This window comes from Cryobacterium lactosi (genome assembly GCF_004403945.1).
GTDB lineage: Bacteria > Actinomycetota > Actinomycetes > Actinomycetales > Microbacteriaceae > Cryobacterium > Cryobacterium lactosi.
In genome coordinates this window covers 111,501-166,602 of record NZ_SOHM01000002.1, presented here as the reverse complement: position 1 = coordinate 166,602, position 55,102 = coordinate 111,501, and the positions used below count along the sequence as shown (strand labels likewise).

Annotated in this window: 55 protein-coding genes, 2 tRNA genes and 1 pseudogene (1 of these 58 running past the window's edge); 25 read left to right on the top strand and 33 right to left on the bottom strand. The window is 68.7% G+C overall.

Annotated features, from left to right (window positions below):
- Positions 1-107, bottom strand: the 5' portion of a protein-coding gene (locus E3T61_RS00935) for a response regulator (protein WP_134639045.1). 595 nt of this gene lie to the left of the window's left edge; 107 of the gene's 702 nt are visible here — the first part of the coding sequence; its start codon is at positions 105-107; the stop codon falls past the left edge of the window.
- The gene (locus E3T61_RS00930) at positions 104-1,777 is read right to left on the bottom strand and encodes a sensor histidine kinase (protein WP_134639044.1); all 1,674 of its coding nucleotides are present in this window, start codon (positions 1,775-1,777) and stop codon (positions 104-106) included. The genes E3T61_RS00935 and E3T61_RS00930 overlap by 4 nt, the downstream gene beginning before the upstream one ends.
- Positions 1,778-1,891: 114 nt before the next feature.
- Between E3T61_RS00930 and E3T61_RS00925 the strand changes: the two genes are divergently transcribed.
- The 5 genes from E3T61_RS00925 to E3T61_RS00905 all read left to right on the top strand — a co-directional run bounded on the left by E3T61_RS00925 (position 1,892) and on the right by E3T61_RS00905 (position 5,908).
- A complete protein-coding gene (locus E3T61_RS00925) occupies positions 1,892-2,872 on the top strand; it encodes a Bug family tripartite tricarboxylate transporter substrate binding protein (RefSeq protein WP_134639043.1) in 981 nt (326 codons plus the stop codon).
- Complete coding sequence (locus tag E3T61_RS00920) at positions 2,869-3,507, top strand: tripartite tricarboxylate transporter TctB family protein (protein ID WP_134639042.1); 639 nt, start codon at positions 2,869-2,871, stop codon at positions 3,505-3,507. Before E3T61_RS00925 ends, E3T61_RS00920 begins: the two co-directional genes overlap by 4 nt.
- Before the next feature lies 1 nt (position 3,508).
- A complete protein-coding gene (locus E3T61_RS00915; protein WP_134639041.1) occupies positions 3,509-5,083 on the top strand; it encodes a tripartite tricarboxylate transporter permease in 1,575 nt (524 codons plus the stop codon).
- A 197-nt stretch (positions 5,084-5,280) separates the two neighbouring features.
- A complete protein-coding gene (locus tag E3T61_RS00910) occupies positions 5,281-5,583 on the top strand; it encodes a hypothetical protein (protein ID WP_134639040.1) in 303 nt (100 codons plus the stop codon).
- Between the two features lie 127 nt (positions 5,584-5,710).
- Positions 5,711-5,908 (top strand): hypothetical protein, encoded by a 198-nt coding sequence (locus E3T61_RS00905; protein WP_134639039.1) that lies wholly within the window; start codon positions 5,711-5,713, stop codon positions 5,906-5,908.
- 8 nt (positions 5,909-5,916) lie between these two features.
- Here E3T61_RS00905 and E3T61_RS00900 read toward each other — a convergent pair whose 3' ends face one another.
- Positions 5,917-6,120 (bottom strand): hypothetical protein, encoded by a 204-nt coding sequence (locus E3T61_RS00900; protein ID WP_134639038.1) that lies wholly within the window; start codon positions 6,118-6,120, stop codon positions 5,917-5,919.
- Positions 6,121-6,284: 164 nt separating this feature from the next.
- Between E3T61_RS00900 and E3T61_RS00895 the strand changes: the two genes are divergently transcribed.
- The 3 genes from E3T61_RS00895 (at position 6,285) to E3T61_RS00885 (ending at position 10,061) form a co-directional block, all read left to right on the top strand.
- A complete protein-coding gene (locus E3T61_RS00895; RefSeq protein WP_134639037.1) occupies positions 6,285-7,196 on the top strand; it encodes a hypothetical protein in 912 nt (303 codons plus the stop codon).
- Between the two features lie 19 nt (positions 7,197-7,215).
- Positions 7,216-9,030, top strand: coding sequence for a helicase HerA-like domain-containing protein (locus tag E3T61_RS00890; protein WP_134639036.1), 1,815 nt, complete (start codon positions 7,216-7,218; stop codon positions 9,028-9,030).
- Between the two features lie 89 nt (positions 9,031-9,119).
- Positions 9,120-10,061 (top strand): S1C family serine protease, encoded by a 942-nt coding sequence (locus E3T61_RS00885; protein WP_241992312.1) that lies wholly within the window; start codon positions 9,120-9,122, stop codon positions 10,059-10,061.
- 36 nt (positions 10,062-10,097) lie between these two features.
- Here the strand turns inward: E3T61_RS00885 and E3T61_RS00880 are convergent, their stop codons facing one another.
- Entirely contained in the window at positions 10,098-10,370 is a 273-nt protein-coding gene (locus E3T61_RS00880) for a DUF2277 domain-containing protein (RefSeq protein WP_134639035.1), read from the bottom strand.
- A gap of 430 nt (positions 10,371-10,800) precedes the next feature.
- On the opposite strand from E3T61_RS00880, the gene E3T61_RS00875 reads away from it, so the two are divergent.
- Positions 10,801-11,070, top strand: coding sequence for a hypothetical protein (locus tag E3T61_RS00875; RefSeq protein WP_134639034.1), 270 nt, complete (start codon positions 10,801-10,803; stop codon positions 11,068-11,070).
- Between the two features lie 247 nt (positions 11,071-11,317).
- On the opposite strand, the gene E3T61_RS00870 is transcribed toward E3T61_RS00875, so the two are convergent.
- From E3T61_RS00870 to E3T61_RS00845, 6 genes are all read right to left on the bottom strand, one after another.
- The gene (locus E3T61_RS00870) at positions 11,318-12,313 is read right to left on the bottom strand and encodes a Gfo/Idh/MocA family protein (RefSeq protein ID WP_134639033.1); all 996 of its coding nucleotides are present in this window, start codon (positions 12,311-12,313) and stop codon (positions 11,318-11,320) included.
- Positions 12,314-12,374: 61 nt separating this feature from the next.
- Positions 12,375-12,449 (bottom strand) — tRNA-Arg (locus E3T61_RS00865).
- Between the two features lie 139 nt (positions 12,450-12,588).
- On the bottom strand, positions 12,589-13,734 hold the full coding sequence (locus tag E3T61_RS00860; protein ID WP_134639032.1) for a CHAP domain-containing protein: 1,146 nt from the start codon (positions 13,732-13,734) through the stop codon (positions 12,589-12,591).
- 145 nt (positions 13,735-13,879) lie between these two features.
- Complete coding sequence (locus tag E3T61_RS00855) at positions 13,880-14,383, bottom strand: HNH endonuclease (RefSeq protein WP_134639031.1); 504 nt, start codon at positions 14,381-14,383, stop codon at positions 13,880-13,882.
- Positions 14,384-14,749: 366 nt separating this feature from the next.
- Complete coding sequence (locus tag E3T61_RS00850; protein WP_134639030.1) at positions 14,750-15,427, bottom strand: C40 family peptidase; 678 nt, start codon at positions 15,425-15,427, stop codon at positions 14,750-14,752.
- Positions 15,428-15,850: 423 nt separating this feature from the next.
- A complete protein-coding gene (locus tag E3T61_RS00845) occupies positions 15,851-16,558 on the bottom strand; it encodes an iron-dependent transcriptional repressor DtxR (RefSeq protein WP_134639029.1) in 708 nt (235 codons plus the stop codon).
- Between the two features lie 74 nt (positions 16,559-16,632).
- On the opposite strand from E3T61_RS00845, the gene serC reads away from it, so the two are divergent.
- Positions 16,633-17,748 (top strand): phosphoserine transaminase, encoded by a 1,116-nt coding sequence (serC, locus tag E3T61_RS00840; protein WP_134639028.1) that lies wholly within the window; start codon positions 16,633-16,635, stop codon positions 17,746-17,748.
- 6 nt (positions 17,749-17,754) lie between these two features.
- Positions 17,755-17,922: pseudogene (locus E3T61_RS22215) on the top strand (DUF2530 domain-containing protein); the annotation flags it as partial.
- Here the strand turns inward: E3T61_RS22215 and E3T61_RS00835 are convergent.
- Together E3T61_RS00835 and E3T61_RS00830 are read right to left on the bottom strand one after the other, a co-directional pair.
- Complete coding sequence (locus E3T61_RS00835; protein WP_166793111.1) at positions 17,851-18,714, bottom strand: DUF3027 domain-containing protein; 864 nt, start codon at positions 18,712-18,714, stop codon at positions 17,851-17,853. The pseudogene E3T61_RS22215 and the gene E3T61_RS00835 sit on opposite strands and share 72 nt — an antisense overlap.
- Positions 18,707-19,087, bottom strand: coding sequence for a cold-shock protein (locus E3T61_RS00830; RefSeq protein ID WP_134639026.1), 381 nt, complete (start codon positions 19,085-19,087; stop codon positions 18,707-18,709). The genes E3T61_RS00835 and E3T61_RS00830 overlap by 8 nt, the downstream gene beginning before the upstream one ends.
- Before the next feature lie 94 nt (positions 19,088-19,181).
- Between E3T61_RS00830 and E3T61_RS00825 the strand changes: the two genes are divergently transcribed.
- The 3 genes from E3T61_RS00825 (at position 19,182) to E3T61_RS00815 (ending at position 23,033) form a co-directional block, all read left to right on the top strand.
- On the top strand, positions 19,182-19,457 hold the full coding sequence (locus E3T61_RS00825) for a multidrug ABC transporter ATPase (RefSeq protein ID WP_134639025.1): 276 nt from the start codon (positions 19,182-19,184) through the stop codon (positions 19,455-19,457).
- A 5-nt stretch (positions 19,458-19,462) separates the two neighbouring features.
- On the top strand, positions 19,463-21,310 hold the full coding sequence (locus tag E3T61_RS00820) for a helicase-associated domain-containing protein (protein ID WP_134639024.1): 1,848 nt from the start codon (positions 19,463-19,465) through the stop codon (positions 21,308-21,310).
- 64 nt (positions 21,311-21,374) lie between these two features.
- Complete coding sequence (locus E3T61_RS00815) at positions 21,375-23,033, top strand: DNA repair helicase XPB (RefSeq protein WP_134639023.1); 1,659 nt, start codon at positions 21,375-21,377, stop codon at positions 23,031-23,033.
- A 34-nt stretch (positions 23,034-23,067) separates the two neighbouring features.
- Here E3T61_RS00815 and E3T61_RS00810 read toward each other — a convergent pair whose 3' ends face one another.
- From E3T61_RS00810 to E3T61_RS00800, 3 genes are read right to left on the bottom strand one after another with little or no spacing between them, the layout of a single operon-like run.
- Positions 23,068-23,790, bottom strand: a complete 723-nt coding sequence (locus tag E3T61_RS00810) for a pyrimidine reductase family protein (RefSeq protein WP_134639022.1) — start codon at positions 23,788-23,790, stop codon at positions 23,068-23,070.
- On the bottom strand, positions 23,790-24,698 hold the full coding sequence (folP, locus tag E3T61_RS00805) for a dihydropteroate synthase (protein ID WP_134639021.1): 909 nt from the start codon (positions 24,696-24,698) through the stop codon (positions 23,790-23,792). The genes E3T61_RS00810 and folP overlap by 1 nt, the downstream gene beginning before the upstream one ends.
- A gap of 49 nt (positions 24,699-24,747) precedes the next feature.
- On the bottom strand, positions 24,748-26,040 hold the full coding sequence (locus tag E3T61_RS00800; protein WP_134639020.1) for an NAD(P)/FAD-dependent oxidoreductase: 1,293 nt from the start codon (positions 26,038-26,040) through the stop codon (positions 24,748-24,750).
- A 261-nt stretch (positions 26,041-26,301) separates the two neighbouring features.
- Here E3T61_RS00800 and betT point away from each other — a divergent pair, with 261 nt between their 5' ends.
- The 6 genes from betT (at position 26,302) to E3T61_RS00770 (ending at position 34,602) form a co-directional block, all read left to right on the top strand.
- On the top strand, positions 26,302-28,440 hold the full coding sequence (gene betT, locus E3T61_RS00795) for a choline BCCT transporter BetT (RefSeq protein WP_134639019.1): 2,139 nt from the start codon (positions 26,302-26,304) through the stop codon (positions 28,438-28,440).
- Positions 28,437-29,942: an aldehyde dehydrogenase family protein gene (locus tag E3T61_RS00790; RefSeq protein ID WP_134639018.1), complete on the top strand. Its 1,506-nt coding sequence runs from the start codon at positions 28,437-28,439 to the stop codon at positions 29,940-29,942. Before betT ends, E3T61_RS00790 begins: the two co-directional genes overlap by 4 nt.
- A gap of 20 nt (positions 29,943-29,962) precedes the next feature.
- Complete coding sequence (locus E3T61_RS00785) at positions 29,963-31,525, top strand: GMC family oxidoreductase (RefSeq protein ID WP_134639017.1); 1,563 nt, start codon at positions 29,963-29,965, stop codon at positions 31,523-31,525.
- 100 nt (positions 31,526-31,625) lie between these two features.
- Entirely contained in the window at positions 31,626-32,318 is a 693-nt protein-coding gene (locus E3T61_RS00780; protein WP_066597326.1) for a response regulator transcription factor, read from the top strand.
- Between the two features lie 29 nt (positions 32,319-32,347).
- On the top strand, positions 32,348-34,120 hold the full coding sequence (locus E3T61_RS00775; RefSeq protein ID WP_134639016.1) for a sensor histidine kinase: 1,773 nt from the start codon (positions 32,348-32,350) through the stop codon (positions 34,118-34,120).
- Between the two features lie 191 nt (positions 34,121-34,311).
- Positions 34,312-34,602, top strand: a complete 291-nt coding sequence (locus E3T61_RS00770; RefSeq protein WP_134639015.1) for a WXG100 family type VII secretion target — start codon at positions 34,312-34,314, stop codon at positions 34,600-34,602.
- Positions 34,603-34,646: 44 nt separating this feature from the next.
- On the opposite strand, the gene E3T61_RS00765 is transcribed toward E3T61_RS00770, so the two are convergent.
- From E3T61_RS00765 to E3T61_RS00740, 6 genes are all read right to left on the bottom strand, one after another.
- On the bottom strand, positions 34,647-35,813 hold the full coding sequence (locus E3T61_RS00765) for a hypothetical protein (protein ID WP_134639014.1): 1,167 nt from the start codon (positions 35,811-35,813) through the stop codon (positions 34,647-34,649).
- 107 nt (positions 35,814-35,920) lie between these two features.
- The gene (gene groL / locus E3T61_RS00760; protein WP_110128146.1) at positions 35,921-37,549 is read right to left on the bottom strand and encodes a chaperonin GroEL; all 1,629 of its coding nucleotides are present in this window, start codon (positions 37,547-37,549) and stop codon (positions 35,921-35,923) included.
- 141 nt (positions 37,550-37,690) lie between these two features.
- Complete coding sequence (locus tag E3T61_RS00755) at positions 37,691-38,740, bottom strand: DUF3048 domain-containing protein (protein ID WP_134639013.1); 1,050 nt, start codon at positions 38,738-38,740, stop codon at positions 37,691-37,693.
- 125 nt (positions 38,741-38,865) lie between these two features.
- On the bottom strand, positions 38,866-39,069 hold the full coding sequence (locus E3T61_RS00750; RefSeq protein ID WP_088457037.1) for a cold-shock protein: 204 nt from the start codon (positions 39,067-39,069) through the stop codon (positions 38,866-38,868).
- A gap of 221 nt (positions 39,070-39,290) precedes the next feature.
- On the bottom strand, positions 39,291-39,851 hold the full coding sequence (locus tag E3T61_RS00745) for a LytR C-terminal domain-containing protein (protein ID WP_134639012.1): 561 nt from the start codon (positions 39,849-39,851) through the stop codon (positions 39,291-39,293).
- A gap of 50 nt (positions 39,852-39,901) precedes the next feature.
- On the bottom strand, positions 39,902-40,201 hold the full coding sequence (locus tag E3T61_RS00740; RefSeq protein WP_241992311.1) for a DUF3263 domain-containing protein: 300 nt from the start codon (positions 40,199-40,201) through the stop codon (positions 39,902-39,904).
- 198 nt (positions 40,202-40,399) lie between these two features.
- Between E3T61_RS00740 and msrB the strand changes: the two genes are divergently transcribed.
- Positions 40,400-40,801, top strand: coding sequence for a peptide-methionine (R)-S-oxide reductase MsrB (gene msrB, locus E3T61_RS00735; protein WP_130178129.1), 402 nt, complete (start codon positions 40,400-40,402; stop codon positions 40,799-40,801).
- A gap of 125 nt (positions 40,802-40,926) precedes the next feature.
- On the opposite strand, the gene E3T61_RS00730 is transcribed toward msrB, so the two are convergent.
- The 4 genes from E3T61_RS00730 to E3T61_RS00715 all read right to left on the bottom strand — a co-directional run bounded on the left by E3T61_RS00730 (position 40,927) and on the right by E3T61_RS00715 (position 43,369).
- Positions 40,927-41,163 (bottom strand): helix-hairpin-helix domain-containing protein, encoded by a 237-nt coding sequence (locus tag E3T61_RS00730; RefSeq protein WP_134639010.1) that lies wholly within the window; start codon positions 41,161-41,163, stop codon positions 40,927-40,929.
- A gap of 116 nt (positions 41,164-41,279) precedes the next feature.
- Positions 41,280-42,254 carry an SDR family NAD(P)-dependent oxidoreductase gene (locus E3T61_RS00725; protein WP_134639009.1) on the bottom strand — a complete coding sequence of 325 codons (975 nt, stop codon included), beginning with the start codon at positions 42,252-42,254 and terminating at the stop codon, positions 41,280-41,282.
- A gap of 38 nt (positions 42,255-42,292) precedes the next feature.
- A complete protein-coding gene (locus E3T61_RS00720) occupies positions 42,293-42,862 on the bottom strand; it encodes a sugar O-acetyltransferase (protein ID WP_134639106.1) in 570 nt (189 codons plus the stop codon).
- A 123-nt stretch (positions 42,863-42,985) separates the two neighbouring features.
- On the bottom strand, positions 42,986-43,369 hold the full coding sequence (locus E3T61_RS00715; protein WP_134639008.1) for a PLD nuclease N-terminal domain-containing protein: 384 nt from the start codon (positions 43,367-43,369) through the stop codon (positions 42,986-42,988).
- 141 nt (positions 43,370-43,510) lie between these two features.
- On the opposite strand from E3T61_RS00715, the gene E3T61_RS00710 reads away from it, so the two are divergent.
- Positions 43,511-44,872, top strand: coding sequence for a chloride channel protein (locus E3T61_RS00710; RefSeq protein WP_134639007.1), 1,362 nt, complete (start codon positions 43,511-43,513; stop codon positions 44,870-44,872).
- 9 nt (positions 44,873-44,881) lie between these two features.
- Here E3T61_RS00710 and E3T61_RS00705 read toward each other — a convergent pair whose 3' ends face one another.
- The 4 genes from E3T61_RS00705 to E3T61_RS00695 all read right to left on the bottom strand — a co-directional run bounded on the left by E3T61_RS00705 (position 44,882) and on the right by E3T61_RS00695 (position 46,726).
- A complete protein-coding gene (locus E3T61_RS00705) occupies positions 44,882-45,409 on the bottom strand; it encodes a nucleoside deaminase (protein WP_241992310.1) in 528 nt (175 codons plus the stop codon).
- The gene (locus tag E3T61_RS22445; protein ID WP_255455627.1) at positions 45,406-45,534 is read right to left on the bottom strand and encodes a hypothetical protein; all 129 of its coding nucleotides are present in this window, start codon (positions 45,532-45,534) and stop codon (positions 45,406-45,408) included. Before E3T61_RS22445 ends, E3T61_RS00705 begins: the two co-directional genes overlap by 4 nt.
- An 85-nt stretch (positions 45,535-45,619) precedes the next feature.
- A tRNA-Thr gene (locus E3T61_RS00700) sits at positions 45,620-45,695 on the bottom strand.
- A 101-nt stretch (positions 45,696-45,796) separates the two neighbouring features.
- A complete protein-coding gene (locus E3T61_RS00695; RefSeq protein WP_134639006.1) occupies positions 45,797-46,726 on the bottom strand; it encodes a DsbA family protein in 930 nt (309 codons plus the stop codon).
- 287 nt (positions 46,727-47,013) lie between these two features.
- Between E3T61_RS00695 and E3T61_RS00690 the strand changes: the two genes are divergently transcribed.
- Both E3T61_RS00690 and E3T61_RS00685 read left to right on the top strand, forming a co-directional pair.
- Positions 47,014-48,111 carry an ABC transporter ATP-binding protein gene (locus E3T61_RS00690; RefSeq protein WP_134639005.1) on the top strand — a complete coding sequence of 366 codons (1,098 nt, stop codon included), beginning with the start codon at positions 47,014-47,016 and terminating at the stop codon, positions 48,109-48,111.
- A gap of 155 nt (positions 48,112-48,266) precedes the next feature.
- Positions 48,267-49,574 (top strand): DUF4032 domain-containing protein, encoded by a 1,308-nt coding sequence (locus E3T61_RS00685; protein ID WP_134639004.1) that lies wholly within the window; start codon positions 48,267-48,269, stop codon positions 49,572-49,574.
- A 360-nt stretch (positions 49,575-49,934) separates the two neighbouring features.
- On the opposite strand, the gene rlmB is transcribed toward E3T61_RS00685, so the two are convergent.
- The 4 genes from rlmB to E3T61_RS00665 form a co-directional block, all read right to left on the bottom strand.
- Positions 49,935-51,035, bottom strand: a complete 1,101-nt coding sequence (gene rlmB, locus E3T61_RS00680; protein ID WP_134639003.1) for a 23S rRNA (guanosine(2251)-2'-O)-methyltransferase RlmB — start codon at positions 51,033-51,035, stop codon at positions 49,935-49,937.
- Positions 51,035-52,450, bottom strand: coding sequence for a cysteine--tRNA ligase (gene cysS, locus E3T61_RS00675; RefSeq protein ID WP_134639002.1), 1,416 nt, complete (start codon positions 52,448-52,450; stop codon positions 51,035-51,037). Before cysS ends, rlmB begins: the two co-directional genes overlap by 1 nt.
- Before the next feature lie 9 nt (positions 52,451-52,459).
- On the bottom strand, positions 52,460-53,692 hold the full coding sequence (ispD, locus tag E3T61_RS00670) for a 2-C-methyl-D-erythritol 4-phosphate cytidylyltransferase (protein ID WP_134639001.1): 1,233 nt from the start codon (positions 53,690-53,692) through the stop codon (positions 52,460-52,462).
- A 127-nt stretch (positions 53,693-53,819) separates the two neighbouring features.
- The gene (locus E3T61_RS00665; protein WP_130177714.1) at positions 53,820-54,302 is read right to left on the bottom strand and encodes a CarD family transcriptional regulator; all 483 of its coding nucleotides are present in this window, start codon (positions 54,300-54,302) and stop codon (positions 53,820-53,822) included.
- Positions 54,303-54,493: 191 nt separating this feature from the next.
- Between E3T61_RS00665 and E3T61_RS00660 the strand changes: the two genes are divergently transcribed.
- The gene (locus E3T61_RS00660) at positions 54,494-55,036 is read left to right on the top strand and encodes a hypothetical protein (RefSeq protein WP_134639000.1); all 543 of its coding nucleotides are present in this window, start codon (positions 54,494-54,496) and stop codon (positions 55,034-55,036) included.
- The last annotated feature ends 66 nt before the right edge of the window (positions 55,037-55,102 follow it).

Below are 55,102 nucleotides of genomic sequence, written 5' to 3'. Positions count from 1 at the left end.
TCGGTGCCCACGGCGTCGAAGCCGTCGATCGCGGCAAGGAACCGCCGGTGCAGGGCGGCCACGGCGAAGTCGTCTTCGACGATGAGCACCCGGATCGGGTCTGTCATGCGGGTGACTCCTCAGGGTGGGGTGATGCAGCGGATGGCGCTGGCAACTGCACCTGGAATCGTGCGCCGCCGAGGTCGGCACGGCCGATGCTGATCTCGCCGCCTCGCTTCGCGACGTGGTCGTGGACGACGGCAAGACCGATGCCGTGCCGCCAGCCGTCGGAGTCCTTGGAGGTCTGGCCCGCCTCGAAGATGCGCAGCGCGTCGGCCTCGCTCACCCCCGGCCCGTCGTCATCGATGATGAGCTCGAGCCCGTCGGCATCGCCGAACAGGAAGACGTCGATGCTCGTCCGGGCGGCCTCGATGGCATTCGAGAGTAGGTTACCGACGACGGTGAGCTCCGCCGGCCCGACCGCGACATCGGGCGCCACCCGGCTGTCTTCGGAAATCGTCAGCGTGAGGCCTTCAGCGTCGGCTTGCGCTTGCCGCGAGGCGAGCAGCGCCGCGAGCATCGGCGATTCGATGCGCTGCCACTGCCGTGAAGCACCGGGGCGCTCCGCGCGCGGCAGGCTGTCCAGGTAGGTGCGGGCGTCGTCGAACTCGCCGAGCCTGAGCAGGCCGGCGACCACGTGCATCCGGTTGTCAAAATCGTGAGCCTCGACCCGCAGCACGCCGGACCGAGCGCGCTCGTCGCCCAACGTCGCCAGCATCGACTCCAGCTCGCTGCGGTCCTGGATGACGAGGGTGCTGCCGACGTCGCGACCGTCGGCCACTGCCGTCGAGCGTGTCACAACCAGGGTGCGCCCGGCGGTGACCAGCTCTTTCGTGTCCGGTCGGCCTGTTCGCTCGAGCAACGCGGCGACGGCGGCGGGGAGCGCCCGGCGCGCGTGCATGCCCTCGACCGGCCCATCCACGGCCAACAGCCGCTTCGCCCCGGCGTTCATGAACGCGATCCGACCGTCATCGTCGATGCCGATGACGCCGTCCTGCACCCCGTCGGTCATGGCCGCCCGGGACTGGACGAGGGCGAGCATCTCCCCCGGCTCGACCCCGTACAGCCGGCGCCGCAGCCGGGCAGTGACGGTCCACGACACCACCAGGCCGAGAAGCACCGCGACGAGGGTCGGCAGGATGATCTGCAGCGCCCGCCCGGCCACCTCCTGCTGCACGGCTCGCAACGGCACGCCTGCCGAGACCGTGCCGACGATCCGGCCGTCCGGCGCGATCACGGGAACCTTGGCGCGCAGGGTCAGCCCGACGGGACCGTCTTCCTCCGAACCCACGAACCGCTCCCCGGCGCGCACGCCGGAGTGGTCGCTCGAGACCGGTTCACCCACAAGCTCCGGCCAGGGGTGGGCGACGCGCAGATTGTCCAGGTCCACGACGGTGATGTAAGACACTTCCGCCGCCTTCTGCATGGCCGACGTGACGGGTTGGATGGCGGCGTGCGGATCCGGTGATTGCAGGCCCTCGATGACGACGGGAAGAGTGGCGACGCTGTCGGCGAGAACCTCGAGGTCGCCCTCGGCCGAGTGCCGGACCTGATCGGCCTGCACGAAAACCGCGATCCCCGCCGCGACGGCCGCGATCACCGTGATCACGCCGACCTGCGCGACGAACAGGCCGAAGGCGAAGCCCCGGCGTCGTGCGGCCGTCCGTTCGTCGGGGCGCATCCGCAACCGCGGGCGCCGCAGCCACGACTCTCGAGCGTTGTGTTGTGGTGAGTTCATCGCGACCGAATTGTCCAATATGGCTAGATATGTGCGCAACGGCGCTCGGGGCGATGAGTCGACGTAGGTTTGGGCCTCAATCGATCTCCTACAACGTCGTAAGGGTGTTCTCTCGTGAAACAAGTATTACGCACCATCGCGTTCAGCTCGGCGGTGGCGTTGATCACAGGCCTCGCCGTGGCCAACGCTGCCGCAACCGGATCGTCCTCGACGGTCCGCAACAAGTTGACCGTGATGGCCCCCGCCTCGCCCGGTGGCGGCTGGGACGGATTCTCCCGCGAGTCGCAGGCTGCCCTGCGCTCGGAGGGCATCGTCAACAACGTTCAAGTGGCCAACGTCCCCGGGGCCGGCGGCACCATCGGGCTCTCCCAGCTCGTGCAGATGAGCGGTCGTGACGACATCCTGATGGCCACCGGTGGGGTGATGATCGGTGCGGTCTCGCTCGGCGACACCCCCGAATCGCTGCAGGACGTCACGCCGATCGCCCGCGTCGCCGACGACTACGCAGCCTTGGTGGTGCCGGCGGACTCCCCGATCACCTCGCTCGACGACTTCATCGAGGTGTGGCAGGCCGACCCCGAGGGAACCTCCATCGCGGGAGGGTCGCTCGGCTCCATCGACCACCTGATGACCGGCCTCCTGGCCGGGGCCATCGGGCTCGACCCCGAACAGGCCAACTACATCGCCTACTCGGGCGGCGGCGAGGCGCTCTCGGCGTTGCTCTCACACACGACCACCGGTGGCATATCGGGCTACAACGAGATCTCCGGACAGGTGGAGGCCGGCCAGTTGCGGGTTCTCGCGGTCTCGTCGCCCGAACGCATGCCCGGCGTGGAGGTGCCGACGTTCATGGAATTGGGTGTCGACGTCACCATGTCGAACTGGCGCGGCTACGTCGCCCCGCCGGGACTGGACGAGGCGCAGACGGCGGAACTGGCAGCGATTGTCGAGGAGATGCAGGCCTCCTCCGCCTGGCGCGAGGTTCTCAAACGCAACAACTGGACCGACTCGTACCTGGTGGGGCCCGATTTCGAGGCGTTCCTGGTCGAGCAGCAGACGGAGATCGACACGATCATTGAGGAGCTGGGACTGTGACCACCGCATCGACCGCACCCGCTGGTGCCCATGCCCCACAGGAGCTGGGCGGCCCTCGCCGGAGATCCTGGTGGACCGGCCGTGGCGAGCTCTCGGTGGGGCTCCTGGCCCTGACCGCCGCCGCCCTGCTGATCGTGGGTACCGTCACGATGAACGTGCGCGGCGACCAAGAGCCTGGCCCGCAGTTCTTCCCGATGATCGTGATCGGCCTCCTGCTCGTCACCGGCGGCTGGGTCACCGTGCAGGCACTGCTGCCCCGCCGTTCACCCGCCCGGGTATGGCACCGCCCCGATATCTCGGAGGACATGCTCGCGGATGTCTCCGGCACCAACACCGAGCTCATCAAGCTCGACCACCTGCACGCCGCAGCCGGCGCAGAAGAGGAGACCACATTCGACTGGCGCACGTTCGGGCTCGTGCTCGGCGCTGTCGTGCTTTTCGCCGTACTGCTCGACCCGGTGGGCTGGATCTGCAGTGCCGCGATCCTCTTCTGGCTGATTGCGTACGCGCTCGGCAGCCGTCGTCCGGTCTTCGACATCGGCGTCGCCCTCGCTCTGAGCTCGGCAGTGCAGCTCGCCTTCAGCGCCGGACTGGGCCTTGCCCTGCCTGCCGGCTTCTTCGGATGGATCTTCTGACATGGACCAGATCACACTTCTCCTCGAGGGATTCTCGGGTGCGCTCACGCCCATCAACCTGCTGTGGGTGCTCATCGGCGCCGTCCTCGGCACCGCCGTGGGCGTCCTGCCCGGACTCGGCTCATCGATGGCTGTGGCACTGCTCCTGCCGGTGACCTTCAGCCTCGACCCGACGGCGGCGTTCATCATGTTCGCCGGTATCTACTTCGGCGGGCTGTTCGGCGACTCCACCGCCGGCATCCTGCTCAACACGCCGGGCAACTCGTCGGCGATCGCGTCCTCATTCGAGGGCAACCGGATGGCCAAGAGCGGTCGGGCAGGCAAGGCGCTCGCCACCGCGGCTCTCGGCGCGTTCTTCGGCGGCACTCTGGCCACACTCGTCACCGTCTTTGCGATGCCCCTGCTCGTGTCGATGGCAACGATGTTCGGCCCGGCCGAGTACTTCGCCCTGGCGGCGTTCGCCTTCCTCGCCGTGAGCTCGGTCGTCTCCGAGTCGATCGTGCGCGGACTGCTCTCGCTCGGGATCGGCCTCGCACTCATGCTGATCGGCATCGACGGGCCCAGCGGCACGGAACGCTTCACCTTCGGCATGCCGCAACTATTCGACGGCCTGTCCATCGTGGTCATCACCGTGGGGCTGCTTGCCCTCGGTGAGGTCTTCTCGGTGGCCTCCCGCATCCACCGCGAAGACGGCTCCGTGCAGATCATCCAGCAGGGGCGCGCCTGGCTCAACCTCAGCGACGTCAAGCGCGCCGCCCCGGCGTGGGTGCGCGGCACGGCGTTCGGGCTCCCGTTCGGCATCATTCCCGCCGGCGGCGCCGAGGTGCCCACCTTCCTGGCCTACGGAACCGAGAAGCGGCTGGCGAAGGCCCGTGGTGACAAGAACTTCGGCACCGTCGGCAGCATCCGGGGTGTCGCGGCGCCGGAGGCGGCGGCCAACGCCACGGCCGGCACCGCGATGGGCGCCCTGCTTGCCCTGGGCCTGCCGACCTCGGCCACGGCGGCGATCATGCTCGCCGCATTCCAGCAGTACGGCCTGCAGCCGGGACCGCTGCTCTTCGCGCGCACACCCGACCTCGTCTGGACGCTCATCGCGTCGCTGTTCATCGGCCTGGTCGCGCTGCTCATCCTCAACATGGGATTCGCCTCGCTCTGGGCGAAGCTCCTGCTGGTGCCCAAGCACTACCTTTACGCCGGCATCACCGTGCTCGCCGTGCTCGGCGTCTACGCCATGGGTTCATCGGTCGTGGACGTCTGGGCGCTCATCGCGATCGGACTCATCGGTCTGTTGATGCGACGCTTCCGCATTCCGCTGGCGCCGGTCATGATCGCCGTCGTCCTGGGACCGCTCGCCGAGACCGAACTGCGGCGCGCGCTGGCGGTGTCGGCAGGCGACGCGAGTGTTCTGGTGTCCAGCCCGTTCACGATCACCCTCTACGCGATCCTCGCGATCATCACCGTGGTCTCGGTTGTGCAACACCTGCGCAAGCGGCAGCGCACGGCCCGTGCGGCCGTGGCCGGCTCCGAACCGACCTCGGAGGACGCGCCGGCGAGCGAGAGCTCGACGCGCAGCTGACGCGTCAGCGGGATGCGCAACTCCCGCTGTTTCGACGGGCGCCGCGGTCCGCCCCCGGAATCCCGGGGCGGGCCGGGGCCCCCGTGCTCGGCACGAGAATACTGGGGGTCCGCTGCCAGGTCCGGCGCCGGGCAGCCGGGGCGACGTGACGGACTCTCGGACTCCCTAGACTGAGAGAGAGAAGGGGACGATTCCGGATGAGCAAGGACAAAAGCAAGGAACCGCGCGACGAGTTCGACCGTATCCAGATTCCCGAGTTTCTGACCCGGCCGTTCGAGCGCCTCACCGGCGGCCCGGCCGTCAGCACCCCGACCCGGCCCGGTCCCGGAGACCGCTCCGAAAGCAGCACGAACGTCGACAGCGACGCGGATGCCGATACCGGCGAGAATCCCGACGACACCGAGCCCGTGCAGCGTCAGTGGTGGGCCGGCTACAAAGGCAAGCTGCTGCTCTACGGCGCTGGCACCCTCGTCATGGTCTTCCTGCAGTCCCGCGGCTGACCCCGACTACATCGCACGCAGTACACAGGTTCATCCCTTCAGGGGATGCCTGCCTCGATGGGATTCGGGACTATGGATATACCGATCCAGTCCACCCGATCGGCAGCCGCCCATCGAGAGGAATTTCATGACCACGATCCTGCACACCCTTCCCTCCAGCCGCTCGCTTCGTCCCGTCGTGATGACGGCGAGCGTCGTGACGGTGTCGCCCGGTGGCCACGGCCCCGCCGACCTCCCCGTCAGCATCGACCGGGCACCCGCGCACGCCATGGACCGGATCGCGCTCTGGGCGGACCAGCCCGGCGGCGTCGAGCGCGCGGCGTAACACCCCGATCAGGGCCCGACCAGCACCAGCAGCACGTGATACACGACGTACGCCGGCCAGACGATCGCCTGGAGCAGACCGAGGATGAACGCCCAGAATGATCCGTCCGACGTGGAGATGAAGTAGATGGCGGCGCCGACGTAGGCCAACAGGAAAAAGAATCCCCACGACCCGTCCCGCACGATCACACTGCCTCGACCATCCGTTGCCATCAGACCCTCCGCTCCGCGGAAATTACCTGACTAACCGATGGAACACAGGGTAACCGCGCTGCCCGCAAAGCGATACCGGCACCGGTGCGTTCCGGCCGGCACTTGCGGCAGGCGACGCATCGGGGATGCTGGCGTCCGGGGTCTGCGCGGGCGATGATGGTGCCATGGTCGCTGCCCTCGCCGTGCTCGCCCGGGAGCTCTACGGTCTCCAGCCGGAGGGCTTCACCGCCGCGCGCAACGCCAGGGCCGGGGAGCTGAAACCCTCGGACGCCGCTCTGGCGAAACAGGTCGCGGTGCTGCGCAAGCCCGCACCCGCCGCCTGGGTGGTGAATCTTCTCGCCCGGGAGCACCCCGACGATCTCACGGCGCTCCTCGACCTCGGCGAGCGGATGCGAACCGCCCAGGAGCAGCTGGACCGGGACGCGTTGCGCCGGCTCGGCAGCGAGCGCCGGGCCGCCGTCACCGCCCTTGCCCAGGCGGGTGCCGCGCGAGCCGCCGGACTCGGCCACCCGCCCACCCCGGCCGTGCTCGGCGACGTCGAACAGACCCTGTTGGCCGGCACGTCGGATCCCGCCGCCGCCGGGGCTGTCGCCAGTGGACTGCTCATCAAGCCGCTACGGGCCGGCGGTTTCGACCCCGTCGACCTGCACGGTGCCGTCGCCGTGCCGGATGCGGCGCCCTGGGTCGCGTCGCCTGGCAGCGCCCAGAGTCTCGCACCGCCGGACCCCGTACAACTGGCCGATGTCCGGCGACGCAAAGAGGCCAGGGCGAAAGCCGAACGCCGGGAGCACGATGCGGACGCCGCCGCCGCCGAGGTCGACGCGCTCGAGCGTCGCGCCCACCGGCTCGAACTTCGCCGGGCCAGCCTGGAGGCGGAGATCGCGGAGCTTCGGGAGCAGCTCGGCACGGCCGAGGCGGCGCTCGCGGCTGTCACCGACGATGACAGCGCGCTGACCGAGGCCCGTGCCCAGGCCACCCGTGCGGCCGACGACGCCAGCGCCCGCGCCCGGGATGCCCGAGACGCCGCCGACGCCCTCGAGAAAACCGACCGACACGCCGGGCCGCCAGCCTCTTGACGGCGGCTAGGATACCGCCATGACTCCCAGTGATGAGGTCAACGCGGTCAGCCGGCTCAAGGCCAAAGCGGATGCGGCCAGAGCCGCCGCGCTGCGCGCCCAGGCCGACGCGGAGGAAGCCGAAGCCCAGCTGCGCCTGGCGGAGGACGAGGCGCACACCGTCGCCGAGTCGCCCGCGCCACCGTCCGGCCCCGTCGGCCCCCTCGACGAGACCCAGGTCGAGGCGATCCGGTCCGGCTATGGCTTCGACGGGCCCGCACTCGAGCTCGGCGCCCTCGTCAACGGTGAGGTCCGTCCCGACGTGCAGATCCGCATCCCGTTGGCCATGACGAACCGGCACGGGTTGGTCGCCGGGGCGACAGGCACCGGGAAGACCAAGACGCTGCAGGTGCTCGCCGAACAGTTGTCGGCGCACGGGGTGCCGGTGTTCGCCGCGGACATCAAGGGCGACCTCTCCGGCATCGCCAGCGCCGGCACGCCCAACGACAAACTGCTCGCCCGCACCTCCGCGCTCGGTCAGGACTGGGCCGGCGCCGCCTCCCCCACCGAGTTCTTCTGCCTGGGCGGCCTCGGCCACGGCATCCCGATCCGGGCCACCGTGGCCGGCTTCGGCCCCTTGTTGCTGAGCAAGGTCCTCGGGCTCAACGACACCCAGGAGTCCAGTCTGGGCCTGGTCTTCCACTATGCCGACGAGGCCGGCCTGCCGCTGTTGGATCTCACCGACCTGCGGGCGGTGCTCAGTTTTCTGATCAGCGACGACGGCAAGGGCGAACTCACCGGCCTCGGTGGGCTCTCCAGCAGCACCGTCGGCGTCATCCTGCGCGAACTGATCACCTTCGCCGACCAGGGCGCCGATGTGTTCTTCGGTGAGCCCGAGATCGACACCAGCGAGTTCCTCTCCGTCACCGCCGACGGCCGCGGCCTGGTCAGTCTGCTCGAGGTGCCCGGGGTGCAGGACCGGCCCGCGCTGTATTCCACGTTCCTGATGTGGTTGCTCGCCGACCTGTTCAACGACCTGCCCGAGGTGGGCGACCTGGAGCGGCCCAAGCTGGTGTTCTTCTTCGACGAGGCGCACCTGCTGTTCCAGGACGCATCCAAGGACTTCCTGGCCGCGATCACCCAGACAGTGCGGCTCATCCGCTCGAAGGGGGTCGGCATCTTCTTCGTCACCCAGACACCGAAGGACGTGCCCGGCGACGTTCTCGCCCAGCTGGGTTCGCGGGTGCAGCACCAGCTGCGGGCGTTCACGCCCGATGCTGCCAAGGCGCTCCGGGCCACGGTCTCGACCTTCCCGCGGTCCGGCTACGATCTCGACGACGTGCTCACCGGGCTCGGCATCGGCGAAGCCGTCGTCACGGTGATGAACGAGCAGGGCGCACCGAGTCCGGTCGCGTGGACCCGGTTACGGGCGCCGTTGGGGTCGATGGCGCCCACCCCGGCCGCGCAGATCGAGGCCGGCATCGCCGCCTCCCCGCTGCTCGCCCGCTACGGCCGACCGGTCGACCGGGATTCCGCCCGGGAGATGCTGGCCAGCCGGCTGGAGGCCGCCACCCGGGTCGCCGAAGCCGAGCAGCAGGCGATCGACCAGGCCAAGGCCCACGCCGAGCTCGCGAAACAGCAGGCGGCCGCGGATGCGCAGCAAGCCAAGGCCCAAAAGAAGGCCGACGCCGACTACGAACGGCTCCGACGCCAGGCCGAAACCAGTTCCCGCACCCGCGCTCGCTCAAAGCCGCAGAAATCGGTGCTCGAAGAGGTGCTCGGATCCCCCGCCACCAAGACCATCCTCACCGGTATCGTCACGGGCATCTTCGGCACCCGCCGGCGGCGCCGCTGACCACGCGACCCGACTGCCCGCCATGCCCGCCGTCTGCTGGCAGCGAACGGCGCCCACGGTCGCTCCTCACCGACGTACGCTCTGGTGCCATGAACGATATGCCGCCGATGGATGACGACGGGCTGCTCGACGCCTACTCGAAAACCGTGATGGCCGTGGCGACGCGGGTGCTGCCGAGCGTGGCCAGTGTCACCGTGCGCAGTAGGCAGGGCGCCGGCACGGGCAGCGCGAGCGTGATCACCGGCGATGGCTTCCTGCTCACCAGCGCGCACGTCGTCGAGGGTGCCGGCGTGGCCGACGTCGGGTTCGCCGACGGCACCGGCAGCCGGGTCGACGTCGTCGGCCGCGACACTCTCTCCGACCTGGCCGTGCTGCACGCCCGCGGCCCCACCCCGCCGCCGGTGCAGCTCGGCGATGCCTCGCGGCTGCGCGTCGGCCAGGTCGTCATCGCCCTGGGCAACCCGCTCGGCCTGGCCGGCAGCGTCACCGCCGGCATCGTCTCGGCGCTCGGCCGGTCGCTGCCGACCCGGTCCGGGCGCGTGATCGACGAGGTGATCCAGACCGACGCCGCCCTCAACCCGGGCAACAGCGGCGGGGTCCTGGCCGACAGCGCCGGGCGTATGATCGGGGTCAATACCGCTGTGGCGGGCATCGGGGTGGGCCTGGCGGTGCCGGTGAACGTGTCTACCCGGGCGATCATCACCGCCTTGATGACCACAGGGCGGATGCGGCGGGCCTGGCTCGGCATCGCCGGCGCTCAGGTGCCGCTGCCGCCGGCCCTGGCCGCCCGGATCGGGTCGCCGACCGGCCTGCAGGTGGCCGGCGTCTCCCCGGGCAGCCCGGCGGCCCAGGCCGGGCTGCACCGCGGCGACATCGTGGTCGAACTCGCCGGTCAGCCGGTGGTCACGGCCACAGCCGTGCAACAGCTGATGGTCGAGGACGCGATCGACAAGCCCATCGAGATCACGGTCTGGCGAAACGGTGCCTTGGTCGACGCCATCACTGTGCCGCGGGAGCTTCAGGAGTCCTGACGCGGGCTCGCCGACCGGTTGGCCAGGACCGGTTGATCAAGCGGCGGCGAACCGTTTCGCCGAACGCTCCTTGGCCTTCTCCGCCTCCACCTCGCGGTTTTTCGGTGGTGCGGTCGTGACCAGGTCCTCCAGCAGGTGCCGCGAGATGTGCGCGATCTCTTCCACCGCCCGGTCGAAGGCCGCTTCGTTGGCCTTCGACGGCTTGGTCGAGCCGCTGATCTTGCGCACGAACTGCAGCGCCGCCGCGTGCACCTCGTCATCGGTGGCGGCAGGTTCGAAATTGTGAAGTTGATGAATGTTCCGACACATACTTCGAGGCTACCCAGCCGGGCCCGAGCACGGAAGTGCGAGAAAAGTGTTGCGCCGAGAGCGGATTGCCCACTACGGTGAGGCCTACGCCATACGACGAAAGGAGCTCAGCGTGATTACTCAGAAGATTGCATTCGCACTCCGTACCACCGCCGGCTTCGTCGGCGTCTTCACCGCCTGATCGGCCAGTAGGTAACCCACCGGTCCAGACGGTGGTGACGCTCTCGAAGCCCGACCAGGCAGCATCCGCACCCGTGTGAATTCGCACCCGTTCGCATCCCTCTGCCCGGGTCACTCACCCCGTGAGCGGCGCGCACTCCGCGAGTCGCCCTCATGCCGCCCTGCGCGGCCACCCTTCATTCGGCGAGCCCGAACGCGCTGTCGAGCGCCCGGGTTCTTCCGAACCGTCCTATTAAAGGAATGCATCATCATGAATACCCAATTGGCGCCCGCTGAGGGCCGCCACGACCACCCACCCCAACCCGTCCGCTCCCCCGAGGCGCATCCGCTGCGCCGCGTGGGCCTGGTCGATCGCGCCGCCATGCACCTCGGCGTCGCGCTGATCCATTGGGGACGTCGGCCCGTCCGGGCACGCCGCCGCGAACGCCCCACTCTCGCCCCCGAATCGATCCAGGCCCGCCGGGAGCTGGACCGGGTGAGAGACGAGTACCTGGTGTTGAAGCTGACCCAGTTCCGATGACCGGCGCACCCAGCACCGCCGCCGCGGCTCCGGTCGCGGCGGCGGACTGCGGTCTTACCTTGCCGGACCCCGTCGCACCCCGTCGACGCCGGCGGGCGGGTGCCGCGCCGCTAGGCGGGTGGCGCGCCACCCGCCTAGCGGCGCCTGACCCGCATACCGCCTCGCGACCCCGCCGTGACCGCCGGGAGAACGTTGTGAGCACGCCGCGACCGCGTTGTGGCCGCGTCGTGACCGGCTCCGGATGTGCTCAGCCGCGTGGCGCCGCGTCGAGTCCGGCCCGCCACTGGCCGAGCAGCCGGGCGATGGTGCGGCTGTGCGCCCACGGCACCTCAGGCGCCTCGGTCCGGCCGTCCCGCAGCGCCAGCGACACGGCGTCGGCCTCCGCGGCGAACGGATCCACCGTCGCCGGCTCGACGACACTGTCGCCGCCGGAGGTGCGCACGCTGAATGACGCCGCCGATGCGGACCGGCTGCCGAACACGTCGGGCAGCTCGATGATCCCGGCGCTCCCGCTCAGCGTCGCCGATCTCGGCAACTCGGTGACGATGGAACACGCCACCTCCGCCGTGAAGCCGTGCGCCGACACCGTCGCGGTGGCCTGCTCATCCACCCCGGTCTCTCCGACCCGTCCCTCGACGGCCGTGAGCGTCAAGTCGGCCGGGTCGAGGCCGGCGGCGGCGGCGAGTCCCACCGCGAGTGACACCGGGTAGCCGCCCACGTCGAGAATGGCGCCGCCGGCCAGGTCCGGATCGAACAGTCGGCCCGTGCGCTGGCCCGCGGCGAAGCCGAACGACGCGGTCAACCGCAGCCCGGTACCCACCGCGTTGTCGGCGACCGCCGCGTCCAGCGCCCGCGCGAACGGTCCGAAGCGGTGCTTGTACGCCTCCACGAACGGCAGCCCGGAGGCCGCCGCCTGCGCCAGGACCCGCTCCACCTCCGCCGGCGTGGGCGCCACCGGCTTCTCGCACAGCACGGCCTTGCCGGCCAGGAGCGCGGCCACCGCGAGATCCGCGTGGGTCGTGTTCACCGTGGAGATGTACACGGCGTCGATGTCATCCCGGGCGAGGAGTTCCTCGTACGTCCCGGTGATGGGCGCACCGTGCTCCGTGGCGAATGCGGCCGCCCGACCGGGGTTCGTGCTGCCGACAGCGTGCAGGATGCCGTGGGCCGAGTTGGGCAGCGCCCGTGCGAACCAGCCGCCGATATCGCCCGGTCCAAGGATCGCCCACCGCGTAGTCTTCATCCCTCGACGGTACAGCCTTGGCCGGTGAACCGGCACTTGGCCGGCTGTTCGGTGTCGTGCGTGGTGCCCCTGGAGGGACTCGAACCCCCAACCCTTTCCTTAGGACGGAACTGCTCTTCCATTGAGCTACAGAGGCTGACCGGGAAAGTTTAGCCGGTATCCGCGCCCGATGAGCCCACCCAGGCCGCGTTCCCCGAGTTGCCCTCGTGCGGACCACGTGCCCGGGTACAGCAGGGCAACTCGTCCGCAGCGGGGCAAGCGGCCGGACTGGCGCCTTAGGTCGGCGGGTAGAGGTAGACCGGCACCTCGCTGATCGGCACGGTGCGCGTGTGATAAGCGTGCGAGCCCATCCAGTTGTATTCCTCGAGCACGACGGTGCCGTCGCCCGGGACGGACTGCACGTAGGCGACGTGGTTGTAGGTGAACCAGGCCACAGCGCCCACGACGGGCGCCTTGCTGCTGGCCCACCCCTTGTTCGACCAGGCGTTGGCCCAGGCGGATGCGTTGCCGCCGCCGGGCGTCATCGTCGACCAGGTCCACTTGAACGAGCTGGTGGCGCCGGCGTCACGGTTGAGCCGCCAAGCCACGAAGTCCACGCACTCGCGGTAGTAATAGCCCAGCGGGGAGAGCCCGCCACCCTGGGATTCCGTGGCAGCCTCGCGCCACGGATAGTCGTCGCCCTCGGCCCGGATGCCGATCACGGCATAGTCGGCCGCGGCGGCACGGGCGTCTTCTGCGGCCTGCTGCTGCACGAGATCCGCCTGAATGCCGGCCTCGATGTCATCGAGTTCGGCCTGGCTCGTGGCGGTGAACCCGTCGGCCGAGATGCTCACGGCGGCAGCGGCGGCGGCCACGGTGAGCGCCTGGGTGTCGCCGGAGGCCTTGGCGCTGACGAGGGCCGAGCCGCCCTGCGGCGAGAACGCGTAGGCGGGGAGGGCGGCGGTGAGGAAGATCGCTGGGATCGCCAGCAGGGTCACGATCTTCGCGACCGATTTGCGGCGCTTGACGGGACGGCTGGTCCGGGCGCCGGCCGGTGACGTGGGTGCCGCGGTGACGGAGCGGAGCCGGACGGGGCGCAGGCGGCCGACGTGCGGGGGAACCGGGCTGGTGGGCGCCGTCGGCGCGGAGGCGGACGACTGCGGGCCGAGGTCGGAGGTCGGGGTGCTCGCGCTCTCGACGACGACGGCCAGGTCCGGCGATACCGACAGGACCGGGACCGGCGGGACGGGAACGGCGGGAATGACGGTGGTCGGAGCCGGCGGAGTGTCGACGGCCTCGGCGGTCGGCGTCTCGGCGGCAGTCTCTGCTGTGGCGGCTGCGGCGGTCGAGGCCTCAGCGGCTTCGCGCTGCGCTCGGGCCTCGCGGCGCGTGAGAAGCGGGCCGACGCCCTCGGGCGAGCCGGCGGGGCCGGAATGAGTCACAGATAATCCTCTAAACAGCCGCTACCGGAGGGGGACTTCACAACCTTAGGCGATGGGCAGGGCCCGTGTCACCTTGAGCGTTACGTTTTCGTGACAATGGCACGACAAAGGGGTGCACATCCACAAATCCTTGTCGATCGAAGGGTCACGCGGCGGCGGCCGGAACGAGGAACTCGTCCCACTGCGGCACCGAATGCTCCACCCCGCTGACCACCCAGGTGGTGCCCTGCGGCATCCGCGGGTTGAAACGCAGGTCCCAGCCCATCTCGGCGGGCGTGCGGTCGCTCTTCAGATTGTTGCAGCGCAGGCAGCAGGCCACCAGGTTGTCCCAGGTGTCCCGGCCGCCGCGGGACCGCGGCTGCACGTGGTCGATGGTGCTGGCGCTCTTGCCGCAGTAGCAGCAGCGGTGGTCGTCACGCCGCAGCACCCCGCGCCGGCTCACCGGCACGGCCCGCGACCGCGGGAGGCGCACGTAGCGGGTGAGCAGGATGACGCTCGGCCGGTCCCAGGACTCCGTTGCCGCCCAGACCGGGTGACCTTGATCCGCCTGAATGATTGTTGCCTTCTGGTTCATGACGAGTACGAGTGCCCGTTTGAACGACACGACTGCGAGGGGTTCATATCCCGCGTTGAGGACCAGTGTGCGCATGCGCTCCCTTTCGAAAAAGGCTGGACGGCTTCCAGCCATTCGAACTGCTGCCTGGCGTGCGCGGGGAGGAGATTTGGGCAAACAAAAAGGGCGTCGTCATCATGACAACGCCCCGCGGGCTTCAGTGTGCTGGCGGCACACGAACTCGCAACAGATTTGACTGCCGTGCCGCAGCGCGAAGTGTCCGCGCACATCCATGGTGTGGATCGTGCGTAGCTTGCGCATTGGCTCTCCCAAAATCCCGCAGAACATCAGGGCATCAGGTTAACCCACAAATGGTGCACCACGTAAATCGTGGCGCACCATTTGTGCTAGGCGTTACCCAGTGTTTACCGAAGGCGGGTTCTCAGCGTGTCGTTCGGCGGCTCAGATGCCCAGGCGCACGATGTAGTAGTCGCTGGTCCAGATCGGCTGCACCCGCACCGACGCCCCTTCATACGGGGCGTGCAGGATGTTGCCGTTGCCGGCGTAGAACCCGTCGTGTCCGTCCATGATCACCAGGTCGCCCGGCTGGGCGTCGGCCAGGGCGATGCGGGTGCCGGCTGCGCCCTGCCCGGTGGAGGAATGCGGCAGAGAAATACCGAACTGCGCATACACGTACATCACGAAGCCTGAGCAGTCGAAGCCGGCCGGGGTGGCGCCGCCGTAGACATAGGGCACCCCCTGGTACTGCAACGCGACGTTGTACACGGATGAGAGGCTGAAACTCGGATACGCCGGGCTGGCCAGGTAGTCCGCCGCGGACGGGCCGGTGTACGACGCCGCGTAGGTGGTCATCGAGGTCGCGGCGGCGGCACGGGCGGCTTCGGCCGCTACGGCCGCTTCCGCGGCGTCGGCGGCGTCGATCTCCGCCTGCGGCGTGGCCGAGAAGGCGTCCTGCGCGACCGTGACCGTTGCGGCCGCCTCATCGACGGCGACCTTCTGGGCGCCGGCCTTGGTGAGCTCGGTGGCATCCGTGGCAGCGAAGTTGCCCTCGGCATCCGCCGGGGCGAACGCGTAGGCAGGCAGAGCCATGGTGGCAACGAGGCCGGCTGCCAGGGTCATCATCACGACGTGACCCGTGGCGCTACGCCGCTTGGAGCGCTTGACTGGCGCCCCCGGCGGCAGCACGACACGGGGTCCCACCTCCGTTTGCGCTGAGCGCATCGGATCGGTGGTGGCGGGTCGCACGGTCACAGCCGTGGAACGTCGACCGCTTCGGGGCAGTCTTCTACCTAATGGGGACAAGTCGAACCTCCGGCGCCTCGACAACACTAGGTAGTTGCCCCGTCCGATGCGCGTGAACGCGTGGAGTTTCCGCGGCAAGAGACGGGCAGGGTAGAGGCGTCTTGCGCGGGCCCGATGACCGGTCTCTGATCTGTGGGCAGATCCGAGGCTACGTGACCAATTCGCGTTTGTCACCCCAAATGGACGAAATCTAACGAATTGGTAACGAGACTGTGAATTTCTGCAGAACCCCTGGTGCGGTCAGGAGACGGCGACGGGGGTCGTCACAAAGATGTGACCGGCGACCTCATTGGGCAACTCCAGGCCGTCGCCGAAACCTTCGACCTGCACCAGAACGTAGGAACCGACCGCGGAGAACACGCCGGTGTTGCCCGGCAGCACGCCGGACTGCTTGAGCTGGGCCAGGAGTTCGGGGTCGAACTGCACGGGCTCCCCCAGCCGACGGATGACGGCGCTGACGGGCGCAGCCGATGCCGCCACGACGTCGAGCAGGTTGGTGACGCCGGCCATGAACGCCACGGCCGGGGAGTCGCCCAGCTCGTCGAGGCCGGGGATCGGGTTGCCGTACGGGGATTCGGTGGGGTGACCGAGGATTTCGAGGATCTTGCGTTCGACCTGCTCGCTCATCACGTGCTCCCAGCGGCAGGCTTCGTCATGGACGAACTCCCACTCGAGGCCGATGACGTCGCTGAGAAGGCGCTCCGCGAGTCGGTGCTTGCGCATCACGTGCACGGCCTTGCTGCGGCCGGTCAGGGTGAGCTCGAGGTGGCGGTCGCCGGAGACGACAACGAGACCGTCGCGCTCCATCCGTGCCACGGTCTGGGACACCGTCGGGCCGGAGTGGCCCAGCCGCTCGGAGATCCGGGCGCGGAGGGGAACGATGTTCTCCTCCTCCAGGTCGAGGATTGTGCGGAGATACATTTCGGTCGTGTCGATAAGGTCAGTCATCCGCAGCCTCCCGCTCGGCCATATGTGCAACGCCACAACACTACCCGTGCGAACCGGGCAACTAGAATCCTGTTATGCCGGACATACAGATCCCCACAGAATTGCTGCCCGCCGACGGACGTTTTGGCTGCGGCCCGTCCAAGATCCGCCAGGAGCAGCTTGACTACCTCTCTGGTGCCGGCGCGAGCATTCTGGGCACCTCCCACCGCCAGGCACCTGTGAAGAACCTGGTCGGGCGCGTTCGCACCGGCCTCACCGACCTGTTCCGCGCCCCGGCGGGCTACGAGCTCATCATGGGCAACGGCGGCTCGACCGCGTTCTGGGACGCCGCCGCGTTCTCGCTCATCGAAACCCGCGCGCAGAACCTCGTCTTCGGCGAGTTCGGCGGCAAGTTCGCCGCAGCCGCCGCCGCCCCGTTCCTCACCGCTCCCGATGTGATCAAGTCGGCGCCGGGCTCACGTGCCACCGCCGTGCCCACCGAGGGCATCGACGTCTACGCCTGGCCGCAGAACGAGACGTCTACGGGCGTCATGGCTCCGGTCACCCGGGTGCAGGGCGACGCGGGTGCGCTCACCGTGATCGACGCCACGAGCGCCGCCGCCGGCATCGACTTCGAGGCCGACCAGGCGGATGTCTACTACTTCGCCCCTCAGAAGAACCTCGCCTCCGACGGTGGCATCTGGTTGGCGCTGTTCTCCCCCGCCGCCATCGAGCGGGTCGAACGCATCGCCGCCAGCGGCCGGTACATCCCGGAGTTCCTCAGCCTGAAGAACGCCATCGACAACTCCCGGCTCAACCAGACGCTGAACACGCCCGCCGTGTCGACGCTGCTGCTCATGGAGAACCAGCTCGACTGGATCAACGGCAACGGTGGACTCGCCTGGGCGTCCGCACGCACGACCGAGTCCTCGTCGGTGCTCTACGACTGGGCCGCAACCGTCGACTACGCCACGCCGTTCGTGACCGACCCGAGCCACCGCTCACAGGTCGTCGCCACGATCGACTTCGACGACAGCATCGACGCCGCGGCCATCGCGAAGGTCCTGCGCGCCAACGGCATCGTCGACACCGAGCCGTACCGCAAGCTCGGCCGCAACCAGCTGCGTGTCGCGACCTTCACGGCCATCGACCCGGCGGATGTGCGAAAGCTCGTCTCGTCGATCGAATACGTTGTGGCCAACCTGGCCTAGTCGCCCATGCGCCTCTGGCTCAAAGACAGCGAAAGACGGCCGGACCCGCTGCCCGCCCGCGCTAATGCGCGTAAAGCGGTGGCAGCGGGTTCGGCCGGCTGGCTAGTCCTGCTGGTGCTGACTCTCGTTTTCCGAGCTGAACTGGATGACGCCGGCCTGGGCTGGTGGCTGTGGTGCGCCGTCATCGGTCTGGGCCTCGGCCTCTGCGGCCTCGGCTTCGTGATGTTCAGACGCCACTAGAGCCTCGTCCACGTCGATCCCGTCGAGAACGTCGACGCCGTTGTCGACGGCGTCGTCGGACTCGGCGCTCTCGTCGTCATCGTCACTGTCATCATCATCGTGGTCGTCATCGTCGTCGTCGTCGTCGTCGTCGTGGTCATCGTCGTCGTGGTCATCGTCGTCGTGGTCATCGTCGTCGTCGTCGTCGTGGTCGTCATCGTCGTCGTCGTCGTCGTCCCCGGCCAGTCCGGCGGCGGCGAGTTCCTCGGCCACCTTGGAGTCGGCGAGCCGGTCGCTCCACGGCACCCACTCGGGAGCGAGCAGGGAATCGTCGCCGGGCATCAGCTCGGTTTCCAGAACCTGCGGCGCGGAGTCCTCGTCGACGCGGGTCAGGCTGACGGTCCAACGCCAGCCCGGGTACCCGGTCATCAGGCAGTCGAAGAGCAGCGACAGTACGTGCTCGCCCTCGACGATGTAGCCGAGCGGTTCGCCGATCGTGTCGGCCGGCGTGATCAGTTCGAGGGCCGTCCTGGCCTGGTCGACCGCGTCCACGAGCACCTCATCGGCCTCGAACACCTCGTCGTCGTCCAGCTCCGCGACGTCCTCGACGGACTCGGCCGGTGCCGCATCCGTCTGGCCGGGCTCGGCGGTCGCCGCTACCTCGTCGACGGTGGTCTCGACGGCCGGGTCCTTGGCCGCAGCGACCGGCGTGGCCTTGGGCGGAGTGGGGTCGAAGGGATCAAGCATCCAGTTCCTCGGCGACCTTACGCAGCACGGCTGCGATCTTCTTGCTGTGCGCGGCGTCGGGGTACCGGCCGCGGCGCAGGCTCGACCCGATGCCATCGAGCAGCTTCACCAAGTCCTCGACGATGATGGCCATGTCGTCGGCCGGCTTGCGGCTCAACTTGGCCAGGCTCGGCGGAGCCTCGATCACACGCACGGACAGCGCCTGGGCGCCCCGCTTGCCATCGGCGATGCCGAACTCGAGCTTCATCCCGGCCTTCACCGTCACTCCGGCGGGCACCGCAGACGCGTGCAGGAAGACTTCGTGGCCGTCATCGGAACTGATGAAGCCAAAACCCTTCTCCTCGTCGTAGAACTTGACTTTGCCGGTGGGCATCTGAACCTCGCTGTGATTTTGAGGCGCGCAGAATACGCGCCGCTTCACTCAGCATATTCTGTTGTAGCTGACTATGCCCCGTATCCTTAGGTCTGTGACCACTCAAACTCCACACGACCCGGGCCGGCTCGAAAAGATCCTGGCGTACATGGTCGCGGGCGTGGTCGGGCTCTCGATCCTGGCCTTCCTCGCCGTGATCCTCGGCACCGCTGCCGGTGCCGGCGACAACGACGGGTTCAGCACGGGCGTCTGGCCCGCCGTGCTCACCCTGCCCCTGTTCGGTCTTCCCCTCGGCTTCCTGCTGATCATCACCTTGATGGTCGTCAGCGGAATCCGCCGCGCTCGCGAGGCTCGACAGAAAATGGAGTAGCCACCATGCTGACGCTCGCCTCACGCCTCCGCGCACTGAACGACGCAGCACTGCGCCGCACGATCGCTCTCCGATCGGTGAATCCCCACGGCATCCACGACTTCTTCGACCTCGCCGAGGCCCTCCTCGACCCCGCCGCGATTCAGGTGACGCTGTCGCATCTGGACCGCAGCACGCTGGCCGTCCTGGCGGTGGCCTCTGATCTCGGCGCTCCCTCGCTGGACGAGCTGGTCGAACGGCTGGCCGACCTCGGCCACGACACCCAGGACGCCGCCGACATCTGTGCACGCGTCACGCACCTCGACGAGCTGATGCTGCTGACCCGCACGGACGACTCCGTGCGACCGTATCCCGCCGTCACCGCGCGCCTGCGCGCCTGGCCGGAGGAAGGACTGCCCGGCACCGCCGACCTGGCCGGTGTGCCCGCACCCACCGCGCTGGCCCCGCTGTCGGCGACCGACGGCCGGTTCACCGAACGGCTGGCCGCCGAACGCGCCTTCGCCGCCGTCTCGTCGATCGCCGAACTGCTCACCGAACTCGGTCAGGAGCCGGCCCGGGAACTCAGCCGGGGCGGCCTCGGACTGCCAGACACCAAACGCCTCGCCATGGCCATGCGGGTCGACATCGACGCCGTCGCCCCGCTGGTGGGCATCGCCGCCCGCGCCGAGCTGGTCGCCCTCGGCGCCGGTTACTGGTCCCAATCCGCCGCCGGGGTCGACTGGCTGGTCATGAGTGCCTCCGAGCGCTGGGGTGTCCTCGCCGCGTCCTGGCTCGGCGTCCTGCCCGCCGACGTGCGGCAGATCCTCGCCCAGCGACCCGGCGTGGCCTGGGGCGACGCCATGCACCGGTTTGTGGCCTGGCTGTACCCGGCCGGCGGCACTTGGATGGACGAACGCATCGCCGCCTTCGCCCGCGACGCCGAGTTGATCGGCATCACGGCGAGGCAGACGACCAGTGCGGCCGGCGCATCCGTGTTGGTCGGCGACATCGACGCCGCCATCGCCACGATCACGGCCTCGCTGCCCGCCGAGGTAGGCACCGTCTACCTGCAACACGACCTCTCGATCGTCGCGCCCGGCCCGCTCTCGGCGTCGATCGACGCCCGGCTGCGCACCTTCGCGGATGTTGAGAGCCGCGAGTTGGCCTCCAGCTACCGGCTGAGTGGCGCGTCGGTCAACCGGGCCCTGGCCGCCGGCGACGACGCGGAGTCCATCCTGCAGTTCCTGTCCGCGATCTCCCTCACCGGCGTTCCCCAGCCGGTGGACTACCTCATCCGTGACGCCGCCGACAGGTATGGCCGGGTGCGGGTGGGCAGCGTCGACCCGGCGGACCCGGCCGGGCCCAGCTACGTGTCTTCCGACGACTCCGCGGTGCTCGGCGCCATTGCCGTCGACCAGACGTTCACTGCCCTGGCCTTTGAGTCGGTCTCCGACACCCGGCTGACCAGCGCGCACCCGGCCGACGCCGTGTTCTGGGCCCTCACCGACGCCCGGTACCCCGTCGCCGCCGAGAACGCGGCCGGCGAGGTGGTGCACCCGCGCCGGCACCCTGTCGTGCGGCCCACCCGAACCGAACTGCCCGACCCCACGATCGCTCTCGTCGAGGAGTTGCGCGCCACCGACGGCGGCGAAGCCAAGGCCGCGAACGCGTGGCTGGCCCGGCAGTTGGACTCGGCCATCAAGCACCGGGAGACCGTGCTGGTGAGCGTGCGGATGCCCGACGGCGATGTCGTGGACTACCTCCTCGAGCCGGCCAGCGTCGGCGGCGGCCGTTTCCGAGCCAGGGACCGGCGGGCCGATATCGAACGGACCCTGCCGCTCTCCAGCGTCGTCAGCATCGTTCCCGCCCCCTGACCGGCGGCGCACCCCCGGACGCGGGTAGGCACGCTCGCATCGCACGGGCGTAGCATTGACGCTTATGTCCGATGGCCCGCTGATCGTCCAAAGTGACCGCACGGTTCTGCTCGAAGTCGCGCATCCTCTGGCGGAGGATGCCCGGCACGACCTGGCCGTCTTCGCCGAGCTTGAGCGTGCACCTGAGCACATCCACACCTACCGGATCACCCGGCTCGGCCTCTGGAATGCGCGGGCGGCGGGGCACGACGCGGCGAATATGCTCGCCACTCTCACGAAGTACTCCAAATTCGCGATCCCGCAGACCGTCACCGTCGATCTCGAGGAGACGGTGGGACGGTACGGCCGCCTGGTCATCGACCGGGACGCCGAGGGAGCGCTCGTTCTGCGCAGCCTGGACGCCCCGGTGCTCACCGAGGTGGCGGCCGCGCGAAAGATCGCCCCGTTGCTGGTCGGCCAGCCCACCCCGGACTCGTTCCTGGTGGCTCCGTGGGCCCGCGGCCAGCTCAAACAGGAACTGGTCAAGCTCGGCTGGCCCGCCGAGGACCTCGCCGGCTACACGCCGGGCACCCCGCACGACATCGCCCTGCTCGAAGACGGCTGGGCGTTGCGCGACTACCAGAACAAAGCCGTGGCCAATTTCTTCGAGGCGGGCTCCGGTGTTGTGGTGCTGCCCTGCGGCGCCGGCAAGACCCTGGTGGGCGCGGGCGCGATGGCGACCGCCAAGACCAACACCCTGATCCTGGTGACCAACACCGTGTCCGCCCGGCAGTGGCGGGACGAACTGCAAAAGCGCACCACCCTCACCGCGGAGGAGATCGGTGAATACTCCGGTCAGGTGAAGGAGGTCAAACCGGTCACCATCGCCACGTACCAGATCCTCACCGCCAAGCGGAAGGGCGAATACGCGCACCTTGAGCTGCTCGACGCCATGGACTGGGGCCTGGTGATCTACGACGAGGTGCACCTGCTTCCCGCGCCGGTGTTCAAGCTCACCGCCGAGCTGCAGGCCCGCCGGCGGCTCGGCCTGACCGCCACCCTGGTGCGCGAGGACGGCCGGGAGGGCGACGTGTTCAGCCTCATCGGGCCCAAGCGCTTCGACGCCCCGTGGAAGGAGATCGAGGCGCAGGGCTTCATCTCCCCCGCGGCCTGCTTCGAGGTGCGCATCGACCTGCCGCACTCCGAACGGCTCAGCTACGCCGCGGCGCCCGACGACGAACGCTACCGGATGGCCGCCACCGCTCCGGCGAAGCTCGACATCGTCAAGCAGCTGGTGGCGATGCACCCGGGCGAGCGCATCCTGGTGATCGGCCAGTACCTCGACCAGATCGACGAACTTGCCGAGACGCTAGGGGCCCCCAAGCTCACCGGCGCCACCCCGGTCGACGAACGGGAACGGCTGTACCAGGCGTTCCGGGTGGGCGAGGAGAATCTCCTGGTGGTGTCGAAGGTGGCGAACTTCTCGATCGACCTGCCCGAAGCGTCGGTGGCCATCCAGGTGTCGGGGTCGTACGGGTCCCGGCAGGAGGAGGCCCAGCGGCTCGGCCGTCTGCTGCGCCCCAAGGAATCCGGTCTCACCGCGAGCTTCTACACGCTCGTGGCTCGCGACACGGTCGACCAGGACTTCGCCCAGAACCGCCAAAGATTCCTCGCGGAACAGGGTTACTCGTACACAATCCTCGATGCCCACTCCCTAACGCGCCCCACCGTCTCCGCGAACTGAGAGAAAAGCCCCACAAAACGCGAGTTTTCGGGGCTTAACTCACAGTTCGCGGGCGGAGGTAGCGGAGGAGGAGGGTGTCTCCGGCGGGGAGGGCGTGGGCGAGGCGCATCCGCCTGGGCGACGCCTCCGGGGCGCCGGCGATGCGGGGGGCCCGGCCGGACTCGAGCAGCGGAGCCAGGGTGAGGCAGAGCTCGTCCACCGCGTCGGCGGACAGCAGCGAACCGAACAGGCTCGGGCCGCCCTCGCAGAGCACCTGCGGGTAACCGAGCCCGGTGAGGGTCTGCACCATCAAGGCGTGGTCAACGGATCTCTCCCCGCAGACCAGCACGTCGGCGACCGCGGCGAGCGCCGTCCGGCGGTCCGCCGGGGCCTGGGCGTGGGTGATCAGGATCGGGCGGGTGGCGGCGTCGGTGAACACCGGATGGGTCGGGTCCAGGTCGAGCCGGCCGGACACGATCGCCACGGGAGGGTGCTCCGGCAGGGCATGCCTGACTCGCCAGGCCACCGCGTCGGCGCTGAACCGGATCCCGCCGTAGCCCTCGGCGCGCACGGTGCCGGCGCCGACCAGGATCAGATCGGTGAGCATCCGCAGCGTGTCGAAGACCAGCCGGTCGGCGTCGTCGCCGAGCCCGCCGCTGAGGCCGTCGTGAGTGGCGGCGCCGTCCAGGCTGCTGATGAAGTTCACCCGCAGGTGTGGGGTCGTCCGGTCGCCGACCGTGTAGCGGGTCAGCACGTCGCCGGGATCGAGGGTGTGCATCAGGCGAGGTTGTGGCGCAGGTAGGCCGGTTCGCGCCAGCCGAGAATGGCCTCGGTCATCCGCACGGCGTCCACCGCGGCCGACACGTTGTGCACCCGCACGATGCGGGCGCCCTGCAGGATGCAGTACACGGCCGCGGCGAGGGTGCCCTCCACCCGGCTGCCCCTGTCCCGGTTGAGGGTCTCGCCGATGAAGTCCTTGTTCGACACGGCCACCAGGGTGGGCAGGCCGAGTGCGGTGATCTCACCCAGCCGGCGGGTCAGCTCGAGGGAGTGCCGGGTGTTCTTGTTCAGGTCGTGGCCGGGGTCGATGATCAGCCGCTCGGCCGGGACCCCGTGGGCCAGTGCTCGCTCCACCCTGGCCTGCAGGAAGCCGGCGACCTCGCGCACCACGTCGTCGTACTGCGGTGCCGGGTAGGGCGTGCGCGGCCGGGCCAGGCTGTGCGTGATCACCAGGGTGGCGTCGCTGTCCGCGACGACCTCGGCCATCCGCGGGTCGTGCACCCCCGTGGTGTCGTTGATCACATGCGCGCCCGCGTCGATGCTGGCCCTGGCCACGTCGGGGTCGAAGGTGTCCACCGAGATCACCACACCGGCGCCACGCAGCGCGGCGACCACCGGGACCACCCGCTCGATCTCCTCGGCAACGGGCACCGCGGGGCCGGGCGCGAATTTGGCCCCGCCGATGTCGACCCAGTCGGCGCCGTCGGCCACGGCCTGCAGCGCCGCGGCGACGGCGGTGTCGAGCGCGAAGGTGGCGCCCCGGTCGTAGAACGAGTCGGGGGTGCGGTTGATCACCGCCATCACCGCCACTTCGCGGTCGAAGTCGAAGTCACGGCCGTTCAGGCGGCGTACGGGCACGTCCAGCCGAGGCAGGATGGTCCCGGGTGCGGAGGTCGGGCTGGCCATCTGACTCCTCGTGGTGCCGGGCCGCAGCGGGACTGCGACGGGTGTGTGCTCAGGCCGTGCCGGGTGTCGGCTCGAGCAGGTCTTCCAAGGCTATGCTCTCATCCGCGAGTCGGCGCGGGTCCACTCTGACCCTGGACCTGATGAGTCGCTGCACGGTCTCGTTCACATCCCAGACGTTCACGTTCATCCCGGCGACGACCTGCCCGTCGGCGAGCCAGAACGCCACGAATTCCCGGCCGGGCCTATCGCCCCGGAAGACGACATCCGCGTCCCCGGCGAGGTCGGCGAACCCGGAGTACTCCATGCCTAGGTCGAACTGGTCGGTGTAGAAGTACGGGATAGCGGCGTACTCCGTGGTGTCGCCCAGCAGCGCCCGCCCGGCGGCGGCGCCGGCCGTGTCGGCGTTCGCCCAGTGCTCCACCCGGAGCCGGTGGCCAAGGCGGGGGTGGAAGACACTCGCCACGTCCCCGACTGCGAAAATGTCGGGGTCGTCGGTCTGGAAGGTGGCCGACACCGCGATGCCGTTGTCCACGACGAGGCCGGCGCCGAGGGCGAGCTGGGTGTTCGGCGTGGCGCCCAGGCCCACCACCACCAGATCGGCACGAACCAGGGTGCGGTCGCTCAGGCGCACCCCGGTCACCCGGGTGCCGCCGCTGCGGGTCTCCCCCTCCAGCTCCACGACGTCGGTGTTGTTGCCCAGGTGCACCCCGTGGTCACGGTGCAGCTGGTCGAAGACCAAGCCCACCTCGGTGCCGAGCGCGGACTGCAACGGTACGGCGCCGCGGCCCAGCACGATGACATCGTTCCCGTAGCCCTTCGCGGCGGCAGCCACCTCCAGCCCGATCCAGCCGCTGCCGACGATGACCACCCGACGGCCGCCCTCCGACAGCGCGACACGCAACCGGTCGGCATCCTCGACGGTGCGCAGGTAGTAGACCCCGGGCAGGCTCGCCCCCGGTCCAGGGAACGGCCGCGGTGACGCACCGGTGGCCAGCAGCAGTCGCGAATAACGCAGCTCCCGTCCGTCGTCGAGGGTCAGCCGGTGGGCGGCCCGGTCCAGGACCGCGGCCCGGTGCCCGGCAACCCGCTCAACCGCATGCTCGGCGAACCAGCCCAGCGGATGCACGTCCACCGAGTCCCGGTCGGCCGACCCGGCGAGGTACTCCTTCGACAACGGCGGGCGGATGTACGGGGCGGGGACTTCCTCTCCGACCAGCACCAGCCGCCCCTCGAATCCGGCCGCCCGCACGGCCTCGGCCGCCCGCGCACCGGCCAGGCCGGCCCCGGCGATGACCAGGGGTTCGGCATCGTCCCGGCGGTGTCGCGGTGCCGACTCGCTCATGACTGTCCACCCATCCGTCGCCCCAGACCGGCACGCCTCATGCCGGTGCTCTCGTTGCCCGTCGCGGTCGTTCTGTGCGCCACCGTACGGGCAAGTGGTCCTTGACGGAAGGGCCGCCCGCGACAGAGCGTCGGGTTCGCTCATCCGTACCCCAAACGGGGGACTTTGCTAGGCTTGGCAACTTTGCGCCGAAAACGGGCGCACCAGGCCGCGTCCGCGGCCACGTCAGATGATACGCAAGCGCCAAGCTCCAAGGATGACATGCCCACTTCTGAACTAGATTCATCTGTTCCCGCACCGCCCATAAATTCCGCGGCTCCGCCGGAAACCAAGACCCGCGTCAACAAGACCGTCTTCATCGGCTCCGCCACCGGAGTCATCGCAATCGCCCTCTGGTCGATTCTCGCCCCCGCCACCGCCAGCGATGTGATCGGCTCCGTCGTCGGCTGGGTCTCCACCAATCTCGGCTGGTACTACTTCCTGATCGTCACCCTCGTGCTGGTCTTCGTGATCTACATCGCAATCTCCAGGGTGGGCAAGACCAGGCTCGGCCCCGATCACTCCAGGCCACAGTTCAGCATGTTCACCTGGACGTCGATGCTGTTCGCCGCCGGGATCGGCATCGACCTGATGTTCTTCTCGGTCTCCGAACCCATCACGCAGTACCTCGCGCCGCCCACGGGTGACGGGAGCACCGTCGAGGCGGCCCGCCAGGCGATGGTGTGGACACTGTTCCACTACGGCATCACCGGCTGGGCGCTCTACGCGCTGATGGGCCTGGCCCTCGGGTACTTCTCCTACCGGCAGAACCTGCCCCTGAGCATCCGGTCGGCGCTCTACCCGATCTTCGGCAAGAGGATCTACGGGCCGATCGGCAACATCGTCGACATCGCCGCCATCCTCGGCACCATCTTCGGCATCGCCACCAGCCTGGGAATCGGTGTCGCACAGCTCAACTACGGGCTCACCTTCATGTTCGGCACCCCGCAGACCCTGTTCGTGCAGGGGTCTCTCATCGCCCTCTCGGTGGTGATGGCGACGATTTCCGCGGTCACCGGCGTGGAGAAGGGCATCCGGCGGCTCTCCGAGCTCAACGTGTTGCTCTGTGTGGGGCTCATGCTCTTCGTGCTGATCGCCGGGAACACGTCGTTCCTGCTCGACGCGGTCGTGCAGAACGTCGGCGACACCCTCAGCCGGTTCCCGGCGATGACCCTGGACACCTTCGCCTATGACCGGCCCGACGCGTGGATGAACTCCTGGACCCTGTTCTTCTGGGCCTGGTGGATCGCCTGGGCGCCGTTCGTCGGCCTGTTCCTGGCCCGCATCTCCCGCGGCCGCACCATCCGCGAGTTCGTCGCCGGCGTTCTGGTGGTGCCGTTCGCGTTCATCCTGCTGTGGATCGCCATCTTCGGCAACAGCGCCCTCGCCATCGTGATCGGCGGGGACGCCGGCTTCGGCGAAATCGCGATGAACTCCCCCGAGAAGGCGTTCTACTCGTTGCTCGCGGAGTTCCCGCTGGCGCCGTTCAGCGCCGCGGTCGCGACCTTCACCGGCCTGCTGTTCTACGTCACCTCGGCCGACTCCGGCGCCCTGGTGATGGCGAACTTCACCTCGCACCTGAAGGATTCCGAATCTGATGGCCCGAAGTGGCTGCGCGTATTCTGGGCCGTCACCACGGGTGTGCTCACCCTGGCGATGCTGCTCGTGGGAGGGATCCCCAATCTGCAGAACGCCACCATCATCATGGGGTTGCCGTTCTCGGCGGTGCTCCTGCTGATCATGCTCGGGCTCTACAAGGCCCTCCGGGTGGAGCAATCCCTGACCGACAGCTACCGGGTGAGCCTGCCCGGGCTGCTCTCCGGCCGCAGCGGCGACCCGGCCAAGGCCCGCAACTGGCGCCAGCGGCTGTCCCGCGCGATGAGCTACCCCGGCCCCAAACAGGCCGAACGGTTCGTGTCGACCGTGGCCCTCCCTGCCCTGAAAGAGGTGCACGACGAACTCGTGGCCAAGGGTGCTGAGGTCACCATCAGCGAGGGCGTCGTCGACGGCCTGCAGATCCCCCACGTCGACCTGCTCGTGTCGATGGGTGAGGAGCGCGGCTTCAAGTATCAGATCTACCCCGTGCAACTCGACATCCCGTCCTATGCCGTGCGCACGGCGGCGTCGGGCAGCAAGTACTACCGCATGGAGGTCTTCTCGGCCGAGGGCAGCCACGGCTACGACCTCATGGGGTACAGCAAGGAGCAGGTCATCACCGACGTGCTCGACCACTACGAAACCCACCTGGACTTCCTGCACCTCAACCGTGCAGAGCAGCCAGGGAACACCACCTTCGCCGAAGACCAGGTAGCCAAAGACAATTGGGAAGCCGATTTCGAATCGGACGAGGTACACACATGAACGCACTGAACACCCCCGCACCGACCGAGCGCCCCAGCACCCTGTTCATCGGCGGTACCTGGCGGCCGGCGAGCGACGGCGGCACCCGGGCCATCCACTGCCCGGCCGACCGTCAGCTCGTCGGCCACGTGTCCGAGGCCACGACGGCGGATGCCGAGGCCGCCATCCAGGCCGCCCGCGCGGCCTTCGACAGCCAGGTCTGGGCCGCCGTTCCCGCACCGGAACGCGGTGACTTCCTGCTGCGCGTTGCGGCGGAGCTTCGGGTGCGGAAGGCCGAGTTCGCCAGGGCCGAAACCCTCGACACCGGTAAGCGCCTGCTCGAGAGCGAGATCGACATCGACGACATCGCCAACTGCTTCGCCTACTTCGGCAAGATCGCTGCCGAGGACGCCGGACGCATCGTCGACGCCGGCGACCCCAATGTGATCAGCCGCATCGTGCACGAACCCGTCGGCGTGTGCGGGCTCATCGCCCCGTGGAACTACCCGCTGCTGCAGGCGGCCTGGAAGATCGCGCCGGCCCTCGCCGCGGGCAACACGTTCGTGCTCAAGCCCAGCGAGCTCACCCCGCACACCAGCATCCTGATGATGCGGCTGCTCCACGACCTCGGCCTGCCCGCCGGCGTCGCCAACCTGGTGCTTGGCGCCGGAGCCGTGGCGGGCGCCCCGCTCTCCAGCCACCCCGACGTGGACCTCGTGTCATTCACCGGCGGCCTCGAAACCGGCAAGAAGATCGCCGCGGCCGCGGCCGGCACCGTCAAGAAGGTCGCCCTCGAACTCGGCGGCAAGAACCCGAACGTCATCTTCGCCGACGCCGACTTCGATGCCGCCGTCGACAACGCCCTCAACGGCGCGTTTGTGCACTCCGGCCAGGTCTGCTCGGCCGGGGCGCGCATCGTGGTGGAAGCATCCATCGCCGAACGCTTCGTCGACGAGCTCGTGCGTCGCGCCAACCAGATCCAGCTCGGCGGCCCGTTCGACCCCGCCGCCGAGACCGGGCCGCTGATCAGCGCCGCGCACCGCGACAAGGTCACCGCCTACGTGCAGAAGGGCATCGACGAAGGAGCGCGGCTGCGCTGCGGCGGCACCTGGGGCGAGGGCGACCTCGAGCAGGGCTATTACTACACCCCGACCGTGCTCGACCAGGTGCACAGCGGCATGTCCGTCGTCATCGACGAAGCCTTCGGCCCCGTCGTGACCATCGAGACCTTCGAGACCGAGGCCGAGGCCGTGCGCATCGCCAACGACACCGTCTACGGCCTGGCCGGGGCGGTATGGACGCAGGACGCCGGCAAAGCCCAGCGCGTCGCCCAGGCCCTGCGCCACGGCACCGTGTGGATCAACGACTTCCACCCCTACCTGCCGCAGGCGGAGTGGGGCGGCTACGGGCAGAGCGGCATCGGCCGCGAGCTCGGCCACGCCGGCCTGGGCGAGTACCAGGAAACCAAGCACATCTACCAGAACACGGCCCCGGCAGTCACCGGCTGGTTCGCGGCGCGCTGAGCGCCGGAAGGAGATCACCCATGACAGAGACTGAATTCGACTACATCGTCATCGGCGGCGGTTCCGCCGGCGCCGCCGTCGCCGCGCGCTTGAGCGAGGACCCCGACGTGACGGTAGCCCTCGTCGAGGCCGGCCCCGACGACCGCGACATCGACGTGATCCTGCAGCTGGATCGCTGGATGGAACTGTTGGAGAGCGGCTACGACTGGGACTACCCGATCGAACCGCAGGAACACGGCAACTCCTTCATGCGCCACGCCCGCGCCAAGGTGCTCGGCGGTTGTTCGAGCCACAACTCCTGCATCGCGTTCTGGGCGCCGGCAGAAGACCTGAACGACTGGGCGAACGTCTACGGGGCCACCGGCTGGGATGCGGCGAACACGTTCCCGATCTACCAGCGGCTCGAGACGAACGAGGACCAGGCCGATCACCACGGCCAGGACGGCCCCGTGCACCTGATGAACGTACCGGCCACCGACCCGTGCGGCATCGCCCTGCTCGACGCCTGCGAGCAGACCGGCATCCCGCGGACCACGTTCAACTCCGGCACGACAGTGATCAACGGTGCCAATTTCTTCCAGATCAACCGGCAGGCCGACGGCACCCGCGCGTCCTCGTCAGTGTCCTACATCCATCCGATTCGGGAGCGCGCGAACTTCACCCTGCTCACCGGCATGCGGGCCAAGAAGCTCACCTTCGACGAGAACAAGCGCTGCACCGGCGTGCAGGTCGTCGAATCCAGCTTCGGCAAGACCATCCAGCTCACCGCCCGCGCCGAGGTGGTGCTCTCCGCCGGCGCCATCGACTCCCCCAAGCTGCTGATGCTCTCCGGCGTCGGCCCGGCAGAGCAGCTCGCCGAGTTCGGCATCGAGGTGCTCGCCGATTCCCCCGGCGTGGGCGAGAACCTGCAGGACCACCCGGAGGGCGTCATCCAGTGGGAGGCGAAGCAGCCGATGACCGAGACCTCCACTCAGTGGTGGGAGGCCGGCATCTTCACCACCACCGAAGACGGCCTCGACCGGCCCGACCTGATGTTCCACTACGGTTCGGTGCCGTTCGACATGCACACGGCCCGGCAGGGCTACCCGACCACCGAGAACGGCTTCTGCCTCACGCCCAACGTCACCCGGGCGCGTTCCCGCGGCACGGTGAAGCTGCGCAGCAGCGACTACCGAGACAAGCCGATGGTCGACCCGCGGTACTTCACCGACCCGCACGACATGCGCGTGTTGGTGGCGGGCATCCGCAAGGCCCGGGAGATCGTGGCCCAGCCGGCCATGGCCGAGTGGGCCGGCACCGAGCTCTACCCGGGCGAAGCTGTGCAGACGGATGCGCAGATCACCGCGTACATCCAGAAGACCCACAACACCGTCTACCATCCGGCCGGCACCGTGCGGATGGGCGCCGTGGACGACGCCCTCGCCCCGCTCGACCCCGAGCTGCGGGTCAAGGGTGTCACCGGGCTGCGGGTGGCGGATGCGTCGGTCATGCCGGTCCTCGTGACCGTCAACCCGAACATCACCACCATGATGATCGGCGAACGCTGCGCCGACCTGGTCAAGGCGCACCGCAGCACCCGTTAGGCGGCCACACGGCGCGTTATCGGTGGGCGCCTCAGCCTTGAGGCGCCCACGTACCGCCCACTCACAGGAAAGCACCAGCTAACGCGCAGATACTGGGTGCATGACTGACGGCCCCCGCATCCTTATCGTTGACGACGAACCCAACATCCGGGATCTCCTCACCACCAGCCTCCGCTTCGCCGGGTTCGCCGTGCGCGCCGTGGGAAACGGTGCCCAGGCGATCTCCGCCGTGCTTGAGGAAGAGCCCGACCTGATCATCCTCGACGTGATGTTGCCCGACATGAACGGCTTCGGCGTGACCAAGCGCCTGCGTTCGGCCGGCTACACCGCGCCGATCCTCTTCCTCACGGCCAAGGACGACACCGAAGACAAGATCACCGGCCTCACCGTCGGCGGCGACGACTACGTGACCAAGCCGTTCAGCCTCGACGAGATCGTGGCCCGGATCAAGGCCATCCTGCGCCGCACCATGCACGCCGACGAAGACGCGGTCATCCGCGCCGGCGAGTTGACCATGGACCAGGACACCCACGAGGTCCTCGTCGGCGACCAGCCCATCGAGCTCAGCCCCACCGAGTTCAAGCTGCTGCGTTACCTGATGCTCAATCCCAACCGGGTGCTCTCCAAGGCGCAGATCCTGGACCACGTCTGGGAGTACGACTTCAACGGCGACGCCGGCATCGTGGAGTCCTACATCTCGTACCTGCGCCGCAAGGTGGACATGCACTCCAGCGAGCCGCTGATCCAGACCAAGCGCGGTTTCGGATACATGCTCAAGGCCGCCAAGGCATAGACCCAGTTTCACTTCTTTAGACTGGAACTATGCATGTGGCCCTGATGGACCGTTGGAGCCGGATTTCGCTCCGCTCCAAGATCACCGGTGTGACCGTGCTGATGCTCACGCTCGGCCTGCTCGTTTCCGGAGTGGGCACCATGGTGATCCTGCAGAACTACGTTGTGCAGCAGGTGGATGCCAGCCTGCAGACCGAGGCGCAGACCACCCTGATGGACTACCGCAACTCGATGGAGAACGGCAGCGCTGCCGGTGTGGACTCCGACTACTTCGTGGCGGTCTACGACCAGAACGGCGTGCTCAAGGACCGTACCTGGCGGGACCGGCCCCGCTCCAGCCTGCCCGCTGTAACGATGCCGTTGGACCTGCCCAGCGTGATCAGCATGAACGGCGCCGTACAGAAGCTCTCCGACGCGGAGGGCGACACCGAGTTCCACGCCGTGGCCGTGCCGTTCGTGATCAATTCCACCGGCACTTACGGCACCCTGCTGATGGCCGTGTCCCTGCAGTCGGCGCAGAACACCGTCAACACCTACCTGAGCATCTTCCTCGGCTTCGGTGTCGGGGTGGTGCTGGTGGGCGCCATGCTCACCCGACTGCTGGTCACCACCACCTTCGCGCCGCTGCGCGAGGTCGAGCGCACGGCTGCGGCCATCGCCGACGGCGACTTCAGCCAGCGGCTGGGCGGAGCCACCCCCAATACCGAGGTGGGCCGGCTGAACCGGTCCCTCAACACCATGCTCAGCCGCATCGACCGGGCCTTCAAGGACCGTGCCCGCACGATCGACCAGATGCGCCGCTTCGTCGGCGACGCCAGCCACGAGCTGCGCACCCCACTGGTGTCGGTGCGCGGCTACGCCGAGCTCTACCGGATGGGCGCTCTACAGACCCCCGACGACGTTGCCCAGGCCATGCAGCGCATCGAGAAGGAAGCCATCCGCATGGGCGGTCTCGTCGAGGATCTGCTCGAACTGGCCCGGCTGGATGAGACCAAGCCGCTCTCGCTCACCCGCGTCGACCTGCTGCCCCTCGCGCACGATGCCGCGCTCGACGCCATGGCCTCCTCGCCCGGCCGCCGGGTCACGGTGCTGACCAGTCACCCAGCCGAGTTCACCGAGGAGGCGCAGGAATCCCCGATCGACCTGGCCCACTCCACGGGTGAGGTCGCCCCCGCCCCGGTGTCTCCCGCCCCGGCTCCGGCCGTCGACGGGGCCAGCGCCAAAACCGCCGCCACCAAGAGCGCCGCCGCCAAGGCCGAGCCGTCCGGGTCCAGCACCGGCACGATCTCCTTCGCCGGCGCCACCCTCGCCAGGCTCCGCACCCGCCGCCCCAAGCGCACGGATGCGGCCCTGCCCGCCAGTGAGGTTCCCCCCGCCGTCGAGGCACCGCCGGAACTCGAAGCGGTGATCATGGCCGAGGAGAACAAGGTGCGCCAGGTCATCACCAACCTGATGGGCAACGCCCTGCGGTTCAGCCCGGCCGACAGCCCGGTGGAACTCGAGGTCGCCGTGGACCGGCGCAACCAGCGCGCCTCCATCTCGGTCATCGACCACGGCGAGGGCATCCCCCCGCAGATCCGCGACAAGATCTTCCAGCGTTTCTGGCGGGCAGACACCTCCAGGGCCAGGGAGACCGGCGGCAGCGGCCTGGGCCTGGCGATCGTGGCCTCCATCGTGGCGAGCCACAACGGCTCGGTCGAGGTCGTCGAGACCCCGGGCGGCGGAGCAACTTTCCGGGTCTGGTTCCCGCTGGCCGAGTCGGCCGCGGCCCCGCAGTCGCTCGCCTCGACCACCCTGAGCTGACCCGCCCTGCGCGGCTGAGGGCCGCGGGTGACGCTGCGGTGGAGTGTCGAGCACCTGGCGCCGCTCCTCCACGCCGACGGCCGATGCCGGGTTCTCCCCCGATGCCGGCAGTCCCCGGCTCGGCTGCCTGTGCGCCGTAACGTCGACCGCGGGCGCCATTGGGGCGCCACACGAGCGAACGGAGCGTTCCGATGACCCAGTTCCAGGTCGACAGCGATGCACTGATCACCACCACCGGCGCCGCACGCGCCACCATGTCTCGCATCCAGGCCGAGGTGGCGGCGCTGCTCGGTCAACTCACCGGGCTGGAAGGCTCCTGGACCGGGCAGGCATCCACACAGTTCCAGGCGGCGGTGTCGGCGTGGCGCACCACTCAACAACATGTCGAGCAGAGCGCGGATGCGCTCAACCAGGCGCTCGGGCAGGCCGGCCAGCAGTACGCCGAGGTGGAGCAGGCCAACGCCCGGTTGTTCGCCCGGTAGCGCTCTCCGGAGAGGGCTGCCCGGATCGCCCGGTAGGGGCCGGCTCAGCCGGAGAGACGGGCGGCGGCTCCCACGGCGGTCTGGGTCAATCTGTCGCGTAGGACGTCAGGATCACCCTGGGCAGACGGCGTGCTGAACTGCACCCAGTTGCCACCGATCACGGTGTCGAGGCTGCACGTCTCGGTCGCGCTGCCACAGGCGAACGAGGCCCGCTCGACCCCCGGGATCGATTCGGCGTTCCTTGCGCCCTGGTCGGGTCTTGCGGTCAGGCTCCACATCGCGTCGTAGGCCCAAGCCCCACCGGGAAGTGAGTCGACCGAGAGTACGCCGTTGTCGGAGTTCTCCAGCAGCCAGGAACATCGTTCTGCTCCGCTCATGCTCCACGCGCCCGCGGGGAGACTCCAGCCACCGCCGCCTGCGGGGCCGACCCACAGCTCCTCGGTGCGCTGGAATATCGAACGTGCCTCGTCGGCGGTGGCGTAGACGGTGCAGTCGTCCGGCAGCGCCACCGCGTTCGCGGCCGGTGTCCAGAGCGGTCCGGGCGCCGGGGCCTCCGCCACCGTCGTGACGATGGACTCGATCAGCGGTGCTACCCGCTCAGCCACATCGTCGTTGCTCATCGCAGCGTCGACATCGATGCCCGTCAGCTGCACTTCGATCCAGGTGCTGCCGACCAGGATGTTGCTCGTGCACGACGACTCGGCGCCGCGGCCGAAGCATGCTCCCCCGGCGGAATCACCGTAAGGAGCATCGGTGCCGCTCGTGACGTCGGTGTAGAGCTCCGCATAGCGGGCGTACTGCTCGGCGGCGTCGGGGAGCACGAGCACCGTGTAGCCGGAGACGACCGGCCCTGCCCCGTCTCCCGGCCCGGGAGCTGCAGGGTCTGTCGCGGCGCAGGCCGTGCCGCCGAGCTGCTCGATCGCGAAGCTGAGCGGGCCCACACCGAGCAAGGCTGCGGCATACGGAAGCGGCACCAGCCCGGTGGTCACGGTTTCGGCGGCGAGATCATCCGGCACGAGGGCGGCGCAGTCGAGGCCCAGCCTGGGCGCCGGTGCGGTGACCGCATCCGCCGGTGCCGGGGTGCCGATCGGGCCCGCTGCCGGTTCGACCGGTACTGGCGATTCTGCGGCGCAGCCGGCCAGGAGCGCCACAGCCAGCAACGCCGCCGGCACCAGCGCGCCGGCCGACCTCGACCGTCCCCGAACCCCCATACCGCACGGTAACACCCCAGCATTCGGGAGCAGCACCGGACACACGAATGTGGGCGCCCCCAGAAGGGGACGCCCACATCTATTCGTTACTGCTGGTGAGGCTGGACTTAGAAGTCCATGCCACCCGAGGGGTCGCCGGCCGGGGCCGGGTTCTTCTCGGGCTTGTCGGCGACGACGGCCTCGGTGGTGAGGAACAGTCCAGCGATCGACGATGCGTTCAGCAGCGCGGAGCGGGTGACCTTCACCGGGTCATTGATGCCGGCAGCGATCATGTCGACGTACTCGCCGGTCGCGGCGTTGAGGCCGAATCCAACGGGCAGGTTGCGCACCTTGTCGGCGACAACGCCCGGCTCCATGCCGGCGTTGAGCGCGATTTGCTTGAGCGGAGCGTCGATGGCGACGCGCACGATGTTCGCGCCCGTTGCCTCGTCGCCGACGAGGTCAAGGATTGCCTTGCTCTCGAATGCGGTCTTGCCGGCCTGGATGAGTGCAACGCCACCACCGGCGACGATGCCCTCTTCGACGGCTGCCTTCGCGTTACGAACGGCGTCCTCGATGCGGTGCTTGCGCTCCTTGAGCTCAACCTCCGTCGCGGCGCCGGCCTTGATGACGGCAACGCCACCGGCGAGCTTGGCGAGACGCTCCTGGAGCTTCTCACGGTCGTAGTCGGAGTCGGTGTTCTCGATCTCGTTACGGATCTGCTGAACGCGACCGGCGATGGCTTCGGCGTCGCCGGCACCCTCGACAATGGTGGTCTCGTCCTTGGTGATGACGACCTTGCGGGCGTTACCGAGCAGGTCGAGGGTGACGTTCTCAAGCTTGAGGCCGACCTCCTCGGAGATGACCTGGCCACCGGTGAGGATGGCGATGTCCTGCAGCTGCGCCTTGCGACGGTCGCCGAAGCCGGGGGCCTTGACGGCAACCGACTTGAAGATGCCACGGATCTTGTTCACAACGAGCGTGGCCAGGGCCTCGCCGTCGACGTCCTCGGCAATGATGAGCAGCTGCTTGCCGCTCTGGATGACCTTGTCGACGATCGGCAGCAGGTCCTTGATGTTGGAGACCTTGGAGTTGACGATCAGGATGTAGGGGTCTTCGAAGACCGCTTCCTGACGGTCGGGGTCGGTGACGAAGTATGCCGACAGGAAGCCCTTGTCGAAGCGCATGCCCTCGGTGAGCTCGAGCTCGGTGCCGAAGGTGTTCGACTCCTCGACGGTGACAACACCTTCCTTGCCGACCTTGTCGATGGCCTCGGCGATGATCGCGCCGATTTCGGCGTCGCCGGCAGAGATGGAGGCCGTGGCCGCGATCTCTTCCTTGGTCTCGATCTCCTTGGCGCTGGCGATGAGCTCGGCGATGACCGCAGCGGTGGCCTTTTCGATACCGCGCTTGAGGCTGATCGGGTCGGCGCCGGCTGCGACGTTGCGCAGGCCTTCGCGAACCAGAGCCTGAGCGAGAACGGTGGCGGTCGTGGTGCCGTCGCCGGCGACGTCGTCGGTCTTCTTGGCGACCTCCTTGACGAGCTCAGCGCCGATCTTCTCGTACGGGTCGTCGAGCTCGATCTCCTTGGCGATGGACACGCCGTCGTTGGTGATCGTGGGGGCGCCCCACTTCTTCTCCAGCACGACGTTGCGTCCGCGCGGGCCGAGGGTCACCTTGACCGTGTCAGCGAGGATGTTGAGGCCGCGCTCAAGGCCGCGACGGGCCTCTTCATTGAAAGCAATGATCTTTGCCATATGTGTTTCTCGTCCCTCCCGGACGTTACCAAAACGATGATGGGTTAGCACTCCAAACCGCAGAGTGCTAAACCGATTCTGGCACTCTGGGGTCGAGAGTGCAAGTGAACACGGGGCGTCGGTGCCCGCCGGACGGCTGAGTCAGGGCACCAGCTCCACGCTGCCGCCGTCAGCGGGAACCAGTTCGATCCAGGTGTTCCCAGGTGCGAGCTCGATCGTGGCCCCGGCCGCGTCGGCCAACCGGATCGGCGCGGCCGGGCCATCCTTGAACCAGGTGGCCGGCATCGTCGACCCGCCGGCGGATACCCAGGCCTCGCCGGAGCCGGTCAGGATGGTGCGGGGCACCTCGCCGCTCCGGTCCACCTCCACCCGCAGCACCAGGACGTTGGTGGCGCGCAGCTGGGTTCCAGTGGTGTCGAGGTCGGCGGCGCCGTCTTGGCTGCGGAGGTAGGCCGCGGTGGCCGGGTCCCAGTCCCAGGCCCGCCCGCCGGACTCGGAGAACCGGGTGACGATCGTGGCCGTCGGTTCGCCAGCCAGGACGGCGGTGGTGTCTTCGCCACTGTCGGCATAGTCCAACTGGGCGCGCGGCTCGGCGAGGTCGGAGTGCAACTGCACGGTTTCGGCAGCAGCGAGCACCACGTCATGCGGGGAATCCCGGTCCTCGGCACGAACGAACAGGCCCGTGGCGTCCTCGTCGAAGATGATGTTCAACAGCGGGGTGGCCTTCATCGCGTCGACGAACTGCGGCTGGCCGCCCGAATATGCCACGATCCCGCCGAAGGAGCTCAGGATCTCGGGGTCCATCGGGCGGATGGACCGCACCGGACCCACCTCGGCGGGCACGTCGGAGTGCCAGATGGCGGCGTACCGGGTGAGACCGCCCTCGACCAGTTCCTCGAAGACCAGGTCGGCGCTCTCGAGGCCGAGCTGCGGCCGGGCAGCGGGGTGGTTGTCGATCTTCACGGCCAAAGATGGATGCTCGGAACCGGCCGGGTCCACTGGCGTGCCGCGCAGGGGCGCGACGCCAGGGGGCAGGGTCGGACTCGGCGACGCGGCCGGCTCGCTCGGCGGTGCCGAGCAGCCGATCAGCCCCAGGCCGAGCCCGGCGGCCACCAGGATCGCCACGATCGCCCCCGGCACGCGGGGCCGGGATCGACGGGTGGGTCGAAGGGACATCCGAAACGCAGTCACGCCACACACTTTAGCCCGCCTGGTATGTCTGCCTGGCGGTCTAGGTGGTGGCGTGACTGAGACTCGGTGCTCGATCAGGGTTCGTGAGGATCCCGATCGAGAGGTAGCTGTTCGACGCGTGGCGGTTAAGCCGGGCGGACCGATTCGGCCTGCGGACCCTTGGCACCGGTACCGAGTTCGAAGATGACGTGCTGACCTTCTTCAAGAACCTTGTAGCCGTGCATGTCGATGGCGGAGTAGTGAACGAAGACGTCCTGTCCTCCTCCATCGACAGTGATGAAGCCGAAACCCTTTTCAGCGTTGAACCATTTAACGGTTCCGTTCGCCATGTGAAACTCCCCTAATGCAGTGTTGTATTTCGGCACTCACCCGTTGGTGTTACCGGGCCTGGCGCAGAAACTGCGTCCACCGTCTCGTTGAAGCGCCCTCAGGCTGAGAGCGCTTCGCAAGAAAATGAGCGACCACTGCAGACACTAGTGACGGAAGCCAAGTTCAAAAGGGGGTTGACTGAGCGACCCAATCCCAGTAGGTCGGCAGACGGGTGGTCAGCTCACTCGGCAGGCATGGCGTAGTCGGAGCCGACAACGACGGTGAGGCTGGCGTCTGAGCCCGCGAAGTCCTCGGAGAGCAAGACCTCCGAACCGGGCAGCAAGGCCGCCACACCGCGGGCAGCGCCCTCCAGAGAGGCATCCGCGTAGTAGACGGTCGTCGTGACGAAGTCTTCGGTGTCCGCGTCGCTGGTACTGCCGACGGTCCAGCCACCGGTGGTGAGCAGGTCGCCCACCGACCTGGCCACGCCGGTCGTCGGGGTGCCGTTGAGTACCGTGACACTCGCACTGGGGTCAGTGGTCGGCTCCGCGGTGGGCACCGGTTCGGTCGTCGGCTCCGCGGCGGGCGTCTCGGCCTCGATCCCGGGAATGGTGATGTTCAGCCGGTTGTTCAGCACGGTCAGGCCGACGGCACCCACACCGATCAGCAGGGCGGTTGCGCCCAGCGCCCACCACACCGCAACCCACCGGCGCCCCTTTTTGGCTGGTGCACGGTGCGCCCCCACTCGGTCGAGCTTGTGCGGGAGGTCATCGAAGCGGTCTTTCGGGTACGAAGTGGGCATCGTCTGTCTGGTTCGATCCTCGGTTGGCTGAACACACGGTAGGAGGTTCCCTACTCGATGGGGCGGATGGCTCTGGCCGACCGTGCCTGCGAACGCGCGTCACGCATCCGCTGCAGTCGTTTGACCAGCATGGGATCGTGGGCGAGGGCAAGCGGGGAGTCGAGCAAGGCACCCAACAACTGATAGTACCGGGCAGCTGAGAGGCCGAACTCGGTGCGGATTGCCTGCTCCTTGGCGCCGGGGTGTGACCACCCACGCCGCTCGAAAGCGAGCAGGTCTTCATCGCGCGGGCTGAGGCCCAGAGCGCCGTCGGCGCGCCGTTCGCTCTCGCCGTGCTCGCTGGTCGCCATACGCGTCATCCTATTTGGCACGGACTGGGTTTTCCCTGACCGGTCCCGCCTGTCGCGCAAGACCCGGACCCGATACCGTCAAGGGTGGGAATCGGCTGGGCAATCACCGAGTGTGCCGCACCCGGGAATGCCAAGGCCGCCGGCCGAGTTTACGCTGGAGGCAGTTCTCTGTCGAGACTGGATTTGAAAGGACGCACCATGGACTACGAGGTCACCAAGTCTGACGCCGAATGGAAGGCTGAACTCACCCCGGAGCAGTACAGCGTTCTGCGCGGTGCGGCCACCGAACGAGCCTGGACCGGCGAGCTCCTCGACGAGGGTCGGGCGGGCGTCTACACCTGCGGCGCCTGCAACGCCGAGCTGTTCAAGAGCGGCACCAAGTTCGACTCCGGCTGCGGCTGGCCGAGCTTCTACGAGTCGGTGCGCCCCGAGGCCGTCGAGCTCATCGAAGACCGCTCACTCGGTGTCGTGCGCACCGAGGTGCGCTGCGCCGCCTGCGGATCGCACCTGGGCCACGTGTTCGACGACGGTTTCGGCACCCCCACCGGTGACCGCTACTGCATGAACTCGATCTCGCTCAACTTCACGCCGGGCGAGTAAGCCGCCGGCGGCTGCGCAGTCGCCACTGTAACCCCTGCGTACAAGTGCGCCCGGTACGCCGGGCGCACTTGTTCGTTGCGGCAACGGTTAGGCGCTCGCGCGTCGGCCCGGCCGGGGCTGGAGTGTCAGCCGTCGCGCAGCGGACGCAACCGTGCCATGGCCGTGGGGCCCATGCCGTGCAGCCGGGCGAGAACATCCGGGTCCGCCCTGCGCAGATCCTCCACCGTGAGGATGCCCGCGGCCACGAGCGCGCGCCGGGCCGGAGACGGGATCCCCTCCGCCGCCCAGAGCGCCCCGTCAGCATCGGCGGCGCCACGCGGTGCCGCACCCGCATCCGTCGCCCGGCCCGCATCCTTGCCCATCTCCCCAACCTAGAATCCCGGCCGAGCAGTCGCAACTGTTACCCATGCGGACACAGTTAGCGGGCGGGGGCCGGGTGCAGGCACCCGTGCGCGGGTGAGAACAGCGCAGGACAGAGTCAGGCGAAGGCGTTCACGCCGGTGAGCTCGGCCGAGAAGGCCCAGAGCCTGGCCGCCGCATCCGGGTCGATCGCATGGGCGTCGACTCCGCTGATCCGGGCCGTGGCGCTGCCCGCCACTGTGGGTTCGGCGATGTCGCAGTCTTCGCAGTAGACGCCGCCCATGCCGTCGAGCATCGGCGAGGTGGCTGCCCAGGTGGAGGTGGCCGCGCCCTGCTCCGGGGACTTGAACAGCGGGTTCACGGTGCCGTCCTCGGTCATCCAGCCCGCGGCGATCATCTCCGTCCGGGGCAGGTGTCGCTGCAGCTCGGTCATGATGCCGCCGGGATGCACGGCGAACGCGCGCACGCCGGAGTCGGCGCCGAGGGCATCCAGGTGCACCGCGAAGAGGCTGTTCGCGGTCTTGGCCTGCCCGTACGCCTGCCACTTGTCGTAGCCGGAGCTGAAGTCGGGGTCGTCGAAGCGGATGCCGCTGAGCTTGTGCCCCGTCGACGACAGCGCAACGACCCTGGCGCCTTCCGCGGCCGTGAGCGCGGGCCAGAGCAGGTTGGTCAGCACGTAGTGACCGAGGTGGTTGGTGGCGAACTGGGACTCCCAGCCGTCACCGACCCTGGCCTCGGCGGACGCCATGATGGCGGCGTTGTTGATCAGGATGTCGACGCTGCGGCCGGTGGCCACGAAACGCTCGGCGAAGGCGCGCACGCTGACCAGATCGGCCAGGTCGAGCGCCTCGACCTCCACGGCGGTCAGGCCGCGCGCATCCAGGGCTGCCCAGGCCGCCTCTGGACGCCGGGCCGGCACAACCACCCGGGCGCCGGCCGCGGCGAGCGCGGCGACGGTCTCGATGCCGAGTCCGGAGTAGCCGCCGGTGACGATCGCCGTCTTGCCGCCGAGGTCGATGCCGGCGAGCACCTCGGTCGCGGTCGACTGCGCGGTGAATCCAGAGGGCAGGGCGTGCTGGGGAGTTGTGGTCATCAATCCAGCGTACGCTCGGCCGCGCCCGGCAGCCGCGGTTAGACCGCTCCGAGCCCGATCCGGTCGTCCGGCTCGATCGCGCGCACCACACGGGCCGGATTGCCGGCGGCGATGACCCCGGCCGGCACATCCTTGGTGACGACCGAGCCGGCACCGATGATGCTGCCCGCGCCGATGGTCACACCGGGGCAGACCACAACGTTGCCGCCGAGCCAGACGTCGTCTTCGATGGTGATCGGCGAGACCCGCTCGTAGCCCGCGCGGCGCTCCTGAACATCCAGAGCATGACTCGGTGTGTACAGCCGGGCGCTCGGTCCCACCAGCACGTTGGCGCCGATGGTGATCTCCCCGCCGCCCAGGGTGAGGAAGTCCGCATTGATGAAGGTGTTCGCGCCCACATGCAGCTGGGCGCCGTAGTCCAGGTACAGGGGCGGCCGGAAGTCCGCTCCGGCGCCGACGCTGCCGACCATCTCGGTGAACAGCGCATGCGCAGCGGGCTGGTCGTCGTCGTAGAGCGCGGTGATCTGCCGGCAGGTGCGTTGGGTGCTCGTGGTCATTTCCGCCAGCTCGGGCCCGGAGCGATACCGATACCACTCTCCCGCGACCATCTTGTCGAATTCGGAGCGAACGGGCTGCTGGGGTGTTTTGTTGTCTATGACCACAAACCCAAGCGTAGACCGTCGCCGGCGCTCCGTGTGACGCTCAGCCTCACTCCCCGTCCGCCGGCAGCCTCACGGTTCGTCCGTCGGCCTCCGCCGATCGGCCAGCTCGGCCTCGATACGGCGGATGCGGGCCTGTTCGGTATGGAAGTCGATCTCGCGGTCCAGGTCGGCCAGTTCTTCCTCGGTGGTGCGCACCCTCCGAACCGGCGGCTCCGCGGGCCCCTCGTACGCTGGACGGCGGCGCGGAACACTCACCCGGGGCCGGTCGGCCGGTGCCGGGTACTCCCGGCCGATGGCGAACCAGAGCACACTGCCGATCACCGGGAGGAAGATCACCAGAATCACCCAGAGGACCTTGGGCAGGTGCTTCACCTGCCCCTCCTGCCGGGTGATGATGTCCACCAGGGCGGCGATGAGGAGCACCAGGAGCACGGCAGAGAAGAGCGCATACATGGCGGTCAGCTTAGTGAACCGGACAACCGGGCGACCATCCCCCATTGGCGGTGCGCGGCACCGGCCTTGCGCAGGTGACCCGACCGGGCCAGCGTGGGCTGGGACTCCGCCACGCCCGCCCCGACCGAGGAGGATCGCGACATGCCCGCCCACCCCGATCCGCCGGCAGCGCCACCGAGCGCGGCCGACCCACTGGCGGTAATCCGTTCTCGCGGCTACCTCCGGATCCTCCTCCTGGCCGGGCTGATCGGGGTGCCGGTCTCGATCGCCGCTTACGGCTTCCTGGCGCTGGTGGACTGGCTGCAGGCGTACCTGTTCACCGAGTTGCCCGGCGTGCTCGGCTTCGCCAGCGTGCCGCTCTGGTGGCCATTCCCACTGCTCGCCCTCGCAGGGCTTCTGGTGGCGCTGAGCATCCAGCGGCTGCCGGGCACCAGCGGCCATCCGCCCTCGGAGGGTTTCAAGGCGGGCGGGTTCCCAGCGCCCCGGGAACTGCCCGGAGTGGTCCTCGCCGCCCTGGCCACCCTGGCCCTGGGCGCCGTGCTCGGCCCCGAGGCACCGCTGATCGCCCTGGGCGGCGGCCTGGGCGCCCTCGCTCTGCTGCTGATCAAGAAGGACTCGCCGCCGACGGCCATCGCGGTGATCGCCTCCGCCGGCAGCTTCGCCGCCGTGAGCACCCTGCTCGGCTCGCCCCTGCTCGGTGCGTTCCTGCTGATGGAGGCATCGGGGCTGGCCGGCGCGATGCTCGGGGTGGGCCTGTTGCCTGGACTGCTCGCGGCCGGGATCGGCTCCCTCGTCTTCGTCGGCCTGGACTCATGGACCGGCCTGGGCACCTTCTCCCTCGCCCTCCCCAACCTGCCGGCGTTCTCCACACCCACCCTGGCCATGTTTCTCTGGGCTCTCGGGCTCGGGGCCGGATGCCCGCTGGTCGCCTGGGGCATCCGGGCCCTCGCCCGCATCGTGCGGCCGTTTGTGCACGCTCACCGGCTCCTCGTGACGCCCGTGCTCGGCCTGTTGATTGCGGGACTGGCCGTGCTGTTCGCGCTGGTGACCGGGGAGGACACCACCGAGGTGCTCTTCTCGGGTCAGTCGGCGTTACCCGCGCTCATCTCCGGCGGCGCAGCGTGGCCGGTCGGCGCCCTGCTGCTGCTGGTGCTGTGTAAGGCGCTGGCCTACGGACTCTCGCTCAGCGCGTTCCGGGGCGGCCCGGTCTTCCCGGCGATGTTCATCGGCGCCGCCCTGGGGGTGGCGGCCTCACACCTGCCGGGGATGGCTTTGGTGCCGGCGGTGGGCGTGGGCATCGGAGCGATGTGCGTGTCGATGCTGCGCCTGCCGCTGACCAGCGTGCTGCTGGCCACGGTGCTGCTCAGCAGCGACGCGATCGCCGTGATGCCGCTGGTGATCGTGGCTGTGGTCGTCGCGCACGTCGTCACCGGTCGGTTGCCCGAGCCGCCGGGCCGGCGGGTGAGCGGCGCCCTCCCGTCGATCAGCCCCGCGACGGACTGAATCCTGCGGTCAGGGCGCGGCGTCCCAGAATCCCGCGTGCACGGCGACCGCTTCGGCGATGAGCGCAGGGCCGGCGACGTGCACGGTGTTGCCGCCGCGGGCGAACACCTCCCGGCAGGGCAGGTCCAGCGTGGGTTCCCCGCCCTGTTCCGGCACCATCTGCCCCAGCATCTGTTCGGGCAACGCGTAGACCACCCGGCCGATCCCGGCCCAGTAGATGGCACCGGAGCACATGACACACGGTTCGGTGCTGGTGTACAGGGTGCTCGAGCGCCGTTCGTCGGCGGACAGCCGAGCGGCCGCGAGGCGCACGAGGTTGGTCTCGGCGTGCCCGGTCGGATCACCCGTCGTGACGACGGTGTTCTGGCTTTCGATGACGGCGCCGTCACCGGCAACGAGGATGGCGCCGAACGGGTGATTGCCGTTCGTGCGGGAGCGACGGGCCATCTCCAGTGCCCGGGTCAGATGCACCTCATCGGCCGCGGAGATGAGCGTCGGGTCGGCCAGGAACTCGCCACCCGGTCGAGGTTCCGTCACAGGGTGATGTCTTCCACGGTTTCGAAGAGCAGAGCGCGCGGATCCCGCGTCAGGGCATCCCCCGGCCTCATGCTCTTCCACGCGTCGTAGTCCCCGATGGAGAGTTCGAGGTGCAGGGTGAACATGGGAATCCTCGATTCCTCCGGCACTGCGGCTGGCCGGTACGCGGTCATCGTAACCCGAGGCCTGGCGTGCGGGGCGCCAAAAATGTGGGGCCGGCCACGGGACTTGAACCCGTAACCCCCACTTTACAAGAGTGGTGCGCTACCAATTGCGCCAGGCCGGCATGAGGCAATCGAACCGCCTCGAGCATTCATCCTAAATCACCCGGCGACCAGATGCCGACGCATTCGCGCGTGCGGCCGGCATCGAGCGGGAAACGACCGGCTATCCGGCCGGGGTCTCGGTGGGCGTGGCGGTGGGTGTGGGCGTCGCGGTGGAGTACGCCTCGCTCGCCGCCTGCAGCACGAAGGCCGCGAATTCCTTGGGGTCGTCCAGGGCGCCCACGTACTGCTTGCCGTTCACGAGAACCGTCGGGGTTCCCGTGATCGCCTCAAGGGAGGTCGAGTTGGGGATGGGTCCGCTCAGCGCCCGGTCCGTGGCATCCTGCACCCAGGACTTGAACGTGGTCTCGTCGATGCAGTCGTTGATCGTGGACAGGTTCTCCGACACGCCGGAGCTCTTCACGATGTCCTTGAGGTCCTCGTCGCTCAACCCGGCCGTGCCCTCGACGGGCTGCGCCTCGAAGAGCGCCGAGTTGAAGGCCAGGAAGTCGTCCGGCGAGGAATCCGCCACGCACGCGGCAGCGTTCGCTGCCCGCAGCGAATACTGGGTACCCGCGGATTTGCTGGTCAAAATGGAAATCGGATGAACCTCGACGGTCGCGGCGCCGGAGTCGACCCACTGCGAGATCTGCTCGGCGTTTGTGGTCTCGAACGTGCCGCAGAACGGGCACAGGTAGTCGACGTACACCCGGATGTCGGGGACTGCGCCGGTGGGGTCAGGGGTGGACGGCACCAGCTCGGCACCCGGCTGCAACGCCGGGGTGGTCACTGCGGTCAGTCCCTCGCCGATGAGGAGCCCGTCGCTGGCCATGTTTCGCGGGCCTGGGCCGGCCGGCTGCACGGAGTTGACGATGATCAGGACGATGGCCGTTACCACAGCGATGGCGGCGACAGCGATGCCGCCCTGCAGGAAAACCCGGTTGCGGCGGTCGCGCTTCTTCTGCTCCACCCGGATCTGTGCGGCCTTCGTGCGCGCGGCGTCGCGACGCTGATTCTTCGAGGGACGTGAGTCGCCTGGGCCGCCAGTTGTCATGGATGATCGCTCCGAGTTGAAGGGGGTTGCGCCCGCGGATGTGCGCGTGAGCACTTTCAAATAGTAGGTCCCCAGTCTGGGAAATAACCAACCGGCACCTCACCGTGCTCTCACGGCCGGCACACCGGACCCGGCGGCGCATCCTGGGTGACGAATTCAGCGGACACGCATCCCGGGCATGCCATACTAGAAAGGTCTTGCGCTGGTGCTACGTCAGCCGGACACACAAATCCCATCACAACGGATCGTCCGGCACGTACCTGCCGGTGAAGGAGAATAACGAAATAATGGCTTCAGTAACCTTTGACAAGGCCACCCGTCTGTACCCGGGCTCCACCCGCCCGGCAGTCGATCACCTCGACCTCTCGGTCGCCGATGGTGAATTCCTCGTCCTCGTCGGTCCGTCCGGCTGTGGAAAGTCCACCTCGCTGCGCATGCTCGCCGGCCTCGAAGAGGTCAACGACGGCGACATCTTCATCGGTGAGCGCAACGTCACCGACGTTCCCCCGAAGGACCGTGACATCGCCATGGTCTTCCAGAACTACGCGCTGTACCCGCACATGACCGTCGCCGAGAACATGGGCTTCGCGCTCAAGATCGCCGGCGTCAACAAGGACGAGCGCGCCGCCCGCGTGCTCGAGGCCGCCAAGCTGCTCGACCTCGAGCCCTACCTCAGCCGCAAGCCGAAGGCCCTCTCCGGTGGTCAGCGTCAGCGTGTTGCCATGGGTCGCGCCATCGTGCGTCAGCCCCAGGTGTTCCTCATGGACGAGCCGCTGTCGAACCTCGACGCCAAGCTGCGCGTGCAGACCCGCACCCAGATCGCGTCGCTGCAGCGTCGCCTGGGCGTCACCACCGTTTACGTCACCCACGACCAGACCGAGGCGCTCACCATGGGTGACCGTATCGCCGTGCTCAAGGATGGCGTCCTGCAGCAGGTCGGCACCCCGCGCGACCTGTACGCCAAGCCGAACAACGTCTTCGTTGCCGGCTTCATCGGCAGCCCGGCCATGAACCTGTTCCTGGCCGACGCCGTCGACGGTGGCGTGAAGTTCGGTAGCGCAACCATCCCCGTGTCCCGCGAGACGATGTCCGGCGCCCAGGGCCCCAAGGTCACCATCGGCGTTCGTCCCGAAGACATCCAGCTGTCGACCGCGCAGGGCGAAGGCCTCGCGGTTGAGGTCGACCTGGTCGAGGAGCTCGGCGCCGACGGCTACCTGTACGGCCACTCCACGGTCGAGGGCAAGCGCACCGACATCGTCGCCCGCGTCGATGGTCGCTCGCACCCGTCCGCAGGCGACACCGTCTACCTGATGGCAACGCCGAACCACCTGCACGTGTTCAACGCCGAGTCCGGCGCTCGTCTCGGCGGCGCCGTCACCGACTAAGCACTGATCGACAAACTCGACCGCCGGCAGTTTCGGCGGTCGAGTTTGTCATATCGGCGCCCGGATGCCCTCCGGCGTCGTTTCCACGCCACCGCGCCGATTCCGGCCGCGGCGGCTTGCGGCCCTGCCGGGCCTTCCCGATAGTTAGGCTCCTCATGAGCGGTTCTCTCAACATCACGTCCGCAACGGCCGACCCGGCCCTGCTCGATCTTCCCTGGAACGTGCCGCTGGACGCGTGGCCGAACGAGAACATCGCCTCCCTGCCCAAGGGCCTCTCCCGCCACCTCGTGCGCTTCGCGCACCTGAGCGGCCGGGTTGTCGCCATCAAGGAGACCACCAGCGAGATGGCCAAGCGGGAGTACGAGATGCTCCGCACGCTGCAAGGCCTGGAGATCCCCTGCGTGGAACCGCTCGCCGTGATCACCAACCGCACCGACGAAGACGGCGACCCGCTCAACTCGGTGCTGGTGACCCGGCACCTCAAGTTCTCGCTTCCCTACCGGGCCCTGTATTCCCAGGCCCTGCGCCCCGACACCGCCACCCGCCTGGTCGACGCCCTGGCCCTGCTGCTTGTGCGGGTGCACATGGTCGGCCTGTTCTGGGGCGACGTGTCGCTGTCGAACACGCTCTTCCGCCGCGACGCCGGAGCCTTCGCCGCGTACCTCGTCGACGCCGAGACCGGGCAGCTCTACCCGGGCGGCCTGTCCAACGGCCAGCGCGAGAACGACCTGGAGATCGCCCGAGTGAACATCGCCGGCGAGCTGATGGACCTCGAGGCCGGCGGTCGCGTCGCCGACGAGCTTGACCCGATCAACGTGAGCAACGGCATCGTCGCGGCCTACCGGCTGCTGTGGAAGGAACTCACCGGCTCCGAGTCGTTCGCGAGCAGTGAGCGCTGGCGCATCACCGAACGCGTCGAACGCCTCAACCACCTCGGGTTCGACATCGAGGAACTCGCGATCAAGACCGACGAGAACGGCACGACCGTGCGCATCCAGCCCAAGGTTGTTGACGCGGGCCACCACCAGCGCCGGCTGCTGCGCCTGACCGGGCTCGACGCGGAGGAGAACCAGGCTCGTCGACTGCTCAACGACCTGGACTCCTACGGGGTCGCCTACGGCAACCCGGACGCCGACGAGGAGATGATGGCGCACGAGTGGCTGGTGCGGGTGTTCGAGCCGGTCGTGCGGGCCATCCCGCGCGAGCTCAAGGGCAAGCTCGAACCGGCCGAGGTGTTCCACCAGCTGCTCGACCACCGCTGGTACATGGCGCAGAACGCGAACCGGGACATCCCCCTCGCCGAGGCCGTCACCTCCTACGTTCAGGATGTGCTGCGGCACCGCCGCGACGAGGCCACCGTGATCGACCCGCCCACCACGCCGATCAGCCTGCCCGACCTCGAAGAAGAAGGCCTCACGGCCGACGACGAGGTCGACGCCGACGACTGGCGCCTGAACGTCTAGTCCCGCACCGCTGCCTCCTCGCGAGTTGCGCCACAATGCCCCTTCAGCCGCGCTGAAGGGGCATTTTGTGCGTTCTCGTGAGAGCTGGATGCGCCGAGAAGCCACTTGAGGCCAGTCACGGCCTGCTCAACTGGCCCTAACTGCCCTCTCGCGAACACCCCGTTACGCGAGAAGCCACTTCGGGCCAGTCAGAGCTCGCAGAACTAGCCCCAACTGCCCTCTCGCGGACACCCCGTTTCGCGAGAAGCCACTTGAGGTCAGTCGTCGCGAGCGGTGAGGTTGCGCACCGGCACCAACCAGAAACGGCGCAGACCACCCCAGCGGGATGATCTGCGCCGTTTCCAGGTGCAGGGCGGGCGACTAGGCCTGCGCGGCCGCCTTGGTGGCCGCCTTCGCAGCCGCCGCCGTGGCGCGCAGCTTGGAGATCTCGTACAGCGTGACGCCGGCGGCGATTCCGGCGTTCAGCGACTCGGTGTTCGCGTTGATCGGGATCGACACGATGGCGTCGCAGGTCTCGGTGACGAGGCGGGACAGGCCCTTGCCCTCGCTGCCGACCACCACGACGATGGGCCGCTCGGCATAGCCGATGCCGAGCTCGGGCAGCTCGGTGTCGCCGCCGCCGTCGAGGCCGATCACGAGCATGCCGCGCTCCTTGAGCGCCTTGAGCGTCTGGGTGAGGTTCGGTGCCATGGCGACGGGCAGACGGGCCGCGGCTCCGGCCGAGGTCTTCCAGGCCGACGCGGTGACGCCAACCGAGCGACGCTGCGGCACGATGACGCCGTGGCCGCCGAACGCGGCGGTGGAGCGGATGATCGCACCGAGGTTGCGCGGGTCCGTGATGCCGTCCAGGGCCACGAACAGCGGCTTGTGGCCGCGGCTGATGGTGAGGTCGAGTAGCTCGATCGGGTGCGCATACTCGTACGCGGGCACCTTGAGCGCGAGGCCCTGGTGCACGGCGTCCTTGCCCGAGAGCCGGTCGATCTCGGGGCGCATGACCTCGAGCACCGGGATGTTGCGGGTCGTGGCGAGCTTGAGGACTTCCTTGACCCGGTCATCCATCTCGATGCGCGTGGCCACGTACAGCGCCGACGCGGGGATCTTGGCGCGCAGCGCCTCGAGCACCGAGTTGCGGCCGGTGACGACCTCGAACTCGGCATCCGACTTGGCCTTGCGGGTCGACGAACCGCCGCCGCCGGTGTTGCCGGTGCCGGTGCTGCGGCCCGACCGCGGGGCGCCGGAGCCGGAGCCTCCGGGTGCGCGGCTGCGACCGCCGCCGGCCGCGGCGAAGCGGTCCTTGGCGGCCTTGGCCTTGCCGGCGGGGTGGTACGGACGGTCTTCGGCCTTGGGGGTGGGCTTCTTGCCCTCGAGAGCCTGACGGCCCTGGCCGCCGGAGCCGACCTGCGGCCCCCTGCTGCCCTTGCGTACCGCGCCGGTGCGCGATTTGCGATCTGTGTTCTTCATCAGTCAAAACTCCAATGTGCACCCGACGGGGTGTCTTCGATGGTTATGCCGGCGGCGACGAGCTCGTCCCGGATACGGTCTGCGGCCGCGTAGTCGCGGCTCTGCCTGGCGGTCTCGCGGTCGTCGAGAAGGCGCTCGACGAGGGCGGTGAGGGCCACCATGGCGGGTTCGTCTGTCGCAACGGCCCAGCCGGGCGACAGGGGGTTGATGCCGAGGACCTCGCTCATGGCGAGCACCTGGCCGCGCGCGGCCGCGGCCGCGTGCAGGTCTTCGGCGTCGAGGGCCGCGTTGCCGGCGCGCACGGTGTCGTGCAGCACACCGAGCGCCTGCGGCACCGCGAGGTCGTCGTCCATGGCCGTGGCGAAGTCATCCGGCACGATCTCGACGCCGGAGCCGGCGAAGCGGGTGTCGGCCAGGCGCCGGTCGGCACGGTCGAGGAAGCTCTCGATGCGTTCGAGGGCGGCCTCGGCCTCGGCGAGGGACCCCTCGTGGAAGTCGAGGGTGGAGCGGTAGTGCGCGGCACCGAGGTAGTAGCGCACCACGATGGGGCGGGCCTGATCGAGCAGTTCGGCGGCGTAGACCGAGTTGCCCAGCGACTTGGACATCTTCTGGCCGTTGGTGTTGACCAGGCCGTTGTGCACCCAGTAGTTGGCGAAGGCGTCGCCGGCCGCAGTGGACTGGGCCAGCTCGTTCTCGTGATGCGGGAAGCGCAGGTCGAGGCCGCCGCCGTGGATGTCGAAGTGCGGGCCGAGGTAGCGGGCCGACATGGCGGAGCACTCGATGTGCCAGCCGGGCCGGCCTGCACCCCACGGGGACGCCCAGGCGGCCGAGGAGGGCTCACCCTCCTTGTGGCCCTTCCAGAGGGCGAAGTCGCGTCCGTCACGCTTGCCGCGTGGGTCGGCGTCGGCGGCCGCCTCCATGTTGTCGGGATTCTGCCGGGTGAGTTCGCCGTAGGCGGGCCAGCTCTGGGTGTCGAAATACACGTCGCCGGAATCGTCGGCGGCCGGGTAGGCATGGCCGGCATCGACGAGCCGGCCGATGATGTCCTGCATCTCCTGCACGCTCGCCGTCGCGCGCGGCTCGTAGGTGGGGGCCAGGATGCCGAGCTTCTGGTAGCCCGCGGTGAATTCCAGTTCGTAGCGGTAGGCCAGCGCCCACCACTGCTCGGTGGTGCCCTGGGCATTCAGCAGGATCTTGTCGTCGATGTCGGTGACGTTGCGGACGAAGGTGACGTCGTTGCCGCGGTAGCTGAGCCAGCGGCGCAGCTGGTCGTAGACCAGGGCGCTGCGCAGGTGACCGATGTGAGGGGACGACTGCACGGTGGGTCCGCAGACGTAGATTCCCACCTGGCCCGGAACGATCGGCAGGAAATCGCGAAGGGCCTGGGCCTTCGAGTCGTATAGTCGCATGCTCACTGGTTCAGTTTAGGCGAGGGTCGCTCGGATGCTCGGGTAGATGATTGCGGTGGCCAGTGCGGCGATGCCCTCGCCGCGCCCGGTGAAGCCCAGCAGGTCGGTGGTGGTCGCCGACACCGACACCGGCGCGCCCAGGATGCCGGTGAGCAGTTCCTGGGCTTCGGCCCGTCGTGGGGCGAGCTTGGGCCGGTTGCCGATGATCTGCACGGTGACGTTGCCGACGTGGTATCCGGCCTCGGTCACCAGGCGCAGGGTCTCGGCGAGGAACACCTCGCCGTGCGCGTCGGTGAGCCGCGGGTCGGCGGTACCGAAGACCTGGCCGATGTCGCCCAGGCCGGCGGCGGCAAGCAGGGCGTCGCAGATGGCGTGCACGGCGGCGTCTCCGTCGCTGTGCCCGGACAGGCCCCGCTCCCCCGGCCAGTGCAGGCCCGCCAGCCAGAGCGCGCTGGTGTCGTCGAAGGCGTGCACGTCCAGGCCTGTGCCCACCCGCGGGGCGGCGGATGCCGGCGTCTGGGCGTGCGCCCCGAGCAGCAGTTCGGCGCGGCGCAGGTCCCACGCCGTGGTCACCTTGAAGGCCAGCGGGTCGCCGGGGATGACGGTGACGGTGTTACCGGCCGCCGCGACGAGGGCTGCATCGTCGGTGAGGTCCCGCGCCGCGGCATCCGTGGCCGGCAGGGTGGCGGCCCAGGCGAATGCGGCGTCGAGCATGGCGCGGGGAAAACCCTGCGGTGTCTGCACAGCGCTCAGCAGGGACCGGTCGACGGTGCCCAGGATGGTGGCATTTGCGTCGACGCTCTTGATGGTGTCGACCACGGGCAGGCCGGGCACAATGCCGTGGCCGGTCGCACGCACGGCGGCCACCACCGCGTCGATCAGGGCAGCCGGGGTGAGCGCCCTGGCGGCGTCGTGCACGAGCACCACGGCGACGCCGGCCCGCACCCGGGCGAGGCCCCTGGCCACGGAGGCCTGCCGGGTGTCCCCGCCGGCGACGACGTCGACATACCCGGCGGCGCTGCCGGCGACCCGGTCGGCGATGACCCTGGCCTCGGCGAGCTGGGCCTCGGGGGCCACCACGATCACCTGGGCGGGTTCGGCCAGGCCGAACACCCCGCTGAGGGCGTGTTCGAGGATGGCGCGGCCGTGAAGCGGCACGAACGCCTTGGGCTGGTCAAGGCCGAGCCGGCTGCCGCTGCCGGCGGCGACAACGAGGACCGCGACGGCGGGAACCGGGATTTCAGGCATGTCTGGAGGCTATCTGGTGGGGCGCAGTGATGCGCTGGTGGAAGTGGGCGGTCCGGGGTGGGACCCCGGCGTAGAACGTGCGAAAGGCGGCACCGCTGGGCGCCGCCTGTCGTACGAACAGGAAATACTACGAGGCGAGCACCTCGTCGAGCACCGTTGAAGCCTGGTCCTCGTCGGTTTTCTCGGCCAGGGCCAATTCGGAGATGAGGATTTGCCGCGCCTTCGCGAGCATCCGCTTCTCCCCGGCCGACAGGCCGCGGTCCTGATCCCGGCGCCACAGGTCGCGCACGACCTCTGACACCTTGATGACATCGCCGCTGGCCAACTTCTCAAGGTTGGCCTTGTACCGGCGTGACCAGTTGGTCGGTTCCTCGGTGAACGGGGCGCGCAGGACTTCGAACACCTTGTCGAGACCGTCTTGACCGATCACGTCGCGCACTCCGACAAGATCGACGTTCTCGGCGGGCACCTCGATGGTGAGGTCTCCCTGGGTGACGTTGAGCTTCAAATACAGTTTTTCTTCACCCTTGATGATGCGAGTTTTCACCTCGGTGATGGTCGCAGCGCCGTGGTGGGGATAAACGACTGTTTCGCCGACTTCAAATAACATGTATTGATATCCCTTCAGCAACGTCTATGATACCACCCCTCCCCGCCAGCCTCCGGTGGTCGTATTGGCGGTCGATCCGGCCGCGCCGTGGCGGGTGGGTTCCGTAAGGTAAACTCAACGGAAATCTGCAGCGTTCACGCCACTTCGGCTGAACGCTGAACTCTTGTGGAGGTCTTGTGAGAGCGCGAACCATGGCAACCGTCGTTGTGGCGGCCGGCATCCTGTTGGGCACCAGCGGATGCAATCTGTTCGCCCCTCAGGCGACGACCATCCAATATGACGCCAGCGACGGCGTCAGCGGCAACCTCGGCGACCTGGCTATCCGCAACGCGATGCTGATCACCGACGACGGCGAGAACGCGAACCTCGTGGTGCACGTTGTCAACGGCGGCGACGAAGACATCGACCTGCTGGTGCAGTACGAGGGTGTCGACGAGAAGGTCGACAAGACCGTGACCATCGACGCGAATTCCACCACCGAGATCGGCCTGCCCGGCGGCGAATTGCTCGCCGTGGAGAGCCTGAATGCCTCGGCCGGGTCGCTGTTCCCGGTGTTCTTCCAGTACGGCGACCTCACCGGCATCGAACTGCTCGTTCCCGTGCTCGACGGCACGCTGGCGGAATACTCCACCCTGGTGCCGACCCCGGCACCGGTGCCCACCGTCGTACCCACGGAACCCGCCGGCGAGACCCCGTCGCCCACGGCGACCCCGGAAGCCACCACGGCACCGTAACCGGTCCGCGACACCGCGCAAAAATGCCCCGCGAGCGAAAGCCGCGGGGCATTTTTTGCGTCTCCG

What these genes read in the sequence shown, in the direction of transcription:
- E3T61_RS00930 (WP_134639044.1), bottom strand. Translation starts at nt 1,777, where the DNA reads ATGAACTCACCACAACACAACGCTCGAGAGTCGTGGCTGCGGCGCCCG.
- E3T61_RS00915 (WP_134639041.1), top strand. Translation starts at nt 3,509, where the DNA reads ATGGACCAGATCACACTTCTCCTCGAGGGATTCTCGGGTGCGCTCACG.
- E3T61_RS00910 (WP_134639040.1), top strand. Translation starts at nt 5,281, where the DNA reads ATGAGCAAGGACAAAAGCAAGGAACCGCGCGACGAGTTCGACCGTATC.
- E3T61_RS00905 (WP_134639039.1), top strand. Translation starts at nt 5,711, where the DNA reads ATGACCACGATCCTGCACACCCTTCCCTCCAGCCGCTCGCTTCGTCCC.
- E3T61_RS00900 (WP_134639038.1), bottom strand. Translation starts at nt 6,120, where the DNA reads ATGGCAACGGATGGTCGAGGCAGTGTGATCGTGCGGGACGGGTCGTGG.
- E3T61_RS00895 (WP_134639037.1), top strand. Translation starts at nt 6,285, where the DNA reads ATGGTCGCTGCCCTCGCCGTGCTCGCCCGGGAGCTCTACGGTCTCCAG.
- E3T61_RS00890 (WP_134639036.1), top strand. Translation starts at nt 7,216, where the DNA reads ATGACTCCCAGTGATGAGGTCAACGCGGTCAGCCGGCTCAAGGCCAAA.
- E3T61_RS00885 (WP_241992312.1), top strand. Translation starts at nt 9,120, where the DNA reads ATGAACGATATGCCGCCGATGGATGACGACGGGCTGCTCGACGCCTAC.
- E3T61_RS00880 (WP_134639035.1), bottom strand. Translation starts at nt 10,370, where the DNA reads ATGTGTCGGAACATTCATCAACTTCACAATTTCGAACCTGCCGCCACC.
- E3T61_RS00875 (WP_134639034.1), top strand. Translation starts at nt 10,801, where the DNA reads ATGAATACCCAATTGGCGCCCGCTGAGGGCCGCCACGACCACCCACCC.
- E3T61_RS00870 (WP_134639033.1), bottom strand. Translation starts at nt 12,313, where the DNA reads ATGAAGACTACGCGGTGGGCGATCCTTGGACCGGGCGATATCGGCGGC.
- E3T61_RS00855 (WP_134639031.1), bottom strand. Translation starts at nt 14,383, where the DNA reads ATGCGCACACTGGTCCTCAACGCGGGATATGAACCCCTCGCAGTCGTG.
- E3T61_RS00850 (WP_134639030.1), bottom strand. Translation starts at nt 15,427, where the DNA reads ATGACCCTGGCAGCCGGCCTCGTTGCCACCATGGCTCTGCCTGCCTAC.
- E3T61_RS00845 (WP_134639029.1), bottom strand. Translation starts at nt 16,558, where the DNA reads ATGACTGACCTTATCGACACGACCGAAATGTATCTCCGCACAATCCTC.
- serC (WP_134639028.1), top strand. Translation starts at nt 16,633, where the DNA reads ATGCCGGACATACAGATCCCCACAGAATTGCTGCCCGCCGACGGACGT.
- E3T61_RS00835 (WP_166793111.1), bottom strand. Translation starts at nt 18,714, where the DNA reads ATGCTTGATCCCTTCGACCCCACTCCGCCCAAGGCCACGCCGGTCGCT.
- E3T61_RS00830 (WP_134639026.1), bottom strand. Translation starts at nt 19,087, where the DNA reads ATGCCCACCGGCAAAGTCAAGTTCTACGACGAGGAGAAGGGTTTTGGC.
- E3T61_RS00820 (WP_134639024.1), top strand. Translation starts at nt 19,463, where the DNA reads ATGCTGACGCTCGCCTCACGCCTCCGCGCACTGAACGACGCAGCACTG.
- E3T61_RS00815 (WP_134639023.1), top strand. Translation starts at nt 21,375, where the DNA reads ATGTCCGATGGCCCGCTGATCGTCCAAAGTGACCGCACGGTTCTGCTC.
- E3T61_RS00810 (WP_134639022.1), bottom strand. Translation starts at nt 23,790, where the DNA reads ATGCACACCCTCGATCCCGGCGACGTGCTGACCCGCTACACGGTCGGC.
- folP (WP_134639021.1), bottom strand. Translation starts at nt 24,698, where the DNA reads ATGGCCAGCCCGACCTCCGCACCCGGGACCATCCTGCCTCGGCTGGAC.
- E3T61_RS00800 (WP_134639020.1), bottom strand. Translation starts at nt 26,040, where the DNA reads ATGAGCGAGTCGGCACCGCGACACCGCCGGGACGATGCCGAACCCCTG.
- betT (WP_134639019.1), top strand. Translation starts at nt 26,302, where the DNA reads ATGCCCACTTCTGAACTAGATTCATCTGTTCCCGCACCGCCCATAAAT.
- E3T61_RS00790 (WP_134639018.1), top strand. Translation starts at nt 28,437, where the DNA reads ATGAACGCACTGAACACCCCCGCACCGACCGAGCGCCCCAGCACCCTG.
- E3T61_RS00785 (WP_134639017.1), top strand. Translation starts at nt 29,963, where the DNA reads ATGACAGAGACTGAATTCGACTACATCGTCATCGGCGGCGGTTCCGCC.
- E3T61_RS00780 (WP_066597326.1), top strand. Translation starts at nt 31,626, where the DNA reads ATGACTGACGGCCCCCGCATCCTTATCGTTGACGACGAACCCAACATC.
- E3T61_RS00775 (WP_134639016.1), top strand. Translation starts at nt 32,348, where the DNA reads ATGCATGTGGCCCTGATGGACCGTTGGAGCCGGATTTCGCTCCGCTCC.
- E3T61_RS00770 (WP_134639015.1), top strand. Translation starts at nt 34,312, where the DNA reads ATGACCCAGTTCCAGGTCGACAGCGATGCACTGATCACCACCACCGGC.
- E3T61_RS00765 (WP_134639014.1), bottom strand. Translation starts at nt 35,813, where the DNA reads ATGGGGGTTCGGGGACGGTCGAGGTCGGCCGGCGCGCTGGTGCCGGCG.
- groL (WP_110128146.1), bottom strand. Translation starts at nt 37,549, where the DNA reads ATGGCAAAGATCATTGCTTTCAATGAAGAGGCCCGTCGCGGCCTTGAG.
- E3T61_RS00750 (WP_088457037.1), bottom strand. Translation starts at nt 39,069, where the DNA reads ATGGCGAACGGAACCGTTAAATGGTTCAACGCTGAAAAGGGTTTCGGC.
- E3T61_RS00745 (WP_134639012.1), bottom strand. Translation starts at nt 39,851, where the DNA reads ATGCCCACTTCGTACCCGAAAGACCGCTTCGATGACCTCCCGCACAAG.
- E3T61_RS00740 (WP_241992311.1), bottom strand. Translation starts at nt 40,201, where the DNA reads ATGGCGACCAGCGAGCACGGCGAGAGCGAACGGCGCGCCGACGGCGCT.
- msrB (WP_130178129.1), top strand. Translation starts at nt 40,400, where the DNA reads ATGGACTACGAGGTCACCAAGTCTGACGCCGAATGGAAGGCTGAACTC.
- E3T61_RS00730 (WP_134639010.1), bottom strand. Translation starts at nt 41,163, where the DNA reads ATGGGCAAGGATGCGGGCCGGGCGACGGATGCGGGTGCGGCACCGCGT.
- E3T61_RS00725 (WP_134639009.1), bottom strand. Translation starts at nt 42,254, where the DNA reads ATGACCACAACTCCCCAGCACGCCCTGCCCTCTGGATTCACCGCGCAG.
- E3T61_RS00720 (WP_134639106.1), bottom strand. Translation starts at nt 42,862, where the DNA reads ATGGTCGCGGGAGAGTGGTATCGGTATCGCTCCGGGCCCGAGCTGGCG.
- E3T61_RS00715 (WP_134639008.1), bottom strand. Translation starts at nt 43,369, where the DNA reads ATGTATGCGCTCTTCTCTGCCGTGCTCCTGGTGCTCCTCATCGCCGCC.
- E3T61_RS00710 (WP_134639007.1), top strand. Translation starts at nt 43,511, where the DNA reads ATGCCCGCCCACCCCGATCCGCCGGCAGCGCCACCGAGCGCGGCCGAC.
- E3T61_RS22445 (WP_255455627.1), bottom strand. Translation starts at nt 45,534, where the DNA reads ATGTTCACCCTGCACCTCGAACTCTCCATCGGGGACTACGACGCGTGG.
- E3T61_RS00695 (WP_134639006.1), bottom strand. Translation starts at nt 46,726, where the DNA reads ATGACAACTGGCGGCCCAGGCGACTCACGTCCCTCGAAGAATCAGCGT.
- E3T61_RS00690 (WP_134639005.1), top strand. Translation starts at nt 47,014, where the DNA reads ATGGCTTCAGTAACCTTTGACAAGGCCACCCGTCTGTACCCGGGCTCC.
- E3T61_RS00685 (WP_134639004.1), top strand. Translation starts at nt 48,267, where the DNA reads ATGAGCGGTTCTCTCAACATCACGTCCGCAACGGCCGACCCGGCCCTG.
- rlmB (WP_134639003.1), bottom strand. Translation starts at nt 51,035, where the DNA reads ATGAAGAACACAGATCGCAAATCGCGCACCGGCGCGGTACGCAAGGGC.
- ispD (WP_134639001.1), bottom strand. Translation starts at nt 53,692, where the DNA reads ATGCCTGAAATCCCGGTTCCCGCCGTCGCGGTCCTCGTTGTCGCCGCC.
- E3T61_RS00665 (WP_130177714.1), bottom strand. Translation starts at nt 54,302, where the DNA reads ATGTTATTTGAAGTCGGCGAAACAGTCGTTTATCCCCACCACGGCGCT.
- E3T61_RS00660 (WP_134639000.1), top strand. Translation starts at nt 54,494, where the DNA reads ATGGCAACCGTCGTTGTGGCGGCCGGCATCCTGTTGGGCACCAGCGGA.